The following is a 57,671-nucleotide window of genomic DNA, read 5'->3' as shown; positions in this document are numbered from 1 at the left end:
GGGACATAAAAACCAAGGTATCGCTCATGTTATGGGGCCTGAGCTTGGTTTAACTTTACCTGGTACTATTATTGTTTGTGGTGATTCTCATACCGCAACTCATGGTGCATTTGGCGCATTAGCTTTTGGTATTGGTACTTCTGAAGTTGAGCATGTTTTTGCTACACAAACCTTGCGTCAAACAAAAGCTAAAACCATGAAGGTAGAAGTAAAAGGCAATGTTGGCAAAGGAATAAGCGCAAAAGATATTATTCTTGCCATCATAGGCAAAACTGGCAGTGCTGGCGCAACTGGTTATGTAGTTGAATATTGCGGTGAAGCTATTGAAGCATTAAGTATGGAAGAACGCATGACTGTATGTAACATGAGCATAGAGTTTGGCGCAAAAGCTGGTTTAGTTGCCCCTGATCAAACCACGTTTGATTATGTTGAAGGTAGAGAATATGCCCCGAAAGGCGATATTTGGCAACAAGCGGTTAATGATTGGAAGCAACTAAAATCAGATGATAATGCCATATTCGACAGCATTATCACGCTTGAAGCGAAAGATATTAAAGCACAAGTTACCTGGGGTACTAACCCCGGACAAGTCACTAGTATCGATGGTATTGTCCCTTCTCCTGATGATTTTAATGACCCTACTGAGAAAGAGTCATGTGTAAACGCTTTAGCTTACATGGACCTAATCGCCGGTACTAAAATTACAGATATTAGCGTTAACAAAGTTTTTATCGGCTCTTGTACTAACTCACGCATTGAAGATCTTAGAGCTGCTGCAAGTGTTGTTAAAGATTACACCGCCAAAGGCCAAAGTGTGCAAAGTTCAATAGATGCTATTGTTGTTCCTGGTTCATATCGCGTAAAAGCGCAGGCAGAAAACGAAGGCTTAGATAAAGTATTTTCTGATGCTGGTTTTGAGTGGCGCCTACCAGGTTGTTCAATGTGTTTAGGTATGAACGACGATGTACTTGAAGAAGGTGACCGTTGTGCTTCAACGAGTAACCGTAATTTTGAAGGTCGACAAGGACGCGGAAGTCGTACTCACTTAGTCAGCCCAGAAATGGCAGCAGCAGCAGCGATTGCCGGTCATTTTGTCGATTTAAATAAATAAAAGAACCGTCATTCCGGTTGTATCTTAAGCCGGAATCTCGATTTAAAAACTGGATCCCCGATTAAGACACCTCGAGGATGACAAGCAAATAATTAAAGGTTCCATCATGGAAAAATTTACCACACATACTGGCTTGGTTGTGCCATTAGATATCGCTAATGTCGATACCGATCAAATCATTCCAAAGCAATTTTTACAAAAAACTGAACGTGTTGGTTTTGGTATACATTTATTTCACGATAGTCGTTATCTTGATCACAGTGGCAAAGAGCCAAATCCTGAGTTTGTATTAAACAAACCTGAATATAAAGGCACTAGTATCTTACTTGCTCGTGAAAATTTTGGCTGTGGCTCTAGTCGTGAACATGCACCTTGGGCATTAGAAGAATTTGGCTTTAAAATCGTTATTGCACCTAGCTTTGCTGATATATTTTACGGGAATTGTATTAACATTGGTCTTTTACCGATTAAATTAAGCGAAGATGAAATTGATCAATTATTCGCTCAAGCTCAAGGTGCAAAACTAAACTTAACGGTTGATTTAGCAAATAATAACGTTTCTTTCATTAATGAAAGTGGCGCTAAAGTTAGCTTTAGCTTTGAACTAGGTAAGTTTCACAAGTATTGTCTAGAAGAAGGTGTTGATAGTGTCGGTTGGACATTAAATAAGCTTGAGACCATCGAAGCTTTTGAAAGTAAAATGCCAAGCTGGCAGTAGCATATACCCGCTCCACTTGAAGATGCATGATTCAGCTGGAACGGGTATAAGTATTGAGTTACGAGTTGTCCTTCGACTGCTCGTGCCTCGCGCTCAGGATGAACGGGTATTTACACAGTTTAATTTACACCCTCATGAACGGTGATAATCAGAGCACTCTTATTCATCACTCATCTACTTATCTACTTGTAACTAACACCTACCAATTAGTCAGCGCTGGTAAGCTAAATACTTCACCTCTATATTTCAAAATAATTTGTTGAGGTAATATCTCTGTCAGTTGTAGCTCTGCCGTTATCATATCCCCTTGATATCTATCTCTGCCATTTACATTTACCCATCCTTGACCATTTGATGCATAAATATGCTGTTCTACATGTAAACTCGGCACACCATTTTGTACCCATGCAGGCATTTGTGTTAGTGACTGAACTTCACTAGCAACGCTATTGGTTACTTCAGCTTTCTGGGATAAAACTGGCTGATCTTTGGTTTCATCCATCGCCATCTGAAAACGCGCTAACAAGTCATCAGAAACACCTTTAACGGCTTCAATTTGATAGTTATCATCTACTTTAGCTTCATGTGTCACGGTTGTATTTAGCTCTGCTGAAACAACTTTTTGTTCCGGTTCTTTTTTAACGAGCGTTTCTGTTATTGGCACAATAACTTTATTATTTGAATTCAAAGCAGTTACTATTTCTTCTGGTTCATTTTTCAGCGCTGCTTGTTGTATTTTTTGTGGTTCAACCTTAACAGGGATTACTTGTTCTGCTGCCTTTTTGGGTAACTCGCTATTAGCTACCAACGATAGTTCTGTTTGTCCAAGCCAAAATCCCGTTATCAACACCACAAATAACATACTAGTAATCAAGGCTGTCTTCATATTTTTATGCTGCCACCAAATAGGCGGCAAAAAATCATCCCCTAAAGCCTGACTTGCTGCTTTAAGTACTATTTTTTTATCAATCACGGCATTATTACTATTGTATGCCTCCATCAAGGCACTATGGCAAATCAAGTTAATTAACCTTGGAATGCCTTGCGATAATTGATGAATAGCAGCAATAGCACTTTTATTAAAAAGAGCTCTATGACAATCAGCCACTGATAAACGGTGTTTGATATACAAAGCTAACTCATTTTTGTCTAGGGGCAGTAAGTGATAACGCGCTGTAATTCGTTGCGCTAATTGTCGTAAATCACGACGTTTCAGTAACTGTTGAAGTTCAGGCTGCCCAATTAGAATCACTTGTAATAATTTGTTTGTATTTGTTTCTAAATTAGTTAACAGGCGCAATTGTTCTAATACCTGCGGCTCTAAGTGCTGTGCTTCATCAATAATCAATAAAGTATTGATGTCATCAACATGATTTTTCAGTAATTTTTCAGAAATTTTATCCGTTAATGTTTTTAACGTAGCACCTGTTTTACGATAACGGATTTTTAGCTGATCACAAATGGTTGCCAGTAATTCTTGGCTTGATAAAGTTGGATTTAAAATGAATGCTAATTGTGTGTTTTCAGGTAAATCAGCCATTAAACAACGACTCACGGTCGTTTTACCCGTTCCCACTTCACCCGTTAGTAAAACAAAACCACCATTACTACTGACATTAGAGCCACCCAAACCATGAGTTAAATGTGTCAGCGCTTCACGATGCCGATCACTCATAAATAAGTATTTAGGATCGGGCGCGATTGAAAAAGGTAACTCACTTAACGAAAAAAAATTTGTATACATAAAGCGACGTTATTGCTCAAAGGTGAAGTGTAAAAAGTGCTATTTATGAAACTAACCTTTTGCTGAAGGTATGTCTACGAATTACGCTCATACTTAGTCAAAAGTTGTGATAAACTTTTATACCAATCAAACTAACTAACTGATCTTTTTAAATGGTCTAAATATCCAATAACATTGTTGCTTTCAATCCCAATAGCCCGCTATTGGTCAATCAAGCGCCTTGTTCTTGAAAATTTATATTCATTAAAATTAGACCCATTAATTAATTTAATTGGTATCACTTAATTCAGTACATATTTTAGGAATATTTTTGTCAACTAATACTACTCACTTAGCAACAGACACATCAACTCTCGATATTTATCTTGTGGGTGGTGCTGTCCGTGACAAACTATTAAATAGAGCAGTAAAAGATAATGATTATTTAGTTGTTGGCGCAACCGTTGAACAAATGTTGTTGCTAGGCTTTAAGCAAGTAGGCAAAGATTTCCCTGTTTTTTTACACCCAAAAACCAAACAAGAATATGCACTAGCTCGTACTGAACGTAAGCAAGGACAAGGCTACACAGGTTTTGATTGTTACGCAGCACCCGATGTAACTATTGAACAAGATTTGTTACGACGAGATCTTACTGTTAATGCTATGGCAATGAGTAAAAATGGTACTATCATCGATCCCTACCATGGAAAAAAAGATTTAGAAAATAGGATATTACGCCACGTAAGTAATGCTTTTATTGAAGATCCTCTAAGAGTATTACGTGTCGCGCGCTTTGCTGCCCGTTATCACAACGATGGTTTTACCATCGCAGCTGAAACACTTATCTTAATGACACAAATTAGTAATAGCGGCGAACTAGCCACTTTAAGCGCCGAGCGAGTATGGCAAGAAATGCAGCGTGCCCTATCTGAAGACGACGATGAAGGAAGTGCTGGGGGAGAAGCTGAAGAAACTGCCAATGAACAACACCCTGAAATATTCTTTCAAGTATTGCACCAATGCCAAGCACTGAAAGCGCTATGGCCTGAACTTGATATTTTATGGGGAGTTCCTAACCCTGCACAATGGCATCCTGAAATTTGTAGCGGTGATCATACCATGATGGTATTACAGCAAGCCGTTTTACTAACCGCTAATCATAAAAATAAAATAGCTATTCGCTTCGCCGCTTTGTGCCATGACCTTGGCAAAGGGTTAACTATGAGCGATCAGTGGCCGAGTCATCGCGGGCATGAAAAATCTGGTCTTCCTTTAGTAGAGAAAATTTCTGAACAACTGAAAGTGCCGACTTACTGTAAGCAACTCGCCTTAAAAGTATGTGAGCATCATTTACATTGTCATAAGGCTTTTCAACTAAAATCTAGCACCTTACTACGAATATTTAATCAGTTAGATGTTTGGCGTAAACCTCAAGATTTTGATGATTTCCTAATCGCCTGTAAAAGTGATTTTCTTGGTCGTCTTGGTTTTGAAAATAAACCTTATCCACAAGAGCAATACTTAAAAGACGCTGCGCAAGCGGCAACGAAGGTCAATGCAAAAGCCTTTGTGGAGCAAGGCCTAAAGGGAATAGCAATTAAAGAAGCAATGGAAAAAGCACGTTTACATGCCATTAAAGAAGTGAAACAACAATACCAAATAGATTAACCAATTACCTCCAATTACCTCCAATTACTTCCAATTACTTCCAATTACTTCCAATTACTTCCAATTACTTCCAATTACACGATAATGTGAACTAGATGTTATTACCAATTTACGCCACTAACATTTCATAACTTATTCATTACAAAGTGACACAGTTACCTTTCTTCTTTCAGTTAATATAGCAATATAAATTATTACCAGAAGGCTAAGAGAATGACAATTCAACGTGTAACTTCAACAACGACTAGTAGCTACAGTTCAATGCAACAGAACAAATTTGCCAACTTAATTATCGAGAATATGGATAAAAATAATTGACTAACAAAAGAACAAACAAATACCTTACATGATCAAGTGAATGCAAAACTTGCTGAACAGGCTGAGAATATAAAATTTAGCTACCAAGCGACAAAAGATATGGACTTAACCCATGCCTATGACCAGCAACAGCAAAAAATGTTTGATATTTATATGCAGCCAAGTTCAAGCGATACTTCAAATATTCATGAAGAGAACCCTAGCGCTTTGCACACTTTCGCCAACAGACAAACAGACAAACAGAGACTTATAATAATTTTATGATGCCAACGACTAAATCATGCTTACACTTGAGTGCGTAACATAACTACACTTCCTCTTCTTCAACTAGCGTCATTAACGAAGTATTACCGCCAGATGCGGTGGTATCAATACTAATAGTTTTCTCTGTTAGCAATCGCTGAATTAGCTTATCAAAATATTCAGAGGTTATTACAGGTAATATAGCACCACTACGTTGCGCTAATTTTTCACTCATGTAATGTTTACGGTCACAATGGCTTTCAACCACAACGCCCGCTAATGCAGAGTGCGCTAGCATCGTTTCTAAGTGGCCTGATTTAGCTACTTGAAATACTCCCTGATCAGCGCCTGTCGATATAAATTTATCTCTAAACGCTAACGCTTCTTCATAAAACAAATCAGTCACAACGGTTACCACACTATTACCCGTCGCTAATGCAGTCACTAATGACATTACCCAAAAATGAAAACTAACCTTTTCATCAGCAAAACAAATGATTACCCCTCTATTTTCTAAATAAAGTCTATTCGATTCACCAGTCGGCCCGGGTAATATCTTCGGTTTTTTAAGACATTTTTCAATATTAATTAACTGATCACGTGCCGAAGATAACGTGCGATTTAGATCATCGGCCAGATCATCTACAATTTCCACATGAGCAATTTTAGCTAATAACTGACGGACATAAGAAATACGCGTATTTATCTCGCTTACACGCCATTTTTTTTCTGATTTTTCTGCCTGATTCATTAGTCGTTTAGCTTCTCGCTGTGCGCTATTATCACCCGTTAAAGTAATCACTTGCGAAGGTAAAAAGTTAAACTGTTCTTCATTTGTCGTGACTTTTTCTTTGACCAAACGTGTTAAATAATTTGGTCCTCCTGCTTTAGGACCAGTACCCGAAAGACCACGACCGCCAAAGGGTTGCACACCCACAATAGCGCCAATCATGTTACGGTTTATGTATACATTTCCCGCACGTGATAGTTTAGCTAATTCTATAGCTCGGTGTTCAATACGCGTATGAATACCCATCGTTAAACCAAAACCTGTGCCATTAACTTTTTCAACAACTTGTTCAATTTCATTGCCTTTAAAACGAACAATATGCACGCAAGGACCAAAAACCTCTTTAGTTAATACATCAATATCACTAATTTCATACAAACGTGGGGCAAAGAAGAAGTGACCATCTTTATCAGTATTATTTTCATCAGCTTTGCCATCAAATAAAGCACACTGATACAATAACTTGCCATTGGTTTGCATATAATCACTGTGAGCATTAAGGGCATCAAGGGCTTTTTGATCGATAACCGGGCCAATATCAGTACTTAATCTTGCAGGATCACCAACGTGTAACTCAGCTAAGGCGCCTTTAAGCATTGTAATAACTTTATCGGCAATATCTTCTTGTAGAAATAATACTCTTAATGCTGAACATCGTTGGCCTGCTGATTGGAAGCCCGATGAGATAACATCATCGACTACTTGCTCAGGTAAAGCCGTTGAATCAACTATCATGCAGTTTTGGCCACCTGTTTCAGCGATGAATGGCACTTGATCACCACCGCGCTTAGCTAAGGATTGTGAAATACGGGTTCCTGTTTCAGTAGAGCCAGTAAACATTACTGCAGCAACACGTTCATCTGGCACAATGACCGAGCCAACAACACGTCCTGGCGCAATGACCGCTTGCACTACATTTATCGGTAAACCCACCGAGTGCATCAACTCAATAGCGCGTAAAGCAATTAGCCCAGTTTGCTCTGCTGGTTTTGCTATTACCGTATTACCGGTAACAATAGCGGCTGCCACTTGCCCTAAAAATATCGCTAACGGAAAATTCCATGGGCTAATACATAAGACTACACCACGGGCTTCTATCCTTTCATCTGCACTTAATTCAATGGCACGCGCAGCATAATATCTGCAAAAATCAACTGTTTCTCGTACTTCATCAATACCATCTTGAGCCGTTTTTCCCGCTTCTTTAATGCAAAGGGCAATTAACTCATTCATATGACGTTCTAAAATATCACCGATACGATACAGCAAAGCCGCTCGCTCATTCACAGATGTTGTTGACCATGAAGTAAAAGCACTCTCAGCTTTGTCTATCAAAGACCGTATATCATCTTCAGAGTGATGATAATGAAAGCCTATTATTTCACTATGCTTGGCAGGGTTTTTTACAGCATTAGCGCCCTCTGGTACTTCATTTTTATTAAGTAAATGACCAACAAACCAATTATCTAACGCTGACTTTAAAGGCATTATTTCGTTAATATCAGTTAAATCTAAACCCTTTGAATTATCTCTACTTGCTAAAACATCACACTCACTACGCTTACTTTCATCACGGTACAAATCAATAGGCATGATAATTTGCTTATTATATTTTATTTTCAAGCGCTGGGTTTTCTCAACGGGATCTTCAAGTAACGACTCCACCGGTCTCGCTTCATCTACAATGGCATTAACAAATGAAGAGTTAGCTCCGTTTTCTAATAGCCGACGTACTAGGTAAGCCAGTAAATCTTCATGATGCCCCACAGGTGCATAAATACGACATTGAATACCCTCACCAGCAACAATTTGATCATATAAGGAATCTCCCATTCCATGTAAACATTGAAATTCAAAACCTTGCTTATCATCACCCGCTAACTCAACTATAGTGGCGGCGGTATAGGCATTGTGCGTAGCAAACTGCGGATAAATACTATCGCGATAATCAAGTAGCTTATTGGCACAGGCGTGATAAGAAACATCAGTGGATGATTTACGGGTAAATACAGGGAAATGAGCCATACCATCTTTTTGGGCATTTTTAATCTCAGTATCCCAATAAGCACCTTTTACTAGCCGTACCATCATACGACGGTTAGTTCGTAGCGTTAGTGCTCGAAGCCATTCAACGACAAACATGGCACGTTTTTGATACGCTTGTAGTGCCATTCCAAAGCCTTGCCAATCGCCTAAATCGGTATCAGTAAAAACGGCTTCAATAATATCTAATGAAAGTTCTAAACGCTCAGATTCTTCAGCATCAATCGTTAGACCAATATTATACTGCTTGGCCTGCAAACAAAGAGCTTTCAATTTAGGGACTATTTCAGCCATCGCTCGTGATTTATGGGTAAATTCATAACGTGGGTGGATAGCCGATAATTTTACTGAAATGCCTGGCACTCGACGGGGATCATTTTTACCTGATGCCAAAGCTACCTGACCTATAGATTTAATAGCGTCTTGGTAGGATTTTAAATATCGATCTGCATCAGCCATGGTACGAGCGCCTTCGCCAAGCATGTCATAAGAATAAACATAACCTTGTTGCTCTTTTGTTGCCGCACGGTTAGTTGCCGCATCAATAGTTTCTCCCATAACAAACTGCTCACCCATAATTTTCATGGCATAGTTCATCGACTTTCTAATAACAGGCTCACCTAATCGACCGAGTGTTTTTTTCAATAAACCAAACCTATCTTGTTTACGTTTGTCGGCATAATCAACCATAGAGCCAGTAATCAATAACCCCCATGAGGAAGCATTAACAAAAAGAGAATCACTGGAGCCTAAGTGTGTACTCCATTGACCGTGAGAAATTTTATCGCGTATTAACGCATCCTGTGTGTGCTTATCAGGTACACGTAACAAAGCTTCAGCTAAACACATTAATACCACGCCTTCTTCTGTAGACAGTGAATATTCATTTAATAATGCATCAATAGCGCCATTGCCTGATTGATCATCACGGATTTGTAAAACTATTTTACGCGCGCGTTCCCAAGCACGGCTTCTAGCACTAACATTTATCTCAGCAAAAGGAAGAATATGATCAACAGCAACATTTTCATCAATACGATAAAATTCACGGATTTTTTGACGAATAGGGCAATCAGTAGTTAACGAGCCAGTGAAAAGCATGGAGAATCCTCAAAAGTGAAAACTAGTACTATTTGTAGTTATTCAAACTAATACTATCTGTAGTTATTATAGTTAGCTTTATTTTAATGATAAGTTTGAGCAGGAATTTTAATTTGAAGTAGGCAGAGTGTGCTGGTTATTTTGGGCAATTTAGCCTATCAAAAAGGTGACAAATGAAAAATATCCGCTCATCCTGAGCATGAGGAACGAATAGTCGAAGGGCGACAAGCTTCCTTCGACCGGCTCAGGACAAACGGAATATGCACAGGCAAACGGAATATGCACAGGTAAACGGAATATATACAGCCGAACAGATATACACCGCCGTTCATGCTGAGCGCGAAGTATGAGCAGTCGAAGCATTAATCGATATTAATACGCGTGATATCTGCACCTAATGCTTGTAATTTATCTTCTATACGTAAATACCCACGGTCAATATGATAAATACGATCGACTTGCGTCTCTGTTTTAGCAACCAAACCCGCAATCACTAAACTTGCTGAAGCACGTAAATCAGTTGCCATAACTTGAGCGCCATTGAGTGAATCAACACCCCTAACTATAGCAGTATTACCTTCAAGTGCGATATCTGCGCCCATGCGTTGTAATTCAGGTACATGCATAAAACGATTTTCAAAAATAGTTTCAATTACCGTTGCTGTGCCTTCTGCTAGCACATTCAACGTCATAAATTGTGCCTGCATGTCGGTAGGAAATGCTGGATGCGGTGCGGTTTTAACATTAACTGCTTTAGGTTTTTGAGTCATGGAAAGTTCTATCCACCCTTCCCCATCAGCATTTTCGCCTGTAGTAATGTCAGCGCCTGCTTCAGTTAACTTCGACAATACTGCTTCTAGCACTGAGGGGTCAGTATTTAAACACTTCACTTTCCCTTGCGTAACCGCTGCAGCAACAAGAAAAGTGCCCGTTTCAATTCTGTCAGGCATTACGCGATATTCAGTTCCACGAAGTTCTTCAACGCCTTCAATTGTTAAAGTATTAGTACCTGCACCCGTAATTTTTGCGCCCATACTAATAAGGCAATTGGCAAGATCAACAACTTCAGGTTCTCGCGCAGCATTTTCAATAACTGTCGTACCATCAGCTAATGCAGCAGCCATCATTAAGTTTTCTGTTCCCGTAACACTGACAAGATCCATAAAGATATTGGCGCCGGCAAGACGACCTTGTTTCTTAGCCACAATATAGCCATTTTCAACATCTATATCAGCAGCCATCGCTTTTAAGCCCTGAATATGTAAATTCACTGGGCGAGCACCAATAGCACATCCACCAGGTAAAGATACTTCAGCATGTCCCATGCGGGCAAGTAATGGACCAAGCACTAAAATAGAAGCGCGCATGGTTTTTACTAAATCATAAGGAGCACAACATTCAGTAATATTGCTCGCATCAATACTTAAGGTTTCATCATTTAGCCACTGGGTTTTAGCGCCTAATTGACCTAATAATTTTACGGTGGTTAAAATGTCATTCAGTTGAGGTACATTACTAAAAACAATAGGTGTTTTTGATAATAGTGCTGACATTAAAATAGGGAGTGCGGCGTTTTTAGCCCCTGAAATGGTGACTTCACCACGTAGTGGCTGACCACCAATAACTTTAAATGCGTCCAAAATGGCTTACTTCTTACTTATAAATGAATAAAATAAATTGACTATATAGACTCAAGCTACTTCAAAATGCATTTTGAAGTAACTTGAGTATAACCAGTATTACATGCCTTTACATATTAAACAATTTATCACGTTGCCATTGTGCTTTAGTAAAGGTTTTTACTGTAACAGCATGAATACTTCCGTCTTTAATAGCATCTGCTAACGTTGCAAATACCACTTGTTGACGTTTAACACGTGATAAATCACCAAACATATCAGCTACCGCGACAACACTACATTGTGAACCGTCGAATTTAACTTGAAGTTCATCAAGCGTTAGTGCGTCGTTAATTAGTTTTTCAATTTCTTGTACTTCCAAGAGTCGTTCCTCAATCTGGTTATTTACACCAAGTGAATTAATGAATCACTTGATCTTATACCAATCAAACTAACTAAGTGATCTTTTTAAATGGTCTAAATATCCAATAACATTGTTGCTTTCAATCCCAATAGCCAGCTATTGGTCAATCAAGCGCCTTGTTCTTGAAAATTTATCTTCATTAAAATTTGACCCCTTAATTAATTTAATTGGTATTATTATTGAACTGGCAAAAAGCCCTCAACGCCACTTAAGCGAATGAGTTTATCTAGTTTAGTGGGTATGTTAACAAAAGATAATTGACAGCCCTCAATATTTGCTTGTTCTAATAAATAGAAAAGCCAAGCTAATCCAGCGGTGTCTATTCGCGTTATTTGTGCTAAATCAAGTGTAGTTGATGAGGGTAAAAATAAGGCTTTAATGCTTTCTTTTGTTATTTGCATAATAGAATGTCGGGTTAACTCACCACTAAGTTCAACTGGCGTAGTAGTGATATTTAAGGATATTATTGTCATACGTTCAATATACTCATATTACCTCGAAATACTCGTTTCAGCGAGAATTAAAAGGCTTAGAGGCAAGGCATTGATTAAAGAGAATGGTTGTTCAGGAGAATGTGCTCCTGCATTCTCTAGTAAGCTACATCCATGTAGCGCCATTGTCGAAATCAATAACGTCGCATATAAGCCTTTTAAACTCGCCCTGCGGGGACGTATGAGCAAATCACGCTCATCGTTGCTCCTTTTTTTAAGGGAGCAACCATTAATAAAAACAAGCGCCTTGATCATGAGTCGCTCAAGCGTCCTGAAACAGACATTTTGAAGTATTATGAGTATGTACCTTAACCCGATTTGTTTTTCACTGATTTAGTTTTAAAAACTATATCGCGTTCACTTTTTTTCTTTAATAATTCAGTCACATAAGGAAGACCTTTTTGACGAATCACACCGCCCAATTCTGCTTGTTTACTGTCAAGTAAACTGACTCCCTCAGCAACCATATCGAATGCTTTCCACTCATTAGTTTTTCTATTTTTTCTTACTTTGAAAGAGACATCAATGTTATCTCTTCCTTGCATAATAACACGGGTATTTACAGCAACAATTTTTTTATCGCTAAAGTTCTTTGCCGGTGCAAATTCAACTGGTTGATTATCATATAAGGTGAACACTTGCGCATATGAGGTCACTAAATAATCTCGAAATACTGGCACAAAGTCTTTGCGCTCTTGCGCTGTTGTTTTCTTTAAATGCTTACCAATCACCTTAAATGCGGAATATTTATAATTAATATATGGCATTAGTTCTTCTCGAACTATATTTTTAAGTATGTTTGGATTAACTTGAATTGCTTGATGTTCATCAGCAAAACGTTTAAACGTTTTAGTGGCAACAGTTTTAATCATTAAATAAGGATCTTTTTTATCAACATAAATACGAGCAGTACTTGTCGATTGCTGTGTTGTATCCTCAGATAATTTATCGGCTTGTGCTTCATCATACGCAAATAGACTAACGCTGAATAAGCTTGCCACTATAGCTAATATCAATAATGATGGATTCATTAACTTTATCTTATTTAAATGTTTCATTTTCATTACTCATCACCGCTCCCTTGGCTAAATAAAAACTGTCCTATTAATTCTTCCAGCACTAAAGCAGGTTTGGTATCTTCAATAAAATCATTTGGTTGTAAAATTTCCATTTCCAATGACTCATCCATAAAGCCTGGCTGTAAACCAATGTATTGTTCACCCAATAAGCCTGCGGTTAAAATAGCGACGGATGTTGCTTCTGAAAACTGGTTGTATTCACTATATATTTTCATAGTAACCACTGGCGTGTAATCTTCTTCATCAAGGGTTATATCACTAACACGGCCAACAACAACACCACCCACTTTTATTGGTGAGCGTACTTTTAAACCACCAATGTTATCAAACTTGGCAAATAAATTATAACTTTCTCCTCCACCTGTAATACCTGTATTAGCGACTTTCAGTGATAACATAAGTAATGCTGCAATACCTAAAGCAACAAAAACACCGACCATTAATTCTATTTTTTTTGACATCATGCCTTTCACCAAACGCCTTATAAATTTTCTTAAACTCTAAACTGTGAACTCAAAACTGTGAACTCAAAACTATTAGCTTATCTTTATCTTGCAAACATCAATGCCGTTAAAATAAAATCTAATGCTAAAACTAATAACGATGATTGTACCACAGTCGAGGTAGTCGCCCGAGAAATACCTTCAGAGGTGGGTTCACAATCATAACCTTTATATACCGCTATCCAAGTCACTACAAACGCAAAAACAACACTCTTAATAATGCCGTTTAAAATATCTTTATTAAAATCGACTTGATCTTGCATGACTGACCAAAAGGTTCCTCCATCAACACCTAGCCAGTCAACACCAACCAAATGTGCACCGAGAATACCTACCATAGAAAAAATAGCAGCCAACAGAGGTAAGCTAATAAAACCAGCCCAGAAGCGCGGTGCTATTACACGGCGTAGTGGATCAACAGCCATCATTTCTAAGCTAGATAATTGTTCAGTCGCTTTCATTAAACCAATTTCAGCTGTTAGCGCTGAGCCCGCCCTACCAGCAAATAATAATGCCGCAACAACAGGACCTAATTCACGTAATAATGATAATGCTACCATTGGGCCTAAACTTGCTTCAGCGCCATAACTAACCAAGATGGTGTAGCCCTGCAATGCCAACACCATGCCGATAAAAGCACCTGACACCACGATAATAATCAATGACATCACACCAACGCTATAAAGTTGCTGTAATAATAACGGAATACCTTTGCGTGGATTTGGCTTATGTAATAAAGCTGAAAGTAACACAATAACCGCACGCCCTAAGCCGCTTATCAGTGCTAAGGTATTTCGCCCTAATAATTGTAACTGCCCCATTATACCTTCCCTCGTGTATGTGCAGTGGGTGACAATTTAATAAGTTCGTTTTGATAACTCGGCGCCTGATAATGAAATGGTACAGGGCCATCAGCTCTACCTTGCACAAATTGTTTTACTAATTCAGAGTCATCTTGCCTAATTTGATCCGGTGTTCCATGACCAATAATTTTTTGTTCCGCAACGATATAAATATAATCAGCAATACTCATCACCTCTGGAACATCATGCGATACGACAACAGATGTTAATCCTAAAGCATCACTAAGTGAGCGAATTAAACTGACAATCACTCCCATTGAAATGGGATCTTGACCTGCAAAAGGTTCATCGTATAAGATTATTTCAGGATCAAGCGCAATTGCGCGCGCAAGTGCCACACGGCGTGCCATCCCCCCAGAGAGTTCGCTAGGTTGCAAAAACCGAGCTCCACGTAACCCTACCGCTTCGAGTTTCATCAATACTATTTTTTCAATAATATTTTCTGGCAACTTACTATGTTCACGAATAGGAAAAGCGATGTTGTCATAAACACTCATATCGGTAAAAAGCGCACCACTTTGAAACAACATGCTCATACGTTTACGTGTTTCATATAGCTCATGACGAGATAAACTAGGAATATCTTTACCTGATAATAAAATTTTACCACTGTCCGGTTTAATTTGTCCGCCAATCAAACGTAATAATGTCGTTTTACCAATACCACTTGGTCCCATAATCGCAGTTACTTTTCCTGCGGGAATAGATAAACTAATATCATTATAAATAATACGCTCACCCCTTGAAAAGGTAAGGTTTTCAATTTCAATTAGGTTTTCTGGCGTTGTTACTGATAGCGTCATTTTATAACATCAATGGTGTTGGTTAATTTATTATTAAAAAGAATTACAGAAGATGCTTCTTCAAAATAGAAAGGGATTTTACCTGAGCACTTATCATTGTTCACTAAAAATTAATAATTAAAAGAAAAAAACTTGTCAGCTAACCTAAGAGAGGGGCTTTTCTTAGGTTTTCTTTCAACTAGTGAATAAAATTACACCAAACTCAAACTATTTTCTCTTTGAAGTCATTAATTACTTTGTTTTTCTCTCTCAAACAGCGACAATTTAACTTGTTGTGCCAAGTAACTTAAGATTCCTCATATTTTACACTAGGGTCTGTTGACCTTTCGAGGTTAAATTTTGTTCGAGATAAAAGCATTTTAATCGCGGCGAGTGGTGTGTAGCCTAGTCACTCTAAGCAAATACTACTCAACAAAGAGTAAAACGCTTTTAGCCGAATCCTTCGGACAGCGTTTGTTGGTCATTTTTACGGCGTTATCGCCTTTTTATGTGACGCTACATGGATGTAGCTTATATGGACAATGCAGGAGCATATTGTCCTGAACCACCACATGACAAAGGCTCTGCCTTGTATAAAGACCCAATAAATAGCTGCAAAAACAATATCGAAAGATCAACAGACCCTAAAGTTATTTAGGTATATTAATTGGAGTTGTAGATGTTAGAACACGTTATTATTTTATTAATTGCCCTTGTAGTACTTGTTTGGAGTGCTGATAAGTTTGTTTTAGGGGCTTCCTCTTTAGCAAGAAACCTTGGGATTTCTCCAATGATTATAGGGTTAACTATAGTTGCTATGGGCTCATCAGCGCCAGAAATGATGGTAGCAGCAGCAGCTTCACTTCAGGGTAATCCTAATACTGCCATCGGTAATGCTATTGGCTCTAACATTACAAATATTGCCCTAGTGCTTGGACTTACCGTTTTGATAAAACCTTTAGTGGTTTCCTCCTCAACAATTAAACAAGAACTACCCCTGTTACTTATATTGACGATACTTGCCTACTGGATGCTTTCAGACGACTTTTTTAGCTTTACTGAAGGTCTCATATTAATGGTCGGTTTTTTTGCTTTTATTTCTGTTCTATTAATAAAAGCTATAAAGCAGCGAAATAATAATAGCCTTGACGATCCGATGATTATTGAAGCTGAGTACGAAATACCTGAAGCAACGAGTACCGTAAAATCTATTTTCTGGCTTATTGTCGGTATCAGTCTGTTAGTTTCAAGTGCGCACTTTCTTGTTGATTCCGCTATATTTATCGCTAAAGCATACGGCATTAGCGATTTAGTTATCGGCTTAACGGTTATAGCCATAGGGACAAGTTTACCCGAATTGGCAGCGAGTATTGCCAGTGTAATGAAAAAAGAAGACGATTTAGCCATGGGGAATATTGTTGGTTCTAATATATTTAATATATTAGCGGTACTACCTTTCGCCGGTTTAATAGCCCCTGGGCAGATAAACCCAGAAGCCTCTTTTCGAGATGCCCCTGTAATGATTGCCATTACTGGTTTACTATTTCTATTATGTTTTAGTCGAAAATCCGGATACTTTAGACTTACTCGCGCAAAAGGTGCACTCTTATTAGTAAGCTTTATTGCTTATCAAATATTACTTTTTAGCCAAACCACTTTTAGCTAACCACTTATTTATTTAATTAATTAGAGCCATGAAAAATTTTAAACAACTTGCCAAGAACGTCATTAACATTGAACAACAAGCAATTGCTGAGTTATTGCAATATATTGACGACAGTTTTGAACATGCCTGCCAGTTGATGTTTAACTGTAAAGGTCGCGTTATCGTTATTGGTATGGGTAAATCTGGCCATATCGGCGGTAAAATAGCCGCCACATTAGCCAGTACAGGAACTCCCGCATTTTTTGTTCACCCCGGCGAAGCTAGCCACGGTGACTTAGGTATGATCACCAAAGATGACGTAGTACTAACTATTTCTAATTCTGGTGAAACTGGTGAAGTTTTAGCTATTATTCCAGTAATCAAACGCATCGGCGCTAAGCTTATTGCGATGACGGGTAATACCACGTCTACCTTAGCTAAATTAGCCGACACTCATGTTTGCATAAAAGTATCGACTGAAGCTTGCCCGTTAGGGTTAGCACCTACGTCAAGTACTACAGCCACGCTTGTTATGGGGGATGCACTTGCCGTTGCTCTGCTTAATGCTCGAGATTTTACCGCCGATGACTTTGCTTTATCGCACCCTGGTGGGAGCTTAGGAAAACGCTTATTATTATGCTTGAAGGATATCATGCATCAGGGTGAACGCTTACCCGTAGTACACGAACAAGCACTAATCAAAGAAGCGCTAGTAGAAATGTCACTAAAAGGCTTAGGCATGACCGCTATTGTTAATGATAATAAAGAGTTGGTTGGTTTATTCACCGATGGGGACTTACGCCGTATTTTAGATGAAAGAATAGATATTCATCAAGACATAATCTCCTCTGTAATGACAACATCACCAACAGTCGCACAAAGTAATATGTTAGCAGCACAAGCACTGAACATAATGGAAGACAAAAAAATTAACGGCTTAATTATTGTTAATGAGAAACAGCAACCCATTGGTGCAATGAATATGCATGATTTACTTAGCTCAGGGGTACTTTAATGAACAGTGTATTGAATTCTAGCCCAAATACCTTATATGGTATGGTGAACGAAAGCATCTTAGTAAAAGCTAAAAAAATTAAACTCTTAGTATGTGATGTAGATGGCGTTTTTTCCGATGGCAGAATATACTTAGGCAATGACGGTGAAGAATTAAAAGCGTTTCATACCAAAGACGGCTTTGGCATAAAAGCACTTGGTAGTAGTGGTGTCGCTGTCGCCATTATTACCGGCCGACGTTCAGCCATTGTTGCTAAACGTATGGCTACCCTTAATGTTAAACACATAATTCAAGGGCAAGAAGACAAGCTTCCGGCCTTACTTACGTTAGCAAAAGAGCTGGCGATAAGTATCAACGAAATAGCCTACATTGGTGATGACATGCCCGACTTGCCTTGTATCATGCAAGTAGGTTTAGGGATTGCTGTACAGGATGCACATCCGATGGTTATCACAAAAGCCGATTACACTACCTTTGTTCGAGGAGGTTTTGGTGCCGTCAGAGAAGTTTGTGATTTAATCATGCAATGTCAAGGTTCACTTGATGGCACGACAGGCGCTAGTGTATGACAAGGCTCAACTTTTTAGCCTTATTAATTCTCTTATTAGGAGGTATGGCTTATGCCATTATTGAATGGCGTTACGCGCAAAAAACGCCTGGCGAAAGTATTGAAAGTGAATTAACCCCCGACTTTATTGCCGAAGCTCTTAATAGCGATATTTATACTCAATTAGGTCAACTATCCCACTCAGTCGTCGCAGATCGTATGGAGCATTACGCTAAACTTGAAGTTACCCACTTTGAATTACCAAATTACATTTTATATCCAACAAATAATAGTCAGTCAAAAAATTCTTCGACTAAAAAACAGAATTATCCATGGAAACTTAGTGCAAAAGAAGCAACATTGTATAAAAACAATAGGGTTATTTTGAATCATCGCGTACACTTAACGTCTACTGATGAAAATAGTTTGATACAAGAAATACATTGTAAATATTTAGAATTAGATTTAAATACTAATATTATCAGCTCAGATCAAACAGTGATGGTGCAAGGGAAAGACTTCACAATGTATGGCTCGGGCTTGATAATTGACTTAAACACCAAACAAATGACACTGACTGAGCATGTACGCACAATTTATAAAAAAAATAATAGCTAATCCCTTAATGCCTAAATTCAAGATGACAATAAAAAAATTCACTACTGGTATATTTTTTACCTCGCTAATTTTAGGCCTAACAGCGCCTGCTATTGCCGCCAAAAAAGATCTTAACCAAGAAATCACTATTAAGTCTAAACGTCAATCTGCTGACTTAAAAAACAAAATAGCCAGTTATTTAGATGATGTTAGTATCAGCCAAGGCTCTATTTCTATTATTGCTGATATAGTTCAAGTTTATAGTAACGTTAATGATAAAACGGGTAAGAAGTCTGATACTTACCTTGCAAAGGGCAAGCCTGCTATTTTTAAACAACAATTAGAAGATGGTAGTTTAATTAGCTTGCAAGCCAATGAAATCAAATATCAACCAGATCAATATATCATTACCGTTTCAGGAAATGCTCAGGTAAAACAAGCCGGCAGTAAAATGAATGGTGATATCATCACTTACAACACCTTGAGCGAAAAGTTAGAGGGACAAAGTAATAGCAATGAACACGTTACCACTATTTTACAACCTGCCCAAATAAAAGCCCAACAAGATAGCTCTGAACTTAAAAAAAAGAAAGCGAATGACAGTGACAACAAATAACGCCGATCATACGATCACCAATAATGATGATGATTTGTCGAAATCAACTTTAATTGCTCAAGGTTTATCAAAATCATATAAAAGTAAACAAGTAGTGAAAAGCGTCAGTTTATCCGTTAGCGCCGGCCAAATAGTTGGCTTATTAGGTCCAAATGGCGCAGGTAAAACCACTTCTTTTTATATGATTGTCGGGCTAGTACCCAATGATAATGGCAAAATAATCCTCAATAACGAAGATGTCACACTTGCCCCTATGCACGAACGAGCACGTCAAGGTATTGGCTACTTGCCACAAGAAGCATCAATATTTAGAAAACTTACCGTTACCGACAATATTATGGCTATTTTACAAACGCGAAAAAGCCTTAATGAGCAAGAAAGACAAGAAAAGTTAGAACACCTTTTAGAAGAATTTAATATCAGCCATATCAAAGACAACTTAGGTATGAGTTTATCGGGTGGTGAAAGACGCCGAGTAGAAATTGCCAGAGCTCTTGCAGCAGAGCCACAATTTATATTGCTAGATGAACCTTTTGCTGGTGTTGATCCTATCTCTGTAGGTGACATCAAAAAAATAATTATTCACCTCAAAGAGCGTGGCATCGGTATACTCATCACCGATCATAACGTTCGTGAAACGCTGGATGTTTGTGAGCATGCTTATATTGTCAGTCATGGCGAAATAATCGCAGAGGGTGATGCGGATCAAATTCTAGCGAATCAAAAGGTAAGAGATGTATACCTAGGTGAACAATTCACGTTATAGTTAGCACATACACTAGCAACTTAGGCTATGCTTAATTTATTAAGCGAGCAAAGTTAATAAAAGCAATAAAACGAATAGGATATATATAAGGTAGATGCGACCAACTCTGCAACTCCGTATAGGACAACAACTAACAATGACGCCACAACTGCAACAAGCGATCAAGCTTTTGCAGTTGTCAACGTTAGAACTTCAACAAGAAATTCAAGAAGTCCTTGAAAGTAACCCTTTGCTTGAAGTTAACGAAGATAAAACGGCTGATTCAGATAATAATTCTGCTGATAATCTAGAAGAAGCTTTTTCAGCAACCGCAACTGAAACGCCAAAAGAAGTCACTGATGGCACAGAAGACGCTACGGCAACCATTGATGAAATAAGTACGACTGAAGCGATGGAAAAAAATGACATTCCTGAAGAGTTAAACATCGACACTACTTGGGAAGACAGCTATAGCACAGGTGTATCTAATACGGGTGCTGTTAGTAGCCCAAGTGAAGATTACACCTACCAAGGTGAAACCACCGATTCAATTCAAGATCACTTACTTTGGCAAATGGAATTAACGCCGTTTTCTGACACTGATAGAACCATCGCCATTGCCATTATTGAAGCCGTTGATGATGCGGGTTACCTAACCGTATCATGTGAAGATATTTTAGAAAGTGTCGGTATTGAAAACCTTGAATTGGATGAAGTAGAAGCGGTATTAAAACGCATTAATGTTTTTGATCCTATCGGTGTTGCCGCGCCATCTATTGCTGATTGCTTGTTAATTCAGCTAAACCAATTTGACTCTGACACACCTTTCTTAAAAGAAAGTAAATTAATAATCAGCGAGCACATTGATTTGCTAGGTAATCGCGATTACCGCCAACTTATGCGTAAAACGCGTATTAAAGAAGATCAATTACGCGAAGTAATGCGCTTAATTCAAAGTTTAAACCCTCGTCCCGGTGATGCAGTAATTAAGAGCGATGATCAATATGTCATTCCAGATGTTACCGTTGAGAAGAAAAATGGTCGTTGGATTGTAGAATTAAACTCAGACACAGCACCCAAGTTATCCATCAATCAACAATACGCTGCCATGACAAAAACAACGAAGTCATCTAGTGGTGACGGACAGTTTATTCGAGCAAACTTACAAGAAGCCAAATGGTTTATAAAAAGCTTAGAGTCACGCAATGATACTTTACTAAAAGTATCAAATTGTATTGTACAACGCCAACAAGGCTTTTTAGAACATGGGGCAGAAGCAATGCGCCCGATGGTATTAAATGATATTGCTGAAGCAGTAGATATGCATGAGTCGACCATTTCACGCGTAACAACTAATAAGTATATGCATACGCCAAGAGGAATTTTTGAATTAAAATATTTTTTCTCGAGTCATGTAAGTACCGAAAATGGTGGTGAATGTTCATCCACTGCGATTCGATCACTCATTAAGAAACTCATTTTAGCGGAAATACCTGCTAAACCGCTAAGTGATAGTAAAATGGCCACATTATTGGCTGAGCAGGGAATTAACGTTGCTAGACGTACGATAGCCAAATATAGAGAATCTTTGTCTATTCCACCGTCTAATCAACGTAAAAGTTTACTTTAAAATTTTATACCCTATAAGGAACATGCATATGCAAATTAATCTTACCGGCCACCATGTAGACGTTACTTCATCATTACGCGAATACGTTGATACTAAATTTGCCAAACTAGAACGACATTTCGATCATATCAATAATGTGCACGTTGTCTTAACGGTAGAAAAATTGAACCAAAAAGCCGAAGCAACTGTCCATATGAGTGGCACAGAAGTTTTTGCCTCTTCAACGAATAATGATATGTACGCTTCTATTGATACCTTAGTTGATAAATTAGATCGACAGGTACTCAAATACAAAGGCAAAATTTCGCAACACTAACACCACAACAAACACCATAGAAAATTATGATACTACAAGACATCTTAACCTTGGACTGCACTCAATGTGCAGTTCCTGCTAGCAGCAAAAAACGCATTCTTGAACAAATTTGTCTAGTCGCCGCTGAAAAAATAGGCAACTGTAGTGCAAGTGACTTATTAGATAGCATACTTAATAGAGAAAAAATGGGTAGTACTGGCATAGGTAATGGTATTGCAATACCCCATGGTAGATTAAGTGACACCGATAAAGCGATGGCTGTCTTATTAACAACTGAAAAAGCCATTGATTTTGACGCTATAGATAACAAAGCCGTTGATATTTTTATTTGCTTATTTGTCCCTGAAAATAGTACCCAAGAACACCTAAATACCTTACAAAGTATTGCGCAACTATTCAGTGATAGAAAAACAGCAAAACAAGTACGTAAATGTACTAACAACCTACAACTGTTCAACTTTATCCAACAAAATAATTAAATTATGAGCATATATACCCGTTCCACTTGAAGATGCATGATTCAGCTGGAATTAGAAACGTCTTTAAGCAAGGCATTGATTGATGAGAATGGTTGTCTCCTTATCGAAATCAATAACGCAGCTTAAAGCGTTTCTAAACCAGCCCCTTGGGGAAGGCTGAGCGACTCAGACTTCCTGAAACGAGCATGTTCAAGTGGATCGGGTATAATGATAAGATGATAATCTAGCATTGCTCGACACTATTAATACGCGACTCGGAAACTTAAACGTATGAAACTTATTATTGTTAGTGGTCGCTCTGGCTCAGGTAAATCAGTCGCGTTAAGAGTATTAGAAGATTTAGGCTATTACTGTGTAGACAACATACCCATTAATTTATTGCCTGCATTAACTCACACCGTCATTAATGACTATGAAAATGTTGCCGTAAGCTTAGATGTACGTAACCTACCAAAAGATCCCAAAGATATACCTGAAATCATTGAATACCTTCCTAGTGCAGTAGATGTTACCACGCTTTATTTAGATGCCGATGATAACGACCTTATTCGTCGATTTAGCGAAACTCGCCGTTTACATCCTTTAATTAAAAAAAATATACCGCTTGATCAAGCGATTGCTTTAGAAAAAGAATTATTAGTGCCTATTTCAATCAACGCTGACTTATACATTAATACCAGCCAATTAAGTCCACATCAATTAGCTGACTTAGTTAGAGAGCGTATTTTAGGCAAAAAAACGGGTGCCATGGTTTTAGTGTTCGAATCATTTGGCTTCAAACATGGTATACCTGCCGATGCTGATTATGTTTTTGATGCGCGATTTTTACCAAACCCCTTTTGGGAGACAGAGCTCAAACCTTATACCGGCTTGGAGCAACCGGTAAAAGACTTTCTTGCCAGGCAATCTATTGTAACCAAATTTATTTGGCAAATTAATAGCTTTATGATGACTTGGTTACCACATTTAGAACGTAATAATCGTAGTTATGTCACCATTGCTATTGGTTGTACCGGTGGTAAACATCGTTCAGTTTATATCGCCGAGTTGTTAGCAGATAACTTTCGTAAAGAGCAAAAAGACGTACAAACACATCATCGAGATCTTGATAAAACAAAACAGTTGCCGACGTTATGAACATTAAAAAAAACAATGACTCTATAATGGTCACTAAAGAATTGACGATTATTAACAAGTTAGGCCTACATGCCCGTGCCGCCAGTAAATTAGCGCAGCTTTGCCAACAATTCACCGCAACTATCACCCTAGAATTAGAAGAAAAAGAAGCAAATGCCAACAGTATAATGGCTATTATGCTATTGGCTGGTGGGCAAGGAAAAACGGTAAAAGTCACCGCCCAAGGCGTCGATGCTCCACAAGCATTACAGGCCATAAGCCAGTTGATTTCTGATAAATTTGATGAAGGGGAGTAACGACAAAGTAACAAAAATGCTGCTATAACCACTAAGTTACGATAAACTTAACGTTAAGCTACTTCCCATGTAAACACAGCCAATTTACGTAATATTTATGTCTGAAATTTTAGAACAAGAAAACATTCATCAAACACTACATCAAGTCAATGAAGCCCTTGATAGTGGTATGTTTGTTTATGTACGTAAATTACTCCAAGGCATGTCAGCGTATGATTTAGCTTTGATGCTTGAATCTTCAACCGCTAGAAGTCGTCCTGTTTTATGGCAACTCATCGATATAGAACATCACGGTGAAGTGTTAGAAGAACTCAATGAAGAAGTACGTAAAGGTATTTTACAAAGTATGCGACCAGAAAAGCTGGCCGCTGTTGCTGAAGGCATGGATGTCGATGATATTGCCGAAGTATTACGTACTCTACCCAATGGTGTTTACCGCGAAGTTCTTAACTCAATGGACTCGCAAGATAGAAGTAGAGTAGAAACGGCACTGTCTTTTGAAGAAGACACCGCCGGTGGTATCATGAATACTGATACCATTACATTACGCCCTGAAGTTAGTGTTGATGTAGTATTACGTTACTTACGTTTAAAAGGACAATTACCCGAAGCGACTGACTCTTTTTATGTTGTTGACAGAAATAATTTTTTTATTGGTGCTGTATCATTAGCAGCCATAATTACCGCCCAGCCAAACATCATCATTTCAACCCTGATTAACGCAGAAGTAGAAGCGGTTCAAGCCGATATGGATGAACAAGAAGTAGCGCAATTATTTGAACGCCATGATTGGTTCTCAGCCCCTATTGTTGATCAAAGTGGGCATTTACTTGGCCGTATAACCATAGATGATGTCATTGATATTATTCGTGAAAATGCTGAACATTCTATGATGAGTATGGCTGGTTTAGATGATGAAGCAGATACCTTTGCCCCAGTAATACAAAGTACTAAACAACGCTCATTATGGTTAGGCGTAAATCTAATCACCGCTTTATTAGCCGTAGCGGTTACCAGTATGTTTGAAGGGATTTTTCAACAGTTAGCTATTTTAGCGGTATTAAACTCACTGGTGCCAAGTATGGGTGGTGTTGCCGGAAATCAAACGTTAACACTGGTTATCCGTGGTATGGCGCTAGGTCATGTAGGAGATAGTAACGCTCGAGCATTACTTAACAAAGAAGTCGCTATTGGTTTTCTTAATGGCGTAATTTGGGCACTATTAATAGCCACATTTGTTTCCATCTGGAAGCAAGATCTAATGTTAGGCGGCGTGATAGCCTTTGCCATGCTAATGAACATGACTGCCGCAGGCTTAGCAGGTGTATCGATACCGTTAATGTTAAAACGCCTTAACATTGACCCCGCCTTAGCTGGTAGCGTTATTATTACTACCGTTACTGATGTTGTAGGAATTTTTGCCTTTTTGGGTACCGCGACTATTTTATTAACTTAACAAGAATTTAGTTACGAGCAAGAAAAGTTTCGGGTAGCGAAGAAAGAAATAACTGTTCGACACTATTACTTCTTTGTTCGTAACTCGATACTAATCACTCTACTCTATGTCCTATTGTCCTGCTATTTGCATTTCATCAATCAATATCGAACCCGTTGCAATACTACCGTGTTTATCAATATCTGAGCCTACCGCGATAATACCATTGAACATTTGTGTTAAATTACCGGCAATAGTGATTTCACTGACAGGATAAGCCAACTCACCATTTTCTACCCAAAAACCAGCTGCACCACGAGAGTAATCACCATTAACAACATTAACACCTTGGCCCATTAATTCAGTGACTAATAGTCCTGTCCCTAATGTTTTTAACATGGCATCAAAATCCGCATTCACACTCCCTTTAGTTTGGATATTTTTATCCTTAACTAACCAGTTGTGAATACCGCCAGCGTGACCCGTTGTCGTAAGTCCTAATTTTCGGGCTGAGTAACTTGTTAACAAATAGGTTTGTAAAGCGCCATCAAGAATAATATCTCGATCTTGAGTAAGTACTCCCTCACTATCAAATGCACTACTTGCTAAGGCTTTTTTGATATGCGGGCGTTCTTGAATAGTTAAAAAGTCAGGGAATATGTCCTTTCCTATCGCATCAAGTAAAAAAGATGATTTACGATATAAATTACCACCACTAATCGCAGCAATAAGATGCCCCCAGATAGTGTTCGCAATATCGGCGCGGAACAATACAGGTACTTTCCTAGTGGATAGTTTCTGAGGGTTTAAACGTGATAAAACTTCACTAGCAGCTTTTTCGCCGATACTAATACCGCTATCTAACAAGGCAAAGTCACGATTAACATCATAAGCATAATCACGTTGCATATCATCGTCACTGCCAGCAATAACCACACAACTTAAACTGTGGCGAGAGCTTGGGTAACCCACTAACTGACCATTACTGTTACCGTAAACTTTAAAGCCTGAAAAACAATCTAAACTAGCACCATCAGAATTAGTAATACGGGTATCACTGTCTAATGCGCTTTGTTCACATTCTTTTGCAATTTCGATCGCTTGTTCAGTACTTAGCTCTTTAGGGTGATATAGATCTAGATCAATTGGCTGCATCGCTAATAATGCCTTATCAGCTAAACCTGAACAGTCATCAACCGACGTGTACTTGGCAATATTCACTGCCGCCTCTACTGCTTGAGCAAGCGCTTTTTCTGATAAATCAGCCGTCGATGCACTACCCTTGCGACCTTGTTGATAAACCGTAATACCTAAAGCACCATCATTAGTAAACTCAACATTTTCTACTTCACCAAGGCGAGTACCCACACTCAAACCTTGCTGCCGACTCATGGCCACTTCTGCGCCATCAGCTCCTAATGATTTAGCTAATTCAAGTACTTGCGCAACTCTTGCTTCTACTTGGTCAAGTTGTTCGATTAATGGATCACTAAATTGTTTTGCTTGGCTCATAGTTTTTTATCTACTTCGGCGTTTAAAATATCAACTTTATTAATTTTTACGTATAATGAAGACATTAATTTAAATTAACTTATATTAACAACTATTATGCCCCAGTCAGCCAACGATATCGACGACTTATCATCGGAAATAGACCAAGAATTGAAGAGTAAAACCGAAATTAAAAAAGAAATGCATCAATTGCAGGACTTCGGCCAAAAATTAATTGAAATGTCTAAACATCAACGTAGTCGTTTGCCACTAACCGATGACTTGAAATACGCGATGATTGTTGCTGATAAAATTAGAAATAAAAATGAAGCATTACGTCGTCATATCCGCCATATTGCTAAAATATTAGTGGAAACAGATCTTGCCCCTATTTACCAAGCTATTGATGTGATGGCAAATAAACATCAGCAAGAAACTGCCAAATTTACCCGTTTAGAAAACTTAAGAGATGAGTTAATTGAGCAAGGAAATGACGCTATTGAAGCACTACTTGCTGAGTTTGAACAACTGGAGCGACAAAAACTTAAACAGTTGGTTCGTCATGCTGCTAAAGAGAAAAAAGCAGAAAAATTAGGGAAACATTACCGTAACTTATTCACTTACCTGAAAGAGAATAGTTAACCCTTCGGCTGCTTCGCACTCAGGACAGACGGACATTCCCGTTCATCCTGAGCCTGTCGAAGGACGTGTCTATTGTGTTCCGCCAATAGTCATTTCATCAATTTTTAATGTAGGCTGACCAACACCTACTGGTACGCTTTGGCCATCTTTACCACACACACCAACACCCGCATCTAATTTAAGGTCATTCCCTACCATAGAGACTTTTTTCATTGCCTCAGGACCGCTACCAATTAATGTAGCACCTTTAATTGGTGTAGTAATCTCGCCATCTTCAATTAAATAAGCTTCTGAACTAGTAAAAACAAATTTACCCGACGTAATATCTACTTGCCCGCCAGCAAAGTTTGGCGCATAAATGCCTTTCTTCACTGATTTAATGATATCTTCAGGGCTAGACTCTCCTGCAAGCATATAAGTATTGGTCATACGCGGCATAGGCAAATGAGCATAAGATTCACGACGACCATTACCTGTTGGTTTAACGCCCATTAATTCCGCGTTGTGCTTATCTTGCATGTAGCCCTTTAAAATACCTTTTTCAATCAATGTATTATATTGTCCCGGTGTTCCTTCATCATCAATACTTACCGAGCCTCGACGATTTTCCAAAGTACCATCATCAACAATAGTGCAAAGTGTTGAGGTAACTTGTTGACCGATTTTTCCTGAAAAAGCCGAAGAACCTTTACGATTAAAGTCTCCCTCTAAACCATGACCAACCGCCTCATGTAATAGCACGCCAGGCCAACCGGCACCAAGTACTACCGGAAAAGTTCCTGCCGGCGCATCAATGGCAACTAAATTAACTAAGGCTTGACGCACCGCTTCTTCAGCATACGTTAAATAACGAGCTTTTCCTTGCCCAGAACCATTACTTTCTGATTCAAAGAAATAGCTATAGTCCGTTCTCGCGCCGCCGCCGCCACTTGCACGTTCACGCTTACCGTTTTCTTCCACTAATACTGAACAGTTCAATCGCACTAAAGGACGGATATCAGTACCATAGGTACCATCGCTCGCAGCGACCAATATTTTTTCATACACACCAGATAAGCTTACAATAACCTGACTGACTCGGCTGTCTATTTGTCTAGCGTGTGCTTCAACTTGATGTAACAAATCAATTTTTTGTTCTTGTGTTAAGCTACCAAGTGGTTCAACTGTTTGATAAATTTTAATTGGTGACTGGCGTTTAAATGCCTTAACTTGTGCACCTTTGCCACTGTCAGCTATACCTTTGGCAGCATCTGCCGCTTGTTGAAGCGCAAATGGAGAAATATCATCAGAATAAGCAAAACCTGTTTTTTCGCCAGATATTGCACGTACGCCAACGCCTCGCTCCATGTTATATGAGCCTTCTTTAACAATGCCATCTTCAAGCATCCAAGATTCATGTTGGCTAGACTGAAAATATAAATCTGCAAAATTTACTTGTCTCCCCATCATGCTATTTAATGTTTTAGATAAAATAGCATCATCGATGTGGCTATCAGCTAACAGGGCTTGCTCAACATTATTCATTTAAAACTCGATTTTTAATTGGATATTAAAGTATGCCTTATACCAAATGAAATAATGAATTGACTAATTCATTATTTCATTTGGTATTAATGGCATACTTGTTCGTATTCTCTGTATTTCTGAGGGAATATAATCACATGTAACTATTCCTTCACCTTGCTCAAGGCAGGTCAATATTTCACCCCAAGGGCTTATGATCATTGAATGCCCCCATGTTTCTCGACCGTTAGCATGCACACCTTCTTGTCCCGCAGCAATAATATAAACTTGGTTTTCAATAGCTCTTACTTGCAACAGTGCTTGCCAATGTACTTTACCTGTTACACGAGTGAAGGCACTAGGCACGGTGATAATATCCGCCCCTAACTCTCTAAGCTTTTGATACAATAATGGAAAACGAATATCAAAACATACCGACAACCCAATATTCGCTAATGGTGTTTTTGCTATACAAGCCTTATTGCCAGCTTGAGTATAACGGGATTCATAATAAGTTTTTTCACTATCTGCGACATTCACATCAAACAAATGAATTTTATCATAACTAGTTATAAGTTCACCGAGTGAATTATAAGCACAGCAGGTATTAGTAAACTTATCCCCACCTTCAGTGACTATAGGAATGGTTCCGCCTATAAGGGTAACTTTATATTGCTTGGCTAACTGACTTAAGGATAGCTGCAGTTCATTATTACCTTTTGAACTACTTTTTGATTGCTGAGCTAATGATAACTGCGCCTGATCACTAGCACCAAAAAACAAACAACACTCTGGCAGCACAACAATATGCTCAACATTAGCACTGTTTGATGTTTGCGTTAACCTTGCCAACTGCTTAGCAATAGCATCAATATTTTGCTCAACATTTGGCGTAGAATTAAGTTGAATAGCGCTGAGTTTAACCATTGTTTTGTTCACCTTGATGAGTACTTGGTTTTAGAAAATCCTGTTCATCTGCTTTAGGCTTATTATATTGTAAAGGTGGTGAATACTGCTCAAACATTTTTTTCTCAAAGTCATCTATTTCTTCAGTATTGTTTTTTTCAGTATTGTTTTTTTTAGTATTATCAACAAACGTTGGTGGCGTAGAGCGACCAACACTCACATCTCTGCTTTTACGATTAACTTCTCTAAAGTTAGGTTCGCTAGCATTGCCGGTAAGCTCAAAATTAAATTCAGAAACAACTTGAGAAGTTATAACCTGATCAATAGCAACTCCGGCTAAAAAAACCACTGGATTGAGTGTCGCGATCCAAGCCAATACTGGCAAACTTGAAGTGAGATTTGGTTTATACGACATTTTATAATCAAGGATATTCGTAGCAAAGCTGGTATTGCCTTTAATATATAAATTACCTGCCGTACCGTTCATACGGGTATTATCTGTGTATAACACCCCTTCTTCTAGACTATAATCACCTTTAATTTCTTGATAAAACATACCGTCACTAAATATATCTCGAAAATCTAAGGTTAACTTTCTCACGATAGACTGCAAACTTAATACTGAAAAGATACGTGCTTTGTCACTAACTTCCGCTAAATAGCCATCATCAATTCTGGCATTAAGCTCACCATTAAGCTTTGTAAAGCTAAAGTCATGCGGACCACCTTGCCAGTTAACATCAACGTTTAATTTACCACCACTATCACGAATGATGGATCCGTAACCTAATTGCTCTAATTCATATTCAATATCTTTTAACGCTAACTCACCTGTAACGTTAGTAATATTTACTTTGTCATTTTTTTGCCATTGCCCTGATACACTAAATTGAGCTTGTTCACGTTTACCATTGAAATGCTCAATTTCAATAACATCTTTCCCACGGCGCGTTAAAGATAAGTTAACTTGTCCTAAATTTAATTCATCAATTTGACAGCGGTCACAATGCAAATTAATTTTTGGCATATTATCAAAGATACTATCATCTGACGAAGCAATAATCTCTTGAGTATCTGTCGCTATCTTATTCTCAACCTCAGTGGTTAAATGAATGAAATCAGCATTAATATCAACCCCCTGCTCTAACCAATCAGGATAAAATTTAATTCTACTACGAGTTTCTTTAGCATTGAGCTGTAATAGCCACCAGTGCGTTTTATCTAATAAGTTGAAAGAAACATTATTTAATGTTTGCCCTAAAAGCTCTAATTGCGTGATGGTTCCTCGAATACGTTCAGGTGTTGAAAACAAAGAAGGAGAGTATTCTACAAGCCCTTTATCATTTATAGGCTCATCAACGGCAGAAACAGTATCAATAATATCGCTGATCAAAGGTTGCCAGACATTAAAATCTGCTTGTGCAAGTTTAGTGGTGATATGAAAGCCATCTGTAGGTAAAAGCATTTGTTCATTACCTAATACAAGATGAGCACGAGAAAAATGACTAGCATCATGCTCTAACACACCAAAAAATCTTAATTGATCGCCATAAAAGGCATTAAAAGTTGATTGCTCTAACTGGCCCGCTACAGCAATTTTCAATGGTACTTTTATTTGCTGAACTTTATTGTATGGTTGTGGGAGCTCAAGCTGTATCTGTTGTAAGTTTGAGTCAATATTAAATTGATATGAAAAACCACCATTATGATGTTGAAATAATGATAAATCACCTTGAAACTGTAATTGACCATCAAAATATTTTTTCAAACGCGGTGGGATATGTTGTATCCAAGCATCAGGCTGCCAATCAGCTGTTATAGCAATATTGGTATCGTAATAATCGGCTTTATCCATCCCCTTTATTGCTAATTTCAACGGCAAACCTTGCCAGTTTACGGATAAATCCTTAGTCGTTATCTTTTCATTCTCAAAGCTCAACTGGCCAGTTACTTGACTAAAATTCATCTGAGGTGTTTGCAGGGCAATGTTATTATCAACAAAGTTAATTAATCCACTCGCAAGCACTTTTTCCGTAGCATTCAGTGGTAAGTTTAAATGGAACTCTCCATTAATATCGCCACTCACTTGTAATTGCTCTAAAACAGTGCCAACACTCTCTTTCAATGGACTTTGCGTCATTAAGTCTGTAACCATAATCGCAGGAGATGGCTTAATTAATGTATCTAACACGAGTATTCGCTCGTTAGCTAAATCATCAATAGCTGCTTGCACACCATTTACATCAAGACCGACTAAACTTCCTGAACGGCCAGTAATTAGCATGCTGTTATTAGTAAAATTTAAGTTTGCTGAAAAGGTTGTTATTGCCGGCCACTGCTCATCAAATTTAAATGTAGCGTCTTCAAGTTCTGCATCGACAACAAAGATGCCCTCATTATTGTTAAAAGGAAAACTAGCTAACGGTCCATTTAATAAGACTTGTGCTTGCGTCGCTTTTCCGCCAATTAACGCATTATTAAGATAATCAACTAAATCACTGCTCATCGAAGTTAATGGGTAATAATGTCCTATTTCACTCACATTGACTTCGGTAATATTCGCCAATAATGACATACTGATATCAGTGTTTTTAAGCGATTCTATCGCTAAATCAGCTGTTAAGTTTAATTCATTTGAGCTTAACGCTATATCATTAACCTCCAATTGCCAGCCTTGCTCAACAAAAGATAAATCAACACTAGCATTAAGTGTTTGGTAAGGGATGGGCGCAATAAAGTGTTGGTTAAAGTCTAAAGCACCTTGTGTTGCTGCTAATTTAAGATGCAAGTTTTCCTGGGTATAACTTAATTGGCCTGATAGGTTCTTTATGCCAGGAATAGCTTGGCTATACTGAGTTGATGTGTCTGTGAAGCTTGCTAATGCTTTTATTCCACCAGCTGTTTTTTTGAAATATATTTCATTTGCCTGACCACGAATAGCTAATTCAGATAAAAGGTCACGTCCCCCTTGTTCACTGATAAATAATGGTGATACTTGACTAATTAACGAGAGGTCAAAAGCAGATAAATAAACTGAAAAATCATCTGCTGTTTTATTTAGTTGTACAATATATTCTTGTTTTTCTTGTTTGTTAAATTGCAATAAGAACGGCGTACTAAAAAGTTTAAAGCTTTCTGGTTGTTTACCTTTAACTAATAATAGCTGCCCTTCACTTAATGCTAATTTATGCTCTTTACCTGCGGCTTGCCAACTGATCTGATTTTCATGCAAAGCAACCTGTAGGCGATCAATGCTACCCGCTTTAACTTTTAACCAAGCAGAAAAACCAATATCCGCTTTAGTGTTATCATTATCAAGCACTAAAACACTATCAAGCCAAGGGGTAATATCAAGATGATTGGCTTCAACATAAATTGAACCTTTTAAGTCATCAAATGAGGTGCCACTAATATCTACCTGTAAACTAAGATTGTTACTACTTAACTCGTTAACAATGATATTACCTTGTGCTTGATGTCTAGCGGCATCATTTAGCCAATGTAAATTATTAATATGAAAACTACGTTCAATCGTATCATTATGGATTGATATTTGACTATTTCGTAAGGAGAATCGATTAATTCGATTCAAAAAAATATTTGATATTTCCTGAAAATCACTCGATTGTTCATTTATTTTCGTGATAGATTTTTTCTGTGGTGAATTGATATTGTTGTTATCTTGCGAATTCCACGCCCGTTGATCAACATTGACTATCGCACCCTCTAAAATCAAATTACTTGAAATTAATTGCTGAGTCATTATTGTTTCCCAAAAATCGACTTGTATCTCTATATGTTCAATAGTGATATGAGCATCTTCAGTATCAATTAGGGTTACTTTATTAGCAATTAATGTTGGGCCAGAGCCTCGCCAACTCATACCTAAACCACCAATAACAAAATTTGTTTGATTGTTATTATTTATATAATTTTGAAAGTCTTGACGATAATGTTCAACATAAGGTAATAACAAACGGAAAGCACTAATGAGCACCGCCAAGCATACCAGCATAATAGCGAGTATCTTATAAAGACGGTTTAACCAACGATTAGAGACGCTTGCGATTGACATTTGTATACATTTTTCCTAAAAACATGTAGCTTCGCTACATCATCACTACATCAAACTGCTCTTGAGAATACATAGTTTCTGTTTTTACTTTGATTGATTTTCCAATAAACACCTCAACTTCAGCAAGGCTATGAAATTCATCATTGACAAGAAAATCGCTGACCGAAGATGAAGCATAAACAATAAAATTATCTGCATCGTGAGCACGGTTCACTCGCACAATTTCACGCAATATTTCAAAACAAACAGTTTCTACCGTTTTTAGATTACCACGTCCAGTACAAATAGGGCATTCACTACACAATACATGCTCTAAACTTTCCCGAGTGCGTTTGCGGGTCATTTCTACTAAGCCGAGTGAAGAAAAACCTTGTACACTAAATTTAACATTATCTTTAGACATTGCCATGTCTAAACTACTTAACACGCGGCGCTTATGATCTTCATCATGCATATCTATAAAATCAACAATGATAATTCCGCCTAAATTTCTTAACCTAAGCTGTCGAGCAATCGCTTGGGTTGCTTCAACATTTGTGCTAAAAATGGTATCTTCAAGGTTGCGATGACCAACAAAAGCACCTGTATTAATATCAATAGTAGTCATTGCTTCAGTTTGATCAATAATCAAATAACCGCCCGACTTTAATTCAATTTTACGATGCAAGGCGCGCTGTATTTCAACCTCAACTGAAAACAAATCAAAAATAGGTCGCTCACCAGGATAGTATTCCATTACCTGTGTTAGTTCTGGCACAAATTCTTCGGTAAAAATCACTAATTGATCATAGGTGAGTTTAGAGTCAATACGAATACGCTCAAAATCAACGCCAACAAAATCCCGCAATACTCGCAAAGATAATGATAAATCTTGATATAACGGTTTATTGACTTGTTTACGCTGTTTACGCTCTTGTACTTTTTTCCAAACACGGCGTAAAAACTCGGCATCGTGTTTAAGTTCTTGTTCATCTGCACCTTCACCTGCTGTACGAACAATAAAGCCCTGATGCTCATCACAATAAGGGCTAACTATCTCTTTTAAACGTTTACGTTCTTGTGCATCTTCAATACGCTGAGAAATTCCGGCATGGGTAGCATGTGGCATTAAAACTAAGTAACGAGAGGCTATAGTAATGTCGGTGGTTAAACGTGCACCTTTTGAACCAAGTGGGTCTTTCACCACTTGTACCATAATATGTTGGCCTTCGTGGACTAAAGCACGAATATCAGGAACTTGCTTCGTTTCCTCTTTTAAAATGAGTTTCGAATTAATGTCTGATGCATGGAGAAAAGCAGCTTTATCTAAACCAATATCAATAAAAGCAGCTTGCATACCCGGTAATACTCGAATAACTTTGCCTAAATAGATGTTCCCTACAATGCCACGTTTGGCTTCACGCTCAATATGAACTTCTTGTAAAGAGCCATGCTCAATTAAAGCGACCCGAGTTTCACTAGGCGTTACATTGATTAATAATTCACTGCTCATATTGCTTTATATCCTTACTATTTTTCATAGCGTACTGGTATTAGTACCATTATATTGAATAGTAGTTGGTAAACCTGAATTAGCTAATAACAGTGCAGTTTCATATAAAGGCAAACCAACCACTGCAGAATAACTACCATTTATTGTAGTTACAAATTGCCCACCTATTCCTTGAATGGCATATGAACCAGCTTTGTCACAGGGTTCACCTGTTTGCCAATAGCGTTTAATTTCACTTAACGTTAATGCTTTAAAACCTACTTGAGTCTCAATTATCTTACTACGTAAATCAGTTTTATCTACTGCTTCATAGCCCGCTACAGCAATAGCGGTGAACACTTGATGTTGTTTATTTTCAAGGCGTAATAATGTTTCAATACATTCGGCTTCATTTGCTGGTTTACCTAATATGTTGCCATCAATAACTACACAAGTATCTGCGCCTAGTACTAACGATTGCTTTTGTTGGTCGTGCGCTAAGGTATGAAAAATAGTAAGCGCTTTTTCTTGAGCGAGTCGCAATACATAATCTTTAGCATTTTCATGATCACATACTGATTCATCAATGTCTGCCACTAACGTGCTAAATTGATATCCTAATTGCCCTAAGAGCGTTTTTCGTCTTGGTGACTGCGAAGCAAGAATAAGTTGTTTCATCATTTATATTCCCGACTTATTTGATAGAAAAATTTCGGCGTACTTTGCGTAATAAATAAAACACCCAAGGCCATAAAACAATGGTTGTTATCACGGGATATAAGTAATTGGGCAGAAAAACGACATCGATTAAAAAACGCTGCAACCAAAAAACCACTAAATGATACAAAGCAGCTAATACACCCGTGATCAATGCTTGTTGCCAAATAGAAAAGTTACGTATTTTTTGATGATTTTCTACAATAATATAGATTGACATTGCCATGGCTGCAGCGTGGACACCTAACACTGACCCCAAAAGCACATCCAATAAAAACCCCATTACCCATGCAGTGATAATATTCACTCGCCCTGGCAGCGCCATACACCAATACATTAAAACAATAAGCACCCAATCAGGGCGAAATGCATCAGCACTTAATGGCATCGGCATTATGCTTGCCATTAAAGCAATCAATAACGTGAAAAGAATAATAACACCGTTATGAGCAAACATTAATTAGCAACCTTTGCTTGAACTTTGTCACTTGTTGATGAGTTTTTTCCATGCGTTTTAGGAGCAAAAATATTTTGAGGTTCTTTTTCTGATAATAATAATAAATATCGTAACCGATCAATTTGAGCAGCTGGTGTACTAAATACTCGAACAAACTCTCTAGACTCATTGTTACTAACAAAGGAAACTTTAGCCACAGGATAACCTTCTGGATATTTGCCACCTAAGCCTGAGGTAACCAATAAATCACCTGTTTTTATATCAGCACTTTGTGGAACAAAATTATGAATTAATCGATCTATTTGGCCACTTCCAGAGGCTAATAATCTTAAGCCATTACGCTGAACTCTAACGGGGACAGCATGTGATATATCCGTAATTAATATCACCCGAGAACTCGTTTGTCCTACGTGCAATATCTGTCCAACAATACCAACAGAATCAAGCACAGGCTGTCCTTCATAAACACCATCGCCAGCACCGCGGTTAATAACTATTTGAAGGCTGTAGGGGTCACTATCAACCGATATAACTTCTGCCACCATTTTTTTTATTTCACTGCGCAAAGGCGAAGAAAGTAAAGAACGTAACCGGGCATTTTCTTGCTTTAGGATAACAAGCTGCATAGCTTCTTCGTGAAAATCAAGTTCATTTAAACGATATTGTTGATTTTCAGTCATTAACTGTCCACGGGTAGTAAGATTTGTCGATGCCCATGTCATGAACTGCTTTGGGGTATTAGCCAAATATTGCAATGGACTTACTAACGATTGCAAATAACCACGTACTGATTCAAAGCTAGCCATTTTATGATCGAAAAAAATCAATAAGGCAGAACAAAACAGCACCAAGACAAGTCGGTGCTGTGGGGATGGACCATGTTTAAAAATTGGGTTCATATAAAAGAGTTACGAGTTGCGAGTTTCTAGTTATGAGTTTTGGCTTTTATACCATATAAAATAAATGTTCTAAGCTGTAGGCTTTTCGCAGAAATTTAATTCAAGTACAAGGAAAAAGCACGGAGTTGACGTTAGTCAATGAGCACTTTTAACGACGTAATTGGATTAAATAGCAATGAAAAGCCACAGTTTTTATTCGTAGGAGAATAAATCGCCCCCATGCATATCAATCATTTCAAGCGCTTTACCACCGCCTAGCGCAACACACGTCAGTGGGTCTTCAGCAACAACGACAGGAATACCCGTTTCTTCCATTAATAAGCGATCTAAATCTCTTAATAATGCGCCGCCACCCGTAAGTACCATACCACGCTCAGATATATCTGATGCTAACTCTGGTGGTGATTGCTCTAAAGCGACCATAATAGCACTAACAATTCCCGTTAATGGCTCTTGTAAAGCTTCAAGTATTTCATTGCTGTTTAGCGTAAAGCTGCGTGGTACACCTTCAGCAAGGTTACGACCACGCACTTCAATTTCAATTACTTCTTCACCCGGATAAGCTGAGCCAATTTCGTGTTTAATGCGCTCAGCGGTAGCTTCACCAATTAAACTACCAAAATTACGACGTACATAGTTGATGATCGCTTCATCAAACTTATCTCCACCAATACGTACCGATGATGAATACACCACGCCGTTTAATGAGATGATACCCACTTCAGTAGTACCACCACCAATATCAACAACCATAGAACCGGTTGCTTCAGATACAGGCATACCTGCACCAATGGCTGCTGCCATAGGCTCATCAATTAAGTATACTTCACGAGCACCCGCGCCCATCGCAGATTCACGAATAGCACGTCGTTCAACTTGAGTTGAACCACAAGGAACACAAACCAAAACACGTGGGCTTGGGCGTAAAAAGTTATTGCTGTGCACTTGTTTAATAAAGTGCTGTAGCATTTTTTCAGTAACAAAAAAGTTAGCAATTACACCGTCTTTCATAGGACGAATTGCTTCAATATTCCCAGGTGTACGGCCTAACATTTGTTTTGCCGCCATTCCTACCGCAGCAACACTTTTAGAACCACCAGAGCGGTCTTGACGAATAGCAACCACTGAAGGCTCATTTAACACAATGCCTTGGTCTTTTACATAAATAAGGGTGTTGGCTGTTCCTAGATCAATAGACAAATCATTAGAAAACATACCACGTATTTTTTTAAACATAAGTTCGAAATGTCCTGTAAAAATGCGACTTCATAAGTGCAAATAGTTAGCGCGAAAAATTGTTCTTTTATCAGATCGAACAATCATACCTGAGTATTACAACCAATTCTATTGTGTCGGTTGCTTTTAAGAGATATTTGTACTAATTATTAACTTCTCGTTGATAAATGATTCTGTCGTTACCACGAAACAGACCAAAAGTAGCCTTAGCTGATGGGTTGTCTTCAAAGTTACCATTATTTTGCCAATCATATTTAAGCCAAACAGGCACTTCATATTCAAGATTTAATGATCCCCTATTACCATTTCCAGGAGATGTAAAAATAAAGTCTCGATATATACCATCACTAAAAGTAGTTAAAGGGTCAGGTACCGTAGCGAGTGTATCTTCCGGTGTAATAGGTTCATTCGTCTCAGTAGAAGTATCTAACAATCGATATTGCCAATCAGTTAAGTCTCCTTCCCATATTTCGCCTGAGTTTATTTCGTCGTCAATATTTGGCACGGTACAATTGTCATCAGTATTAATTTCAAATTCAATCCCATTCCAATATTGAACAGTCATGGGCATAGGTAATAATGACGTTTCAGGCCCAAATGCATTGTCGATAGTCCAACGTCCAAAGCGAATTTCAATACCTTCAGTTAACACCTGCTCTGTAGGGATAATATCTGGGTCTGAGCCACTATATAAATTGATTAGATCACTATCTTGAACTTGTGTTATAGCAAAGGGAATTTTTGCTGGAAAAGGTGCGTATTTAGAATGTGTATTGTGCTCATAAATGAAATGATCAGCGGAATTAAACTCATAATTTAACACGCCAGCTTCCTCCACTGTCAGATCTAAGCTTGGCGTCATTACTGAATTTATCTTGACCTTTTCATCGACAACCATAGGATCAATCCGATCTTTTTCAAAGTCTTCTGTCGGTGGCGTTATTACGATACCAGATGCCGAAAGCTTCATAAAACCTGATTCTGTATAGTTTTTTGTAATGATATTATCTGTATTATAGGCAGTTATTAATATCTCGGGTGGCAAGCCATAAGTAATGGTTCCTACACTATTAGTTTCTTGACCTGAATATGCCCAGTCTTTTATGGTACAAGTACCTAATAATGAATGTTTTGCATTTAAACTACCGTTACCATCAACCCCAAGATCAACATCAACGTCAACAGTTTGAATAAAATAAGCAGGCGTAAAACGACCTACATTGGCAATATAGCCTTGTATATTACCGCCGCCTATATAATCACTATCTGTTAACAGAGCGGATAAGTGAATGATTCCCACTTCAGAAAAGTTGTAATCATCATCTAAAATACTTGCTGAAAAGCTATAGCTGGTTTCAGCCGTTAACACACCTGAATTAGCGGTTAGTGGATCAGGTAAAAACAATTCGCTGGTTACCGTTAATTGCTCACCATCAAAATTACCTGCGATAGCATTAGAATTAAGATCCGTAAAATTATCCGGAATACCATCATTGTCGTCATCTTGGTTATTTGCCCATTGCTTCGCTATAGCTCTTAATGAAAAAGTTTCGCCCGCTTTTTTAAAATCACTACCTAACGCAGTTGAGGCTAGTGCGTCGGCGCTATTCGCATCTTGGCTGAAATCTAATTGAAACCCAAATGGACGAACAACAAATGCATTTGATGTAACACTAAAGCTTTTAATATCTCCTAAACCATCAACATCAATATCCTTTTGCGCATTAACAATAAGTTTACCCGCATCTGGGTAATTAAGAGAAAAATAGGCCTTAGAGTCGCTACTAAACCGAAGGTTATGCTCAACAGCACTTGTCATTAAATTGATCTCAGTAACATTATTGGTAAGCGTTATATTACGAGTGCAGGCACTGCTATCTTCATGACAAGTATATGAAAGGTTCACTGGAACATCTGTACCGTCAGGGAAAAGGCCAACACACGAGCCTGTGTTATCGTCCGTTTTTACTGCTTGTAAAAAGAACTCTTCACTATTAAAACCTGTATTAGAAGGTTTACCTGATAGCTGAGTAGGTATTATAGGAAGAGAATTAGAATCATTGCCAAAAATGAAACCTGTATCATCAAACACAACAACACAACTATCAGAAGCACCATTTTCACATTCGTAAGTTTGATCTAAGCTCAGAGTAGCGGTGCCTGCAGTAGTGAAAGCAAAACTTGTATCAGTACTGCCAACTACGGTCACTGTTTTATTTACCGTACCATTTATTGATAGTTGTACATCGGTAGCATCATGATTTAATGTTGTACACGATGCGTCAGCACAGGCCTTAATAGTTATCGTTTCAGCCTCACAAGTAAGGCCTTGACCATCATGAATTATTTCAAAGTGATCTATTATTGGATCGCCATCATTTCCTTCACCAGGCGTGGGCGGATATGTATTTAGGTTTTTAGATTCAAGCCATTCCCCCGTACCACTTGGTTTTCTTAACAGTATTTTAGTGCCATTGGTAATGTCATTAGGAATGGGAAAAACATACTCTAATTCAGGGTAACTACATGTAAAGTCTTGGCCTGAATAATTATCAACTTGAATATAATCAATAAATAGATGATTTTCATCCAGTAAGGAAAGATCAAAACCAGCGTCAAAATCGATAAAGCCTTTATCTATTATCGGTTCTTCAGCCCATATCCACTGAGTGGCATCATTCATATCAGCAACTGAAATACTATTACATTGCGAAGACTGGTTCTGATTGTTCCCTTCGTCATGACAAAATTTTAGAGTCCATTGGTTATACGTTGTAGAAGAAATAGAACTATCAAGTAACTCTATTTCTATAAAAGCATCACCATTTCCCTGCTCTTTCAAAATCTCGTTCAATGTTGCACCACCAACAAAAGGTGAACAGGCAGCAAAAATTTGATTGCTATTAAATAAAAGCAAAAATCCGAACATAGCAACAATTTTAAACATCTAATAAATACTCGCTTTGACGGTGTCAAAAGTAACCGAAGTAATGAATAAAGCAAAGGTAACGCTAAGTACCTATATATGCAATATAAAGCCGTTTGAATTTACCGATTAAAATGAATTTTTGACAATAAAAAACCCCGCATTTTCGAGGTTTATAAAGTGTTACACTATTATGTAAAAAAATCAGATACTAAATGCCAAAAATATAATTATAAACTCCTAGCTCTAATTTCAATTTTTCTTGAGGTAAAAACACCCGCAACACTACATTGACCGGTACTCGTAATGGTATAATAAGAAGTACCATTAACAGGCGCAACAGTATCATTTGTGCATTTTACATTGACAGCTTTACAGTTCTCTAACCCTTTAATAGTAGAAAAGTCATATTCAACACCGCTTAGACACAAACCATTATTAGGTAATAAAGGAAACACTTCACTTAATTTCTTTTGTGCTCCCGCTTGAGCTGCTTGAAATGCTCGCGTACCAATCACTTCATAGGCGATTGTTTCTGCATTAGAGCTGGTCATCCTAACAAGAGCCGATCCCAACAAAGTCATAACAACAATAATAAAAATAGCAATAACGAGTGCACTACCCTTTTGCTTATTGAATCTTCTATTTTTTACCATAAGTTCATGGAACATTTAACACCTGCACTTCATTATTGAAAGTGACTTGCTCACCGTTTTTTTCAAATCGTAAATGTATTTGTACCATGGCGTTACGCTGTAAAGTTGAGGCTATAACCTCGAAAGGGTTAGCATTATAAATATCTTGCGCCATTTTGGTACCGTCTCTGGTTAAAGTATTATCTAGCAAACAATACTCGACGCTTTCATTGATAAAGTAAATTCTTTGAGTTGGAGAGTCTTCGGCAAATACTACGTCATTTTCTAACGTAATAACCCACTCATCACCGATTGTTACTATACTAGCAATATCATGCACTTTATCGTCATTACTTGTAATAATAGGGTAAACATCGTCGGGGGCTAATGGGTAAACAATGGCTTTCCAATGACCAATGTTAGCGATATCTTCATCAAACCTGATAACATTAATCGTATCGCTTGTTATTTCAGGGGTTACCGGTATATCTGTGTAAATAGTGCTTTCAATAATAGGAGTGAATTTCAAGCAATTACCAGATACTATTAAACTATTAGGTAATGCATTTCGAACTTCACGATTCAAACGTTCAATAGCAAAGCGTGCTGATGACACTAATTGATCTCTGGCTGTTGTTTCAGTATAAATTTGTGTACCAAATTTTATAAAACTACTAATTGAGGCTGCAAGCACCCCTAAAATAACAATAACGACTATCAGCTCAATAAGGGTGAAACCCGATGATTTATTTCTCATTAACGGTTTCATTAAAAGTTAGCTCTATAAGTTGAAAAACTCATTGAAAAATCGGTAGGCGTAGTGATAGTAACTACAATTAACTTAGCTGTTGAAATATTAGCATCCGAAGCACCATCACAACTAGGCCCACTATAATCAGCATCATTACAAACCCTAATAAGCATGGCATAACCAATATATAAGTCTAATGGTAACCCTTGTGAGTTCTTGATCTCCCCTGCGCTATAATCTAATCCATTATAATCATCAACATCATTAAAAGTGGCTCTACTTTCTCCAGTTTCCGCCCCCATAACGGTAGAACAAGCAGGCGCCCCCGTTTCACCACATCGAAGTCGACCTCCTGCCATATCCGAATGTTGATCAAAGGCTTTATTTTGAATTTCATTGAGCATTGATTGCGCTAACTCTGCCGCTTTCACTTGATGTAGCTGTTCAGCGCTTTGTTGTGCAATAGGAAAAATCAGAGAGGTAAGTACAGAGAAAGAAATAGCTAAAACAACGATACCAACAATAGTTTCAATTAAGGTGAAACCTTTATGCTGTAAACGAGAACAATAATGGCTAACTTGCATAAATATAGCCCTCATGGTTTATTTTAATGGCTAATGAACTTTCCCCTGCCACTGTCAACGTGATTTCACATGGCGTAAGTGCATCGCCGCACCCTAAAGCTTCTGGCCTTCCCAGTGAAGAAAAGTTAAAACTTGATAGTCCTTCAGAATTGGTAAAACTTACATTATGATTGGCATTAATAGTGACTGTGGTTGATTTTCCTGCGTAATTAGATTCACATGTAGTGGCATTAGGAGTTGTCGCTAACAACCCAATGACAGATGAATCGATCTGAATCAATCGGCATGTGCCATTGTTTGTTTGTTGCATTGTGCGCAGTTGAATAGCTCTTAACTTGATAATCAATTCATCACGATAAGTATATTCTTCGAAACCGTTAGAGGTGAAAAATTTTGGCAATACTGTCACTGCCATTATCGCTATCATCATAATAACGACAATAAGTTCTATCATGGTAAAGCCATTGCATTCAATGGGTTTATTTTTACCTGAGTACATAATCAAACACAAGAGTTCACTGTAATAATGGGTTTAACCCCCATTGCCGTTGCTGGTTGATAAGTCACAATACAATCAGCACTTTGTGAAGAAATTACTCCTAATGAGACAGGGTAAATAATCAATACGCTATTAGAAATTGCCATTTCAAAGTCACTTGAGTCTAAGTCTAAAACCTCTTGCCAGTCTAAAAGGTTTGTCGTTGGATAGCCATATTGAACATCAATTTCAGTACCATCAGATAAAGTAACGCTTGCCGTGGATAGTTTTTGATTGCCTGCAACAAGAGATCTACTGTAGGCCAGCGCCGAAGCTCCCTGTATAGAAACTTTTACCCCCTCCAATGTTGAGGTTTGAGCATCAGCTTGCAAATGAATATATTTAGGCACAGCCGTTACCGCTAAGATACCCAAAATAACAATAACCACCACTAATTCAATTAAGGTAAAGCCTTTACTGTTCATTATACTTTCTCTGGTGCTAATACTTTAATTAATCAAGATAAAAGACACTATTTCTCTGTTATGATACTTTACAATATTTTATCAATAAAGGGTAAGTTATTGTTTATTTCATACTGATAAACAAGTCAATTTACTTACATCATTTAAACCTATGTGGTCAGCTTTTTCTTATTTTAAATTTTTTCTTGTCAGCTATTTTTTCGTTGGTATGCATATTGTTTTAGATACTCCCGGTGGTACTGGATTGTATCTATCATTCAATATCATTGCTTGGTTGTTTGTAGTGATATTAATTGCCCTTGGTTTTTGGCAGGTCACTTTAAATAAAAAAATAGTTTATAGCAAAATGTTAGTTTGGCTAAGTGTTGGTTGTCTTTGTTTGTTCGTCTCTGCTTTCTATTCTTTTGAATTTACAGATCATGCGATTCCACGTCTTTTAGCACTAACAGGCGGTTTGCTGTTGTTGTTTTGTTTGTATCAATTTCCCGTTAATCAATCAGATAAAGACCAGCTACTAATCCTGATTTTAATTGCCGTAGCATTGGAGTCTTGTTTAGGTTTGGTACAATACTTTTTCTTTGAAGAAGGGTTTTGGGGTGGTTATAAAGTAGGTATTAGCAGGCCGCATGGCGTATTTTTACAGCCCAATGTGATGGCCAGCTTTATGGCAACAGGTTTGGCTATTGCCCTTTTTATCTCAACTCAACTTGCGTTAGTTAAATCTCGGTTTTCTATTCCGTTCAAAGGTCTTATATATTTCACATTGTTCTCTACTAGCTTTTTACTGGTGGTATTACAATCAAGAACAGGCCATTTAAGTGCTTTACTAATTTTAGCTCTTATCGCTCCTTATTTATATCAGAAAAGTCGGAAACAGCTATCGATTAACGTTATTATCATAACTTTAGCCCTGATTACTGCCGTGGTGAGTTTTAAATTTTCTGACGTTCATAAACGAGGCAGTGAAGTATACCAGTCTATAGGTTCACGAAGCGTTATCTATGAAGTAAGTATTGATATGTTCAAAGCTAAACCATTATTTGGTTATGGCTATGGCGGTTTTGAACGGAGCTTTATTGACCATTTTAATCAGTATGCGATAGAACACCCTGAAGTGGGCAATACCATACAACGCTTATCTCACCCTCATAATGAAGTGCTCTTTTGGGTGGTTGAAGGGGGAATTGTAGCCTTATTAGCTTTTATGTTATTCACCATAGCTTACATTACAACTTGGCTTAACATTAGTAGACGCAAAGCATTAGCCTTATTTGCCTTACTGTTACCCATTTTACTACACAGCCAACTGGAGTTTCCTTTCTATAGCTCTGTAAGCCACTTTTTAGTTTTTCTAATTATACTTTGGTTAACTGATACTGAAAACTCAAAAAATAGTTTATCGTTTAAGTGTACTAATACGTTCTTATTACGCTTTATTGCACTATTGATTCCAGCGATTTTTGTACCTTTTTTAGCCACAAGTTTACACACTGCCAACATTTTGGTTGATCATGAAAAAAACGGCTATCAATCAATAGAAAAATTGAATGATATTATCAACCCTATTGCTTGGCAAAATAGATTAGATGCGGCGGTTTATGCCCATATTTTAGTTTCAGGGCTAATAGACAGAGACAGTCAGAAATTAGAGCGATATATTGCTTGGGCTCAACAGAGAATAAAATACATGCCTAGAGAAAGCGTGTACGCAAATCTGCTTTTAGCGCTTAGCATATTAAACAAAGATGCTGAGCATCAACAATTACTTATAGAAGCTAAGCAAACTTATCCTCAACGAAAAAACTGGAAAGATAATATTTTATCACCAAAAAAGTAGATGCTTTTTTGGTGATATTTAGGCAGTAAGCTTTGCGATCAACTAAACGCAGTATTTAAAGTCACTATCGTCTAGTAAAGATAATGAATCTCCTACTATATCATCTGAATTTAGCACGGCTATTAACTCTAAACCTTGTTGACGTTGTGCTTTATTTAAGGCTTTATAAGGTAAACGGAAATTAGGTAATACTGCATCTGTCATCATCAGCGCAGTATTAATACCAATAGGGTTTGGCTCACAAAACAACCATTGCATTAAATCTTGCAAGCTATTGTTAAGTTCTGTGTTTTTATTATCCATTAATTGTCGCATCAAACTCGGTACAATATTTGAAGTAACTGAAATAACGCCATGGGAGCCATGTAGATGTCGCCCATCATGACTTTCATCATCATTACCCGACCAACAAGCAATACCTTGTTTTTCATAATGCGCGATACGATCGTTACCACCACATTCTTTCACACCAATGAAGTTTTTATGTTTAGATAGTGGTTCAATGATATCAGGAGTAAGATCTTGACCAGACCGTCCCGGTACATTGTAAATAAAAGCAGGGCCAATATCTAATGTACGCGTTAAGTGCTCCATAACCCCTGCCGTTGATGTTCTTCCATAGTAGGGGTTGATTTGTAAAGTAGCATCCATTCCCGCAGCAAAGCCATTCACAGTTGCTTTTATCGCTTCACTGGTATTATTACTACCGGTATTACCAATAATTAACAACTTTTCACCAAATTTATGCACACTGTGAGCAATTAATATTAAATGCTCTTCCCATGATAACAAGTGTCCTTCACCGGTAGTGCCACCAACAACAATACCATCCACTCCTGCAGCTATTTGTTTAGCTACCAATTTATCATAAGTGGCTAAATCAACTTCGCCCGCTGCATTATATGGGGTTTTAATTGCGGTAATTAAACTTGCTGCTCTCAATCGTTTCATTATGTTCCTAATTTTCTAGTATTCTAATTAAAATGGACAAATAGACGCGCGTTATTAACATTAACTAACAGTGACCAATATTATCAGTTATTTTACGCATTATAAAAATTTCTTTTGTTTCAATATGTTGATATTTAAAGGTCTGATGGTCTAACTGAAGTACTTTATAAGCATGATAATTATCACTATCATTAAGATCTGCCGCATACAGTTGTTGATCGATCAATTCACTTTTTGTGATAGTAAAATGAACATTACCCACTAAGCCCCAATCACCCAGTTCAACAATTTGTTCCGTAACATTTGTTTCTTGATCTGTTGATACAAAAGTAAATTCAAAGCTGCCATCAGCACTTAATTCAGCATACTCCACAATTTGTCGATCCTGTGCGTCGATGTCATTTCGATACCAACGGCCAAACAAAAGCGCTCGGTTATAATTCATGTCGACACATTTTTCCTTTATTTTATGCTATAAATAAAATTAAAAATACCACTTTAACACAGTAAGATGGTGTCTATTTTAAATGTAAAAGCAACTTATGCCAATCTGAATAAATTATTTATTTTTACGCATTGCAACTAAATAAATCATAAACCACGTTTCCAGCTGAGTCTGTTTAAAATAATAAGATGTAACTGGTGATAAAAAGGGTTAAATTATGTGACATAAAAAACGTCACTCCATTGAGAAAAATTCATGTTTAAACCTAACGTACAATTATTATTAACTGGCAATGAATTAATGACTGGTGATATTGTTGACAGCAATTCAGCCATGATAGCACAGCAGTTTAAAGAGTTAGGATTAGACATTTCTCGTAAAGTAACCATTGCAGATAACCTATCGGCATTAGTAAATGAAATTAACCAACTCGCCAAACAGGCCGACATTTTAATTATTAACGGTGGCTTAGGTCCTACCATTGATGATTTAACTGCTCAAGCTTTAGCAAAAGCAACCCAAGTAGAATTAGCTGAACATAATGAAGCATTGGTACATATTACGGCTTGGTGTAAGAAACGCGGTGCTAAATTAAACTCTCCTAATTTAAAGCAAGCCATATTACCACAGGGGTGCGCCATAATAGCCAATAAAGAAGGCAGCGCTGTAGGTTTCAAAATGATTCATCTGGCCTGTGATATTTATTGTACTCCCGGTGTTCCAAGGGAACTAAAAACCATGTTGGCCGAACAAATAATACCTGACATAGCTAAAAAACTTCCTAAAGAATTAATCACCGATGTAACTCGATTACAAGTATTTGGTTTAGGGGAATCAACGTTACAAAAAATGATAGATGAACAACTACCAAATTGGCCAGAAAGTATTGATTTAGGCTTTAGAGCAGGTATGCCGTTACTAGAAGTAAAACTCACTACAACGAGCCAAGAAGGCCATAATATAAAAACAGAGTGGTATACTAAATTAGTAGACGTGTTAGGCGATCATGTCATAGCAAAAATTGAAGATACCCCCTTATCTTTAGCAAAACATATCTTACTAGAATTATCAGATAAAAATTTAAAAGTCACCACTGCAGAATCATGTACTGGCGGTATGATAGCGAGCTTATTAACAAAAGAAGCGGGTGCTTCAACATGTTTTGAAGCGGGTTTTGTTACTTACAGTAATAAGATGAAAACCAAACTATTAGGTGTAACCGAAAAATCATTAGATCATCTCGGCGCTGTAAGTAAAGAAGTTGTTATTGAAATGGCTAAAGGTGCTTTAGAAATATCCTCTGCGGATTATGTCATTGCCGTATCAGGTATTGCAGGACCCGATGGTGGCAGCATAGACAAGCCAGTTGGCACCGTATGGCTTGCTTGGGGACATAAAAACAATTTAAAAACGGTAGGCTTATTAATGCCATTACCAAGAAGTTACTTTCAAAAATATATCGCTAATATAGGTTTAGATTTAATTCGTCGAGAATTAATGAGTAGCACACAAACGCCACATTATATTGTTGAGCGAAAGTTTAGTTAACTACCCCAATAAGTATTTTTGAACAACTCATTGCTAAGTACATAAAAAATTTATATATTTAAAGACATAAATTTTTTATGCCACTACGCTAATGCTATAATAACCAAAGCAACTAATTAAGTGTTAGTAATAATCATTAAGTTTCGGAGTCTATTTTGGTTGAGAAAAATTTTATAACCAGTGGTCGAAATACCATTATACATAAGATGAAAAAGTTCGATTTATTAATTGTTAATGGAGAAAAGCCTGTGGTGATAGTAAGTCACCGAGGTATTGGTATATATAAGGGTGAAATACCAGCTAAGCGCTCTATTGCAAAAAAGGCTTATCAAGATGTTGTTTATATTGAATCTAGTGAAATATTTGGTGAAGAAAAGACCTTATTATTTGTGCAATCTCTAGATGGCAGAGAATATAAAGTTGACTATAGTAAAATAGACACCAAAAACTTTATTAGAGTCCACCAAGATAATTACATTTAATTTAGTGACATATAATTACCCTTTTTAGTCATCTAGTAGTTCATTAGCTTTTCTAATGATGATGTCGGAGTATACCTTTTATGACTCAGGTCAGTTTAATTGCTAATGCCAAAAATAATATTGATGTGCATTTAATGCCAATCAAAAATGGAGATGCAATCACAGAAGCGAATATTATTGAGCTAATTTCAGAGTCTCAATATACCAAATTACGCCCCAATACGGCCAATATAAAAAGTGCCATTGCCGAGTTAAATGATGTACTAAAACCTTTACTAGATAAACAAACAGGCCGTGAAATACAGTATCAAATTTTAGAGCGAGTAGATGCCACTATTTCAATAACCATTGACGGTGATGAAATGGGTGCTAATGCTGAAATCACCGCAGCACAAGGCGGAAAACATTTATCAGCGAAAGCGATTTTAACAGCAGCCCAAGAGGCAGGTGTAAAAAAAGGGTTTAGCAAAGAAGAGTTGGTAAAATTGGCTCAATTAGCCGCTAGAGAAAAACCTAACAACCACGTAACACTACAAATAGCAGCAGGAAAATTAGCTATAAATGGAAATGATGCTGAAATCAAACCACTTGTTGAAAGTGCTCAATCTCGTATTTTACGTCCCAAAAGAAAAGAAGATGGTAGCGTTGATATGCGTGATTTAGGCGATATTATTTGTGTAAAAGTTGGTGATCCTTTAGTAAAAAAAATCCCTTTAACTGCAGGAACAAAAGGCTATACCGTAACCGCTACTTTACTTGCTCCAGAGCCCGGCAATGATGTATCTTTGGTTTCTGGTGAAGGCACCGCCATCAGTTCCAGCAACCAAAATATGTTAATCTCAGAAAAAGTTGGCTTACCAAAAGTAATTGCTAATGGAATGGAAGTCGATGAAATATACAAAATTAAAAGTGTGACTGTTGCTACTGGTAATATCAACTTTACTGGTAGTGTCATTATCGACGGTGACGTAAACGAAGGTATGAAGGTAATTGCTAGTGGTGATGTCACTGTTGGTGGCTTTGTTGAGTCAGCTATGATTGAAGCCGGTGGTGATATCACAATATCTGGCGGCATCATTGGTCGAAAACATGATGTTGAAAAAACCAACATCACCGATGTAAAAATGAGTGTTAGCGTCAACGCCAAAGGCAGTATTTATGCCAAATATTGTCAATATGCTGAAATAAGTTGCTCAAAAGATGTACGCATTGAAAGGCAACTGCTACATAGTTTGCTGAATATTCAAGGTGGACTAAAAGTTGGTACCGAAGAAAAATCTGACGGCAAGCTGATTGGTGGTAATATTAAAGTTGGCACTTTTGTTACAGCCGGAATAGTTGGGGCAACAGCGGGTAGTAATACTGTTTTTCATTTTGAGCATGAAATTAGAAAACTCAAAGAACAAATGCAAGACATTGAGTTAAGATTGAAACTCGACTCAACTAAAACTAACGAGTTAAAAGCTGCAACAAATAAATTAAAAAAATTACCCAAAGATAAAATAAAACCAGAGATGCTAACAAAAGTTGTTTCTACTTATCAATTTCACGCAAAACGTATGAGTGAAGCTCTATTAGAAAAAAAAGCGCTGGAAAAAACTACTCAAGATTATATGGAAAGCGTATATGTCGAAGCTACGGAGAAGTTATATCATGGTGTTCAGCTAATTATTGATGGTTTTAACGATAGATCACGCCGTGAATATGGCCCTAGCAGAATGATATACAAAGAAAGAAAGATTCACATTACCCCTATTGTTAATACATAGCTTTAACCATGGCAAAAACACTTACTTCGCGCTTATTTTTACACTATTGAACTGACCAATTATTAATACTCAAGCCGAGCAATGTTCAATTAATTTAATAGAAACGAATTAACGTAAACTAACGCTAAACGAGTTATGAAAAAGCAAAAAATGTATGACGATGCGAATTTTCTTCGCAACGTCGTAACTCATTAAGGTTATTTACATATTAGGATAATTTGGACCACCTGTTCCTTCAGGGGTAACCCAAGTAATGTTTTGGCTTGGATCTTTAATATCGCAAGTTTTACAATGAATACAGTTTTGAGCATTAATAACAAACTTATCACCTTCCTCTGTATGTTCTACTTCATAAACACCTGCAGGGCAATAACGCTGTGCCGGCTCAAGATATTTAACTAAGTTTACAGTTATTGGAATATTGCTATCTGCAAGCTTTAGATGACACGGCTGTTCTTCTTCATGATTAGTGTTAGAAATAAACACTGAAGATAGTTTATCAAAACTCAATTTACTATCCGGTTTAGGATAGTTAATGACTGCCGCTTCTGATGCGAGCTTAAGCTGATCATAATCTACACTGTCATCTTTAAAATTAAACGGTAGTTTACCACCACAAAAGTTTTGATCTATTGTATTGTAAACGCCTCCTAGCATAGTACCAAATTTGTGCATAGCCGGACCAAAGTTACGGGTATTATATAGCTCATCATACAACCATGAATCTTTGAATTTATCAGTATACGAGATTAAGTCTTGTTTGCCTTCGTCGTTAATGATTAGCGCGTCAACAATGGCTTCCGCTGCTAACATACCAGATTTCATCGCGGTATGATTACCTTTGATTTTAGCAAAGTTAATCGTACCAGCATCACAACCGACTAATAGTGCACCTGGCATAGTCATTTTAGGCAATGAATTGAAACCACCTTTTGCCATAGCACGAGCACCATAAGAAACACGTTTACCACCTTCAAGGTATTGACTAATTTTTGGGTGGTGCTTATAACGCTGAAATTCATCAAACGGACTCAAGTGCGGATTACTATAATTTAAATCGACAATCAACCCGACAAACACTTGATTGTTTTCAGCGTGATATAAATAACCGCCACCTGTTGTATCTTTATCCAATGGCCAACCCGCCGTATGAACAACTAAACCTTCTTGGTGCTTAGCAGGGTCTATATCCCAAATTTCTTTAAAACCTAATCCATAGTGTTGTGGAGAAGAATTTGAATCTAAATTAAATTTAGCAATAAGCTCTTTACCTAAGTGACCACGACAACCTTCAGCAAAAACCGTATATTTGGCACGCAGCTCCATACCTGGCATAAAAGAGTCTTTCTCCTTGCCGTTAGCATCTAAGCCCATATCACCAGTTATAATTCCACCAACGCTACCATCATCATTATAAATAACATCTTGCGCAGGAAAACCAGGAAATATTTCAACACCTAATTGTTCAGCTTGTTCAGCTAACCAACGACAAATATTACCCATACTAACAATATAGTTACCATCATTATGCATAGTTTTCGGTACAGAAAAGCCGGGTAATTTAATACCATTACTGTCGCTATTTAATAAATAAATATCATCTCCAGTTACCTTGGTGGTGACCGGGGCACCTATATCTTTCCAATCAGGAAATAACTCATTCAGTGCCTTTGGTTCGAAAACCGCACCCGAAAGAATATGCGCACCGACCTCTGAGCCTTTCTCAACAACACACACCATAAGCTCTTGTTGCTTTTCTTGTGCTAGTTGCATTAAACGACAAGCAGTTGATAGGCCTGCAGGGCCTGCGCCAACAATTACTACGTCAAACTCCATCGATTCGCGTTCCATGGTATCTCCAAATATTAATTTTATTTACAAAAAGATTCAAACAGTTGTTTGATATTCAAACAGGTGTTTGATAGTATCTTATTAGTGGTTGCCAAGCAAGTCAGTATTTTTCTACAATAGCATAGTGATCAAGGTTATATTAATAGTCAATACTATAGCTTTATAAGCAACCTGTTTTAAACAATACTACCAATTAACGATATAAATAGGTATTAGCTAGCAGTTTGAAAGTTTTTATTAAGTTGACGTTCACGTAAAGTAAAGGTAGTCTTTTGACTATCAACTAAATTAATCAATAATTACTCAATAAAAAACATACCCAGAGGCGACGATGAAAGTATTAGTTCCGATAAAACGTGTAATTGACTATAACGTCAAGGTTCGTGTAAAACCCGATAACTCCGATGTTGATCTTGCTAATGTAAAAATGGCAATCAACCCGTTTTGTGAAATAGCAGTAGAAGAAGCAGTTCGTTTGAAAGAAGCTGGCACTGCAACTGAAATTATTGCCGTGTCAATTGGTAACAAGTCTTGCCAAGAACAGTTACGTACAGCACTAGCGCTAGGCGCAGATCGCGCAATTCAAATTGATACTGATGAAAACTTAGATTCATTAAATATTGCCAAACTTTTACAAAAAATTGTTGAAGAAGAACAACCACAATTAGTGATTTTAGGTAAACAAGCTATCGATAGCGATAATAACCAAACAGGCCAAATGCTTGCTGCATTAACAGGTATGCCACAAGGTACCTTTGCTTCGATGGTAAAAGTTGAAGGCGATAAAGTTAATGTTACTCGTGAAGTTGATGACGGCTTACAAACAATAGCGCTTAACTTACCCGCTATTGTTACAACTGATTTGCGTTTAAATGAACCTCGTTATGCTTCTTTACCAAATATCATGAAAGCTAAACGTAAACCATTAGTAGTGAAACCCGCCGCGGATTTTGGACTAGATTTAGCACCACGCACTAAACTTGTAAAAGTAACACCACCAGCAACACGTCAAGCGGGTATTGTTGTTGAAACAATTGAAGAATTAGTAGAAAAATTAAAAAATGAAGCCAAGGTGATCTCATGAGTATTTTAGTATTTGCCGAACACGATAACAGCACGTTAAAAGCTGAAACTCTTAAGACCGTTGCCGCAGCACAAGCCATCGGTGGCGATATTACACTATTAGTTGCAGGGCATGACTGTCAAAGTGTTATTGATGAAGCAAGTAAAGTAAACGGTGTAAGTAAAGTATTAGCTGCAGATAATGCAGTTTATGCGCATCAACTAGCTGAGAATGTAAGTTTGTTGGTTCTTGAGTTAGCTGGTGATTACGAACATATTATTGCAACAGCATTAACTACTGGCAAAAACTTTATGCCGCGCGTAGCTGCTTTATTAGACGTAACCCAAATATCAGATATTATCGCTGTTGAAAGTAGTGATACATTTGTACGCCCTATTTATGCAGGTAATGCTATTGCCACAGTGCAAAGTTTAGATAGCAAAAAAGTAATTACTGTACGTGCCACTGGTTTTGATGCAGTAGCAACCGATGGTAATGCTGAAATAGTTACTTTAGATATAGCAACCGATGCAAGTATTTCTGCTCATGTAAGTGATGAACTAACTGTATCTGAACGTCCTGATTTAGGCGCCGCAGGTGTTGTTATTTCTGGTGGCCGAGGTATGCAAAATGGTGACAACTTCAAATTACTTGAAGGAATAGCAGATAAACTTGGCGCTGCTATTGGTGCATCTCGCGCTGCTGTTGACGCTGGCTTTGTACCAAATGATATGCAAGTTGGTCAAACGGGTAAAATTGTTGCTCCTGATTTATATATCGCCGTTGGTATTAGTGGCGCAATTCAACATCTTGCTGGTATGAAAGATTCTAAAGTCATTGTTGCGATCAACAAAGACCCTGAAGCGCCAATCTTCCAAGTAGCGGATTACGGTATTGTGGCTGACTTATTTGATGCCTTACCAGAGCTTGAAAGTAAGTTATAAGTTACAGCTAGAAAGTTTCTCTATAAGTTTTAAGCTAAACTTTATATTGCTATAATAAAACCACTCTCGTAGTGGTTTTATTTTGTTTAAATTTCGTCAAACATAACGTGATATGCACTCAAAAATTCAGGTAATAGCATAATGAAAGAAAAATTATCCAGCCTCAGCGACTTAGCCCATGCTTTTGGAAGAGATGCCAGTAGCACATCAACAGTGGCAAAAAGTGATGACCAGTCCTTGGTGTATTCTACCGATAGTGGTCGTATAAAACATACGAAAAAGGAATCCAAAGTTACTCCCACTGATGGCTTTGCTAGAATTCGCCGTGAAACCAAAGGCAGAAAAGGTAAAGGTGTCGTTACAATCACCGGTTTAGGACTTGATAGTAAGGCACTAAAAGAATTAGCTAAAAAACTAAAAAAAACATGTGGTACTGGCGGAAGTGTTATCGGGGAAATAATAGAAATTCAGGGAGATAAACGTGAAGAGATTAAAGCGTCACTTGAGAAAGCGGGGTTCAAAGTAAAAATGACTGGTGGGTAAAAACCAATAACACCCCGACTCAATCTTACATGAACAACTAGCGTTGGCACTAATGTGCTTTCTAGAAACAAACAATAAAAACAAGTGGTAAAACTAAGGGGTTTCGTTTTCACCCAAGGCTAGAAAGCAAAAAGTCCGTTACTTTCGCTTTTTATTATAATATGAAGGTGGCTTTTCTTAAGTGAAGCTTCTCCATTATCCCCGTTCATCCTGAGCTCGTCGAAGGGTCACATGGGCTTTACTGCCACATAAGTCACACTACCCATTAGCGCACCTGAGTATTCACATTTCCCCTATCCTCGTTGATCCTGAGCTAGTTTATCCTGAGCTAGTTTATCCTGAGCTCGTTTACCCTGAGCTAGTTTATCCTGAGCTCGTTTACCCTGAGCTCGTTTATCCTGAGCTAGTTTATCCTGAGCTAGTTTATCCTGAGCTCGTTTATCCTGAGCTCGTCGAAGGGTCGAAGGGTCAAACACCAGACAGCAAAAAGCCCGCAACAATGTTGCGGGCTTTTCTAAATAGAAGCTTAGCAATGTCCTACTCTCACATGGGAACTCCCACACTACCATCGGCGCTACTGCATTTCACTTCTGAGTTCGGAATGGGATCAGGTGGGGCTACAGTGCTATTGTCGCTAAACAAAAACTTTTAATCACTCGCTTACCTTTGGTAAGTAGTAATTAGCAATCTTGGAAATTTGATATAAATATTACAAAGCTTATTTTACAAAAGAAATGTCAAGTAACACGTTAGTACGTGATGTTTTCTATAAATGTCAGTCTTAACTACAAAACCACTTGGGTGTTGTATGGTTAAGCCTCACGGGTAATTAGTATCAGTTAGCTCAAGGCCTCACAACCCTTACACACCTGACCTATCAACGTTGTAGTCTCCAACGACCCTTTAGGGAGCTTAAAGCTCCAGTGAGAACTCATCTCAAAGCCTGCTTCCCGCTTAGATGCTTTCAGCGGTTATCAGTTCCGAACGTAGCTACCGGGCAATGCCATTGGCATGACAACCCGAACACCAGTGGTTCGTCCACTCCGG

At 37.8% G+C, this 57,671-nt stretch carries 51 protein-coding genes, 2 rRNA genes and 1 pseudogene (1 of these 54 running past the window's edge); 25 read left to right on the top strand and 29 right to left on the bottom strand.

What is annotated here, in order from left to right:
* Positions 1-1,111: the 3' portion of a 3-isopropylmalate dehydratase large subunit gene (gene leuC, locus DWA31_RS15560; protein WP_114327485.1), read on the top strand. The gene continues 314 nt to the left of window position 1, outside the view; the window shows 1,111 of its 1,425 coding nt (coding positions 315-1,425); its start codon lies off the left edge, out of view; its stop codon occupies positions 1,109-1,111.
* Between the two features lie 106 nt (positions 1,112-1,217).
* On the top strand, positions 1,218-1,829 hold the full coding sequence (gene leuD, locus DWA31_RS15555; RefSeq protein WP_114327484.1) for a 3-isopropylmalate dehydratase small subunit: 612 nt from the start codon (positions 1,218-1,220) through the stop codon (positions 1,827-1,829).
* A gap of 199 nt (positions 1,830-2,028) precedes the next feature.
* Here leuD and DWA31_RS15550 read toward each other — a convergent pair whose 3' ends face one another.
* On the bottom strand, positions 2,029-3,573 hold the full coding sequence (locus tag DWA31_RS15550) for an AAA family ATPase (RefSeq protein ID WP_114327483.1): 1,545 nt from the start codon (positions 3,571-3,573) through the stop codon (positions 2,029-2,031).
* Between the two features lie 310 nt (positions 3,574-3,883).
* On the opposite strand from DWA31_RS15550, the gene DWA31_RS15545 reads away from it, so the two are divergent.
* A complete protein-coding gene (locus DWA31_RS15545; RefSeq protein ID WP_114327482.1) occupies positions 3,884-5,221 on the top strand; it encodes a multifunctional CCA addition/repair protein in 1,338 nt (445 codons plus the stop codon).
* 354 nt (positions 5,222-5,575) lie between these two features.
* Complete coding sequence (locus tag DWA31_RS15540; protein WP_114327481.1) at positions 5,576-5,803, top strand: hypothetical protein; 228 nt, start codon at positions 5,576-5,578, stop codon at positions 5,801-5,803.
* A 43-nt stretch (positions 5,804-5,846) separates the two neighbouring features.
* Here the strand turns inward: DWA31_RS15540 and putA are convergent, their stop codons facing one another.
* From putA to mlaF, 8 genes are all read right to left on the bottom strand, one after another.
* Positions 5,847-9,716: a bifunctional proline dehydrogenase/L-glutamate gamma-semialdehyde dehydrogenase PutA gene (putA, locus tag DWA31_RS15535; protein ID WP_114327480.1), complete on the bottom strand. Its 3,870-nt coding sequence runs from the start codon at positions 9,714-9,716 to the stop codon at positions 5,847-5,849.
* Between the two features lie 362 nt (positions 9,717-10,078).
* Positions 10,079-11,356, bottom strand: a complete 1,278-nt coding sequence (gene murA, locus DWA31_RS15530) for a UDP-N-acetylglucosamine 1-carboxyvinyltransferase (protein ID WP_114327479.1) — start codon at positions 11,354-11,356, stop codon at positions 10,079-10,081.
* 109 nt (positions 11,357-11,465) lie between these two features.
* Positions 11,466-11,717: a BolA family protein gene (locus tag DWA31_RS15525; RefSeq protein WP_114327478.1), complete on the bottom strand. Its 252-nt coding sequence runs from the start codon at positions 11,715-11,717 to the stop codon at positions 11,466-11,468.
* Positions 11,718-11,935: 218 nt separating this feature from the next.
* The gene (locus tag DWA31_RS15520; RefSeq protein WP_114327477.1) at positions 11,936-12,232 is read right to left on the bottom strand and encodes an STAS domain-containing protein; all 297 of its coding nucleotides are present in this window, start codon (positions 12,230-12,232) and stop codon (positions 11,936-11,938) included.
* Between the two features lie 326 nt (positions 12,233-12,558).
* Entirely contained in the window at positions 12,559-13,281 is a 723-nt protein-coding gene (locus tag DWA31_RS15510; protein ID WP_245942648.1) for an MlaC/ttg2D family ABC transporter substrate-binding protein, read from the bottom strand.
* Between the two features lie 32 nt (positions 13,282-13,313).
* Complete coding sequence (mlaD, locus tag DWA31_RS15505) at positions 13,314-13,793, bottom strand: outer membrane lipid asymmetry maintenance protein MlaD (RefSeq protein WP_114327525.1); 480 nt, start codon at positions 13,791-13,793, stop codon at positions 13,314-13,316.
* Positions 13,794-13,876: 83 nt separating this feature from the next.
* Positions 13,877-14,653 carry a lipid asymmetry maintenance ABC transporter permease subunit MlaE gene (mlaE, locus tag DWA31_RS15500; protein WP_114327475.1) on the bottom strand — a complete coding sequence of 259 codons (777 nt, stop codon included), beginning with the start codon at positions 14,651-14,653 and terminating at the stop codon, positions 13,877-13,879.
* A complete protein-coding gene (gene mlaF, locus DWA31_RS15495) occupies positions 14,653-15,498 on the bottom strand; it encodes a phospholipid ABC transporter ATP-binding protein MlaF (RefSeq protein ID WP_114327474.1) in 846 nt (281 codons plus the stop codon). The genes mlaE and mlaF overlap by 1 nt, the downstream gene beginning before the upstream one ends.
* A gap of 375 nt (positions 15,499-15,873) precedes the next feature.
* Between mlaF and DWA31_RS17620 the strand changes: the two are divergent.
* The 13 genes and pseudogenes from DWA31_RS17620 (at position 15,874) to mgtE (ending at position 25,956) form a co-directional block, all read left to right on the top strand.
* Positions 15,874-16,135, top strand: a pseudogene (locus DWA31_RS17620) (hypothetical protein).
* A 21-nt stretch (positions 16,136-16,156) separates the two neighbouring features.
* On the top strand, positions 16,157-17,143 hold the full coding sequence (locus DWA31_RS15485) for a calcium/sodium antiporter (protein ID WP_114327473.1): 987 nt from the start codon (positions 16,157-16,159) through the stop codon (positions 17,141-17,143).
* 28 nt (positions 17,144-17,171) lie between these two features.
* The gene (locus tag DWA31_RS15480) at positions 17,172-18,137 is read left to right on the top strand and encodes a KpsF/GutQ family sugar-phosphate isomerase (RefSeq protein WP_114327472.1); all 966 of its coding nucleotides are present in this window, start codon (positions 17,172-17,174) and stop codon (positions 18,135-18,137) included.
* Complete coding sequence (kdsC, locus tag DWA31_RS15475) at positions 18,137-18,706, top strand: 3-deoxy-manno-octulosonate-8-phosphatase KdsC (protein ID WP_114327471.1); 570 nt, start codon at positions 18,137-18,139, stop codon at positions 18,704-18,706. The genes DWA31_RS15480 and kdsC overlap by 1 nt, the downstream gene beginning before the upstream one ends.
* On the top strand, positions 18,703-19,302 hold the full coding sequence (lptC, locus tag DWA31_RS15470; protein WP_114327470.1) for an LPS export ABC transporter periplasmic protein LptC: 600 nt from the start codon (positions 18,703-18,705) through the stop codon (positions 19,300-19,302). Before kdsC ends, lptC begins: the two co-directional genes overlap by 4 nt.
* 22 nt (positions 19,303-19,324) lie before the next feature.
* Positions 19,325-19,897, top strand: coding sequence for a lipopolysaccharide transport periplasmic protein LptA (gene lptA / locus DWA31_RS15465; protein WP_114327524.1), 573 nt, complete (start codon positions 19,325-19,327; stop codon positions 19,895-19,897).
* Positions 19,898-19,931: 34 nt separating this feature from the next.
* Entirely contained in the window at positions 19,932-20,663 is a 732-nt protein-coding gene (lptB, locus tag DWA31_RS15460) for an LPS export ABC transporter ATP-binding protein (RefSeq protein ID WP_114327523.1), read from the top strand.
* A gap of 94 nt (positions 20,664-20,757) precedes the next feature.
* Positions 20,758-22,272: an RNA polymerase factor sigma-54 gene (locus tag DWA31_RS15455; protein ID WP_114327469.1), complete on the top strand. Its 1,515-nt coding sequence runs from the start codon at positions 20,758-20,760 to the stop codon at positions 22,270-22,272.
* 28 nt (positions 22,273-22,300) lie between these two features.
* Complete coding sequence (gene hpf / locus DWA31_RS15450; RefSeq protein WP_114327468.1) at positions 22,301-22,588, top strand: ribosome hibernation promoting factor; 288 nt, start codon at positions 22,301-22,303, stop codon at positions 22,586-22,588.
* A 26-nt stretch (positions 22,589-22,614) separates the two neighbouring features.
* The gene (locus tag DWA31_RS15445; RefSeq protein WP_114327467.1) at positions 22,615-23,067 is read left to right on the top strand and encodes a PTS sugar transporter subunit IIA; all 453 of its coding nucleotides are present in this window, start codon (positions 22,615-22,617) and stop codon (positions 23,065-23,067) included.
* A gap of 270 nt (positions 23,068-23,337) precedes the next feature.
* A complete protein-coding gene (rapZ, locus tag DWA31_RS15435; RefSeq protein WP_114327466.1) occupies positions 23,338-24,204 on the top strand; it encodes an RNase adapter RapZ in 867 nt (288 codons plus the stop codon).
* A complete protein-coding gene (locus tag DWA31_RS15430) occupies positions 24,201-24,500 on the top strand; it encodes an HPr family phosphocarrier protein (protein ID WP_245942647.1) in 300 nt (99 codons plus the stop codon). Before rapZ ends, DWA31_RS15430 begins: the two co-directional genes overlap by 4 nt.
* 97 nt (positions 24,501-24,597) lie before the next feature.
* Positions 24,598-25,956, top strand: a complete 1,359-nt coding sequence (mgtE, locus tag DWA31_RS15425) for a magnesium transporter (RefSeq protein WP_114327465.1) — start codon at positions 24,598-24,600, stop codon at positions 25,954-25,956.
* Positions 25,957-26,067: 111 nt separating this feature from the next.
* Here mgtE and pmbA read toward each other — a convergent pair whose 3' ends face one another.
* Positions 26,068-27,447 (bottom strand): metalloprotease PmbA, encoded by a 1,380-nt coding sequence (gene pmbA, locus DWA31_RS15420; protein ID WP_114327464.1) that lies wholly within the window; start codon positions 27,445-27,447, stop codon positions 26,068-26,070.
* 96 nt (positions 27,448-27,543) lie between these two features.
* Between pmbA and yjgA the strand changes: the two genes are divergently transcribed.
* Entirely contained in the window at positions 27,544-28,068 is a 525-nt protein-coding gene (gene yjgA, locus DWA31_RS15415) for a ribosome biogenesis factor YjgA (RefSeq protein ID WP_114327463.1), read from the top strand.
* A gap of 69 nt (positions 28,069-28,137) precedes the next feature.
* Here yjgA and tldD read toward each other — a convergent pair whose 3' ends face one another.
* The 14 genes from tldD to DWA31_RS17750 all read right to left on the bottom strand — a co-directional run bounded on the left by tldD (position 28,138) and on the right by DWA31_RS17750 (position 45,191).
* Positions 28,138-29,592, bottom strand: a complete 1,455-nt coding sequence (tldD, locus tag DWA31_RS15410) for a metalloprotease TldD (RefSeq protein WP_114327462.1) — start codon at positions 29,590-29,592, stop codon at positions 28,138-28,140.
* 63 nt (positions 29,593-29,655) lie between these two features.
* Positions 29,656-30,498: a carbon-nitrogen hydrolase family protein gene (locus DWA31_RS15405; protein WP_114327461.1), complete on the bottom strand. Its 843-nt coding sequence runs from the start codon at positions 30,496-30,498 to the stop codon at positions 29,656-29,658.
* Positions 30,491-34,552 carry a YhdP family protein gene (locus DWA31_RS15400; RefSeq protein WP_114327460.1) on the bottom strand — a complete coding sequence of 1,354 codons (4,062 nt, stop codon included), beginning with the start codon at positions 34,550-34,552 and terminating at the stop codon, positions 30,491-30,493. Before DWA31_RS15400 ends, DWA31_RS15405 begins: the two co-directional genes overlap by 8 nt.
* 34 nt (positions 34,553-34,586) lie before the next feature.
* Entirely contained in the window at positions 34,587-36,044 is a 1,458-nt protein-coding gene (gene rng, locus DWA31_RS15395) for a ribonuclease G (protein ID WP_114327459.1), read from the bottom strand.
* A gap of 24 nt (positions 36,045-36,068) precedes the next feature.
* On the bottom strand, positions 36,069-36,701 hold the full coding sequence (locus DWA31_RS15390; protein WP_210725620.1) for a Maf family protein: 633 nt from the start codon (positions 36,699-36,701) through the stop codon (positions 36,069-36,071).
* Positions 36,702-36,717: 16 nt separating this feature from the next.
* Positions 36,718-37,197: a rod shape-determining protein MreD gene (gene mreD, locus DWA31_RS15385; RefSeq protein ID WP_114327457.1), complete on the bottom strand. Its 480-nt coding sequence runs from the start codon at positions 37,195-37,197 to the stop codon at positions 36,718-36,720.
* Complete coding sequence (mreC, locus tag DWA31_RS15380; RefSeq protein WP_114327456.1) at positions 37,197-38,096, bottom strand: rod shape-determining protein MreC; 900 nt, start codon at positions 38,094-38,096, stop codon at positions 37,197-37,199. Before mreC ends, mreD begins: the two co-directional genes overlap by 1 nt.
* Before the next feature lie 192 nt (positions 38,097-38,288).
* A complete protein-coding gene (locus DWA31_RS15375; RefSeq protein WP_114327455.1) occupies positions 38,289-39,332 on the bottom strand; it encodes a rod shape-determining protein in 1,044 nt (347 codons plus the stop codon).
* Positions 39,333-39,474: 142 nt separating this feature from the next.
* The gene (locus DWA31_RS15370; RefSeq protein ID WP_114327454.1) at positions 39,475-42,279 is read right to left on the bottom strand and encodes a DUF6701 domain-containing protein; all 2,805 of its coding nucleotides are present in this window, start codon (positions 42,277-42,279) and stop codon (positions 39,475-39,477) included.
* A 209-nt stretch (positions 42,280-42,488) separates the two neighbouring features.
* On the bottom strand, positions 42,489-42,929 hold the full coding sequence (locus tag DWA31_RS15365) for a pilus assembly PilX N-terminal domain-containing protein (RefSeq protein ID WP_114327453.1): 441 nt from the start codon (positions 42,927-42,929) through the stop codon (positions 42,489-42,491).
* Positions 42,919-43,650, bottom strand: a complete 732-nt coding sequence (locus DWA31_RS17755) for a PilW family protein (RefSeq protein ID WP_281268640.1) — start codon at positions 43,648-43,650, stop codon at positions 42,919-42,921. The genes DWA31_RS15365 and DWA31_RS17755 overlap by 11 nt, the downstream gene beginning before the upstream one ends.
* Before the next feature lie 11 nt (positions 43,651-43,661).
* The gene (locus DWA31_RS15355; RefSeq protein WP_168427368.1) at positions 43,662-44,228 is read right to left on the bottom strand and encodes a type II secretion system protein; all 567 of its coding nucleotides are present in this window, start codon (positions 44,226-44,228) and stop codon (positions 43,662-43,664) included.
* Positions 44,218-44,727 carry a type II secretion system protein gene (locus DWA31_RS15350; protein WP_114327450.1) on the bottom strand — a complete coding sequence of 170 codons (510 nt, stop codon included), beginning with the start codon at positions 44,725-44,727 and terminating at the stop codon, positions 44,218-44,220. The genes DWA31_RS15355 and DWA31_RS15350 overlap by 11 nt, the downstream gene beginning before the upstream one ends.
* A 2-nt stretch (positions 44,728-44,729) precedes the next feature.
* Positions 44,730-45,191 (bottom strand): type II secretion system protein, encoded by a 462-nt coding sequence (locus DWA31_RS17750; protein WP_114327449.1) that lies wholly within the window; start codon positions 45,189-45,191, stop codon positions 44,730-44,732.
* Positions 45,192-45,399: 208 nt separating this feature from the next.
* On the opposite strand from DWA31_RS17750, the gene DWA31_RS15340 reads away from it, so the two are divergent.
* Positions 45,400-47,028: a PglL family O-oligosaccharyltransferase gene (locus tag DWA31_RS15340; RefSeq protein ID WP_168427367.1), complete on the top strand. Its 1,629-nt coding sequence runs from the start codon at positions 45,400-45,402 to the stop codon at positions 47,026-47,028.
* Positions 47,029-47,070: 42 nt separating this feature from the next.
* Here DWA31_RS15340 and dapA read toward each other — a convergent pair whose 3' ends face one another.
* Both dapA and DWA31_RS15330 read right to left on the bottom strand, forming a co-directional pair.
* Positions 47,071-47,979: a 4-hydroxy-tetrahydrodipicolinate synthase gene (gene dapA, locus DWA31_RS15335; protein ID WP_114327447.1), complete on the bottom strand. Its 909-nt coding sequence runs from the start codon at positions 47,977-47,979 to the stop codon at positions 47,071-47,073.
* Between the two features lie 64 nt (positions 47,980-48,043).
* On the bottom strand, positions 48,044-48,424 hold the full coding sequence (locus DWA31_RS15330) for a hypothetical protein (RefSeq protein WP_114327446.1): 381 nt from the start codon (positions 48,422-48,424) through the stop codon (positions 48,044-48,046).
* 255 nt (positions 48,425-48,679) lie between these two features.
* On the opposite strand from DWA31_RS15330, the gene DWA31_RS15325 reads away from it, so the two are divergent.
* The 3 genes from DWA31_RS15325 (at position 48,680) to DWA31_RS15315 (ending at position 52,223) form a co-directional block, all read left to right on the top strand.
* Complete coding sequence (locus DWA31_RS15325) at positions 48,680-49,972, top strand: CinA family nicotinamide mononucleotide deamidase-related protein (RefSeq protein WP_114327445.1); 1,293 nt, start codon at positions 48,680-48,682, stop codon at positions 49,970-49,972.
* 152 nt (positions 49,973-50,124) lie between these two features.
* Positions 50,125-50,454 carry a hypothetical protein gene (locus DWA31_RS15320; protein WP_210725619.1) on the top strand — a complete coding sequence of 110 codons (330 nt, stop codon included), beginning with the start codon at positions 50,125-50,127 and terminating at the stop codon, positions 50,452-50,454.
* A gap of 80 nt (positions 50,455-50,534) precedes the next feature.
* Positions 50,535-52,223, top strand: a complete 1,689-nt coding sequence (locus DWA31_RS15315) for a flagellar assembly protein A (RefSeq protein WP_114327443.1) — start codon at positions 50,535-50,537, stop codon at positions 52,221-52,223.
* 201 nt (positions 52,224-52,424) lie between these two features.
* Here the strand turns inward: DWA31_RS15315 and DWA31_RS15310 are convergent, their stop codons facing one another.
* Positions 52,425-54,074, bottom strand: coding sequence for an electron transfer flavoprotein-ubiquinone oxidoreductase (locus DWA31_RS15310; protein WP_114327442.1), 1,650 nt, complete (start codon positions 54,072-54,074; stop codon positions 52,425-52,427).
* Positions 54,075-54,405: 331 nt separating this feature from the next.
* Between DWA31_RS15310 and DWA31_RS15305 the strand changes: the two genes are divergently transcribed.
* From DWA31_RS15305 to DWA31_RS15295, 3 genes are all read left to right on the top strand, one after another.
* The gene (locus DWA31_RS15305; protein ID WP_114327441.1) at positions 54,406-55,158 is read left to right on the top strand and encodes an electron transfer flavoprotein subunit beta/FixA family protein; all 753 of its coding nucleotides are present in this window, start codon (positions 54,406-54,408) and stop codon (positions 55,156-55,158) included.
* Positions 55,155-56,081 carry an electron transfer flavoprotein subunit alpha/FixB family protein gene (locus DWA31_RS15300; protein WP_114327440.1) on the top strand — a complete coding sequence of 309 codons (927 nt, stop codon included), beginning with the start codon at positions 55,155-55,157 and terminating at the stop codon, positions 56,079-56,081. Before DWA31_RS15305 ends, DWA31_RS15300 begins: the two co-directional genes overlap by 4 nt.
* A gap of 213 nt (positions 56,082-56,294) precedes the next feature.
* Complete coding sequence (locus DWA31_RS15295) at positions 56,295-56,624, top strand: SUI1 family translation initiation factor (protein WP_245942651.1); 330 nt, start codon at positions 56,295-56,297, stop codon at positions 56,622-56,624.
* 524 nt (positions 56,625-57,148) lie between these two features.
* On the opposite strand, the gene rrf is transcribed toward DWA31_RS15295, so the two are convergent.
* Positions 57,149-57,263: ribosomal RNA gene (gene rrf, locus DWA31_RS15290) — 5S ribosomal RNA — on the bottom strand.
* 169 nt (positions 57,264-57,432) lie between these two features.
* Positions 57,433-57,671 (bottom strand): 23S ribosomal RNA (locus DWA31_RS15285); the annotation flags it as partial.

Source organism: Candidatus Colwellia aromaticivorans (assembly GCF_003333305.1).
Lineage (GTDB): Bacteria > Pseudomonadota > Gammaproteobacteria > Enterobacterales > Alteromonadaceae > Colwellia > Colwellia aromaticivorans.
Note: the sequence above shows the minus strand (reverse complement) of the source record. Positions and strands in the feature narration are given on the sequence as shown.

Bases quoted from the DNA above. Each gene is read 5' to 3' on its own strand.
- leuD (WP_114327484.1), top strand. From the start codon at position 1,218: ATGGAAAAATTTACCACACATACTGGCTTGGTTGTGCCATTAGATATC.
- DWA31_RS15550 (WP_114327483.1), bottom strand. From the start codon at position 3,573: ATGTATACAAATTTTTTTTCGTTAAGTGAGTTACCTTTTTCAATCGCG.
- putA (WP_114327480.1), bottom strand. From the start codon at position 9,716: ATGCTTTTCACTGGCTCGTTAACTACTGATTGCCCTATTCGTCAAAAA.
- DWA31_RS15520 (WP_114327477.1), bottom strand. From the start codon at position 12,232: ATGACAATAATATCCTTAAATATCACTACTACGCCAGTTGAACTTAGT.
- DWA31_RS15510 (WP_245942648.1), bottom strand. From the start codon at position 13,281: ATGAATCCATCATTATTGATATTAGCTATAGTGGCAAGCTTATTCAGC.
- mlaD (WP_114327525.1), bottom strand. From the start codon at position 13,793: ATGATGTCAAAAAAAATAGAATTAATGGTCGGTGTTTTTGTTGCTTTA.
- mlaE (WP_114327475.1), bottom strand. From the start codon at position 14,653: ATGGGGCAGTTACAATTATTAGGGCGAAATACCTTAGCACTGATAAGC.
- mlaF (WP_114327474.1), bottom strand. From the start codon at position 15,498: ATGACGCTATCAGTAACAACGCCAGAAAACCTAATTGAAATTGAAAAC.
- DWA31_RS15485 (WP_114327473.1), top strand. From the start codon at position 16,157: ATGTTAGAACACGTTATTATTTTATTAATTGCCCTTGTAGTACTTGTT.
- DWA31_RS15480 (WP_114327472.1), top strand. From the start codon at position 17,172: ATGAAAAATTTTAAACAACTTGCCAAGAACGTCATTAACATTGAACAA.
- kdsC (WP_114327471.1), top strand. From the start codon at position 18,137: ATGAACAGTGTATTGAATTCTAGCCCAAATACCTTATATGGTATGGTG.
- lptC (WP_114327470.1), top strand. From the start codon at position 18,703: ATGACAAGGCTCAACTTTTTAGCCTTATTAATTCTCTTATTAGGAGGT.
- lptA (WP_114327524.1), top strand. From the start codon at position 19,325: ATGACAATAAAAAAATTCACTACTGGTATATTTTTTACCTCGCTAATT.
- DWA31_RS15455 (WP_114327469.1), top strand. From the start codon at position 20,758: ATGCGACCAACTCTGCAACTCCGTATAGGACAACAACTAACAATGACG.
- hpf (WP_114327468.1), top strand. From the start codon at position 22,301: ATGCAAATTAATCTTACCGGCCACCATGTAGACGTTACTTCATCATTA.
- DWA31_RS15445 (WP_114327467.1), top strand. From the start codon at position 22,615: ATGATACTACAAGACATCTTAACCTTGGACTGCACTCAATGTGCAGTT.
- rapZ (WP_114327466.1), top strand. From the start codon at position 23,338: ATGAAACTTATTATTGTTAGTGGTCGCTCTGGCTCAGGTAAATCAGTC.
- DWA31_RS15430 (WP_245942647.1), top strand. From the start codon at position 24,201: ATGAACATTAAAAAAAACAATGACTCTATAATGGTCACTAAAGAATTG.
- mgtE (WP_114327465.1), top strand. From the start codon at position 24,598: ATGTCTGAAATTTTAGAACAAGAAAACATTCATCAAACACTACATCAA.
- pmbA (WP_114327464.1), bottom strand. From the start codon at position 27,447: ATGAGCCAAGCAAAACAATTTAGTGATCCATTAATCGAACAACTTGAC.
- yjgA (WP_114327463.1), top strand. From the start codon at position 27,544: ATGCCCCAGTCAGCCAACGATATCGACGACTTATCATCGGAAATAGAC.
- tldD (WP_114327462.1), bottom strand. From the start codon at position 29,592: ATGAATAATGTTGAGCAAGCCCTGTTAGCTGATAGCCACATCGATGAT.
- DWA31_RS15405 (WP_114327461.1), bottom strand. From the start codon at position 30,498: ATGGTTAAACTCAGCGCTATTCAACTTAATTCTACGCCAAATGTTGAG.
- DWA31_RS15400 (WP_114327460.1), bottom strand. From the start codon at position 34,552: ATGTCAATCGCAAGCGTCTCTAATCGTTGGTTAAACCGTCTTTATAAG.
- rng (WP_114327459.1), bottom strand. From the start codon at position 36,044: ATGAGCAGTGAATTATTAATCAATGTAACGCCTAGTGAAACTCGGGTC.
- DWA31_RS15390 (WP_210725620.1), bottom strand. From the start codon at position 36,701: ATGAAACAACTTATTCTTGCTTCGCAGTCACCAAGACGAAAAACGCTC.
- mreD (WP_114327457.1), bottom strand. From the start codon at position 37,197: ATGTTTGCTCATAACGGTGTTATTATTCTTTTCACGTTATTGATTGCT.
- mreC (WP_114327456.1), bottom strand. From the start codon at position 38,096: ATGAACCCAATTTTTAAACATGGTCCATCCCCACAGCACCGACTTGTC.
- DWA31_RS15375 (WP_114327455.1), bottom strand. From the start codon at position 39,332: ATGTTTAAAAAAATACGTGGTATGTTTTCTAATGATTTGTCTATTGAT.
- DWA31_RS15370 (WP_114327454.1), bottom strand. From the start codon at position 42,279: ATGTTTAAAATTGTTGCTATGTTCGGATTTTTGCTTTTATTTAATAGC.
- DWA31_RS15365 (WP_114327453.1), bottom strand. From the start codon at position 42,929: ATGTTCCATGAACTTATGGTAAAAAATAGAAGATTCAATAAGCAAAAG.
- DWA31_RS17755 (WP_281268640.1), bottom strand. From the start codon at position 43,650: ATGAGAAATAAATCATCGGGTTTCACCCTTATTGAGCTGATAGTCGTT.
- DWA31_RS15355 (WP_168427368.1), bottom strand. From the start codon at position 44,228: ATGCAAGTTAGCCATTATTGTTCTCGTTTACAGCATAAAGGTTTCACC.
- DWA31_RS15350 (WP_114327450.1), bottom strand. From the start codon at position 44,727: ATGTACTCAGGTAAAAATAAACCCATTGAATGCAATGGCTTTACCATG.
- DWA31_RS17750 (WP_114327449.1), bottom strand. From the start codon at position 45,191: ATGAACAGTAAAGGCTTTACCTTAATTGAATTAGTGGTGGTTATTGTT.
- DWA31_RS15340 (WP_168427367.1), top strand. From the start codon at position 45,400: ATGCATATTGTTTTAGATACTCCCGGTGGTACTGGATTGTATCTATCA.
- dapA (WP_114327447.1), bottom strand. From the start codon at position 47,979: ATGAAACGATTGAGAGCAGCAAGTTTAATTACCGCAATTAAAACCCCA.
- DWA31_RS15330 (WP_114327446.1), bottom strand. From the start codon at position 48,424: ATGAATTATAACCGAGCGCTTTTGTTTGGCCGTTGGTATCGAAATGAC.
- DWA31_RS15325 (WP_114327445.1), top strand. From the start codon at position 48,680: ATGTTTAAACCTAACGTACAATTATTATTAACTGGCAATGAATTAATG.
- DWA31_RS15315 (WP_114327443.1), top strand. From the start codon at position 50,535: ATGACTCAGGTCAGTTTAATTGCTAATGCCAAAAATAATATTGATGTG.
- DWA31_RS15310 (WP_114327442.1), bottom strand. From the start codon at position 54,074: ATGGAACGCGAATCGATGGAGTTTGACGTAGTAATTGTTGGCGCAGGC.
- DWA31_RS15305 (WP_114327441.1), top strand. From the start codon at position 54,406: ATGAAAGTATTAGTTCCGATAAAACGTGTAATTGACTATAACGTCAAG.
- DWA31_RS15300 (WP_114327440.1), top strand. From the start codon at position 55,155: ATGAGTATTTTAGTATTTGCCGAACACGATAACAGCACGTTAAAAGCT.